At 37.5% G+C, this 55438-nt stretch carries 61 protein-coding genes and 1 tRNA gene; 48 read left to right on the top strand and 14 right to left on the bottom strand.

The features are described from left to right. Positions 1-4: 4 nt before the first annotated feature. The 11 genes from H529_RS0100320 to H529_RS0100270 all read left to right on the top strand — a co-directional run bounded on the left by H529_RS0100320 (position 5) and on the right by H529_RS0100270 (position 11438). A complete protein-coding gene (locus H529_RS0100320; RefSeq protein WP_022854584.1) occupies positions 5-3688 on the top strand; it encodes an AsmA-like C-terminal domain-containing protein in 3684 nt (1227 codons plus the stop codon). Then, entirely contained in the window at positions 3685-4422 is a 738-nt protein-coding gene (locus H529_RS09530; protein ID WP_022854583.1) for an RluA family pseudouridine synthase, read from the top strand. The genes H529_RS0100320 and H529_RS09530 overlap by 4 nt, the downstream gene beginning before the upstream one ends. 3 nt (positions 4423-4425) lie before the next feature. Continuing rightward, positions 4426-4617 carry a hypothetical protein gene (locus H529_RS0100310; RefSeq protein WP_022854582.1) on the top strand — a complete coding sequence of 64 codons (192 nt, stop codon included), beginning with the start codon at positions 4426-4428 and terminating at the stop codon, positions 4615-4617. Then, positions 4598-6250: an arginine--tRNA ligase gene (gene argS / locus H529_RS0100305; protein ID WP_022854581.1), complete on the top strand. Its 1653-nt coding sequence runs from the start codon at positions 4598-4600 to the stop codon at positions 6248-6250. The genes H529_RS0100310 and argS overlap by 20 nt, the downstream gene beginning before the upstream one ends. Positions 6251-6264: 14 nt before the next feature. Then, the gene (locus H529_RS0100300) at positions 6265-6954 is read left to right on the top strand and encodes an SPOR domain-containing protein (RefSeq protein ID WP_022854580.1); all 690 of its coding nucleotides are present in this window, start codon (positions 6265-6267) and stop codon (positions 6952-6954) included. A 20-nt stretch (positions 6955-6974) separates the two neighbouring features. Continuing rightward, positions 6975-7427: an N-acetyltransferase gene (locus H529_RS0100295; RefSeq protein WP_022854579.1), complete on the top strand. Its 453-nt coding sequence runs from the start codon at positions 6975-6977 to the stop codon at positions 7425-7427. A gap of 119 nt (positions 7428-7546) precedes the next feature. Continuing rightward, positions 7547-7867: a TusE/DsrC/DsvC family sulfur relay protein gene (locus tag H529_RS0100290; protein ID WP_022854578.1), complete on the top strand. Its 321-nt coding sequence runs from the start codon at positions 7547-7549 to the stop codon at positions 7865-7867. A gap of 9 nt (positions 7868-7876) precedes the next feature. Beyond that, positions 7877-8368, top strand: a complete 492-nt coding sequence (locus H529_RS11065) for a DUF655 domain-containing protein (protein WP_022854577.1) — start codon at positions 7877-7879, stop codon at positions 8366-8368. Positions 8369-8460: 92 nt separating this feature from the next. Further along, complete coding sequence (locus H529_RS0100280; protein WP_022854576.1) at positions 8461-9612, top strand: acyl-CoA dehydrogenase family protein; 1152 nt, start codon at positions 8461-8463, stop codon at positions 9610-9612. Between the two features lie 14 nt (positions 9613-9626). Further along, positions 9627-10421: an electron transfer flavoprotein subunit beta/FixA family protein gene (locus H529_RS0100275; protein WP_022854575.1), complete on the top strand. Its 795-nt coding sequence runs from the start codon at positions 9627-9629 to the stop codon at positions 10419-10421. Positions 10422-10430: 9 nt separating this feature from the next. Next, positions 10431-11438, top strand: a complete 1008-nt coding sequence (locus tag H529_RS0100270) for an electron transfer flavoprotein subunit alpha/FixB family protein (protein ID WP_022854574.1) — start codon at positions 10431-10433, stop codon at positions 11436-11438. On the opposite strand, the gene H529_RS0100265 is transcribed toward H529_RS0100270, so the two are convergent. Genes H529_RS0100265 through leuC form a run of 8 tightly spaced genes read right to left on the bottom strand, consistent with a single transcriptional unit; the run spans position 11428 to position 18634 of the window. Then, positions 11428-11880: a Mut7-C RNAse domain-containing protein gene (locus tag H529_RS0100265; protein WP_022854573.1), complete on the bottom strand. Its 453-nt coding sequence runs from the start codon at positions 11878-11880 to the stop codon at positions 11428-11430. The genes H529_RS0100270 and H529_RS0100265 overlap by 11 nt on opposite strands. After that, positions 11877-13679, bottom strand: coding sequence for an aspartate--tRNA ligase (gene aspS, locus H529_RS0100260; RefSeq protein WP_022854572.1), 1803 nt, complete (start codon positions 13677-13679; stop codon positions 11877-11879). The genes H529_RS0100265 and aspS overlap by 4 nt, the downstream gene beginning before the upstream one ends. 38 nt (positions 13680-13717) lie before the next feature. Beyond that, on the bottom strand, positions 13718-14494 hold the full coding sequence (locus H529_RS0100255; RefSeq protein ID WP_022854571.1) for a TatD family hydrolase: 777 nt from the start codon (positions 14492-14494) through the stop codon (positions 13718-13720). Then, positions 14495-15322, bottom strand: a complete 828-nt coding sequence (locus H529_RS0100250) for a metal ABC transporter permease (protein WP_022854570.1) — start codon at positions 15320-15322, stop codon at positions 14495-14497. It abuts the gene before it with no gap. A 2-nt stretch (positions 15323-15324) separates the two neighbouring features. Next, positions 15325-16056 (bottom strand): metal ABC transporter ATP-binding protein, encoded by a 732-nt coding sequence (locus tag H529_RS0100245; protein WP_022854569.1) that lies wholly within the window; start codon positions 16054-16056, stop codon positions 15325-15327. After that, positions 16053-16835 (bottom strand): nucleoside triphosphate pyrophosphohydrolase, encoded by a 783-nt coding sequence (gene mazG, locus H529_RS0100240; RefSeq protein ID WP_022854568.1) that lies wholly within the window; start codon positions 16833-16835, stop codon positions 16053-16055. Before mazG ends, H529_RS0100245 begins: the two co-directional genes overlap by 4 nt. A 2-nt stretch (positions 16836-16837) precedes the next feature. Continuing rightward, entirely contained in the window at positions 16838-17338 is a 501-nt protein-coding gene (gene leuD, locus H529_RS0100235) for a 3-isopropylmalate dehydratase small subunit (RefSeq protein ID WP_022854567.1), read from the bottom strand. 21 nt (positions 17339-17359) lie between these two features. Continuing rightward, on the bottom strand, positions 17360-18634 hold the full coding sequence (leuC, locus tag H529_RS0100230) for a 3-isopropylmalate dehydratase large subunit (RefSeq protein ID WP_022854566.1): 1275 nt from the start codon (positions 18632-18634) through the stop codon (positions 17360-17362). 186 nt (positions 18635-18820) lie between these two features. Here leuC and xseA point away from each other — a divergent pair, with 186 nt between their 5' ends. The 5 genes from xseA (at position 18821) to H529_RS0100205 (ending at position 25491) form a co-directional block, all read left to right on the top strand. Beyond that, a complete protein-coding gene (gene xseA / locus H529_RS0100225) occupies positions 18821-20197 on the top strand; it encodes an exodeoxyribonuclease VII large subunit (RefSeq protein ID WP_022854565.1) in 1377 nt (458 codons plus the stop codon). A 10-nt stretch (positions 20198-20207) separates the two neighbouring features. Beyond that, positions 20208-20456, top strand: coding sequence for an exodeoxyribonuclease VII small subunit (gene xseB / locus H529_RS0100220; protein ID WP_022854564.1), 249 nt, complete (start codon positions 20208-20210; stop codon positions 20454-20456). Further along, entirely contained in the window at positions 20446-21351 is a 906-nt protein-coding gene (locus tag H529_RS0100215) for a polyprenyl synthetase family protein (RefSeq protein ID WP_022854563.1), read from the top strand. Before xseB ends, H529_RS0100215 begins: the two co-directional genes overlap by 11 nt. Beyond that, positions 21348-23219 carry a 1-deoxy-D-xylulose-5-phosphate synthase gene (gene dxs / locus H529_RS09520; protein WP_422821899.1) on the top strand — a complete coding sequence of 624 codons (1872 nt, stop codon included), beginning with the start codon at positions 21348-21350 and terminating at the stop codon, positions 23217-23219. Before H529_RS0100215 ends, dxs begins: the two co-directional genes overlap by 4 nt. Before the next feature lie 64 nt (positions 23220-23283). Further along, positions 23284-25491, top strand: a complete 2208-nt coding sequence (locus tag H529_RS0100205; RefSeq protein ID WP_022854561.1) for a RelA/SpoT family protein — start codon at positions 23284-23286, stop codon at positions 25489-25491. On the opposite strand, the gene rpmB is transcribed toward H529_RS0100205, so the two are convergent. Next, on the bottom strand, positions 25488-25685 hold the full coding sequence (gene rpmB, locus H529_RS0100200) for a 50S ribosomal protein L28 (protein WP_022854560.1): 198 nt from the start codon (positions 25683-25685) through the stop codon (positions 25488-25490). The two genes, H529_RS0100205 and rpmB, sit on opposite strands and share 4 nt — an antisense overlap. 169 nt (positions 25686-25854) lie before the next feature. Between rpmB and purD the strand changes: the two genes are divergently transcribed. Continuing rightward, on the top strand, positions 25855-27138 hold the full coding sequence (gene purD / locus H529_RS0100195; protein WP_022854559.1) for a phosphoribosylamine--glycine ligase: 1284 nt from the start codon (positions 25855-25857) through the stop codon (positions 27136-27138). 4 nt (positions 27139-27142) lie between these two features. Here the strand turns inward: purD and purE are convergent, their stop codons facing one another. After that, on the bottom strand, positions 27143-27649 hold the full coding sequence (gene purE, locus H529_RS0100190) for a 5-(carboxyamino)imidazole ribonucleotide mutase (RefSeq protein WP_022854558.1): 507 nt from the start codon (positions 27647-27649) through the stop codon (positions 27143-27145). A gap of 234 nt (positions 27650-27883) precedes the next feature. On the opposite strand from purE, the gene H529_RS12030 reads away from it, so the two are divergent. The 14 genes from H529_RS12030 to H529_RS0100120 all read left to right on the top strand — a co-directional run bounded on the left by H529_RS12030 (position 27884) and on the right by H529_RS0100120 (position 37291). Further along, positions 27884-28237, top strand: coding sequence for a prepilin-type N-terminal cleavage/methylation domain-containing protein (locus H529_RS12030; RefSeq protein ID WP_022854557.1), 354 nt, complete (start codon positions 27884-27886; stop codon positions 28235-28237). A gap of 39 nt (positions 28238-28276) precedes the next feature. After that, entirely contained in the window at positions 28277-28621 is a 345-nt protein-coding gene (locus H529_RS0100180) for a type II secretion system protein (RefSeq protein WP_022854556.1), read from the top strand. A 160-nt stretch (positions 28622-28781) separates the two neighbouring features. After that, positions 28782-29732 carry a radical SAM protein gene (locus H529_RS0100175; protein WP_022854555.1) on the top strand — a complete coding sequence of 317 codons (951 nt, stop codon included), beginning with the start codon at positions 28782-28784 and terminating at the stop codon, positions 29730-29732. Positions 29733-29737: 5 nt separating this feature from the next. Next, on the top strand, positions 29738-30277 hold the full coding sequence (gene scpB / locus H529_RS09515; protein ID WP_022854554.1) for an SMC-Scp complex subunit ScpB: 540 nt from the start codon (positions 29738-29740) through the stop codon (positions 30275-30277). Between the two features lie 15 nt (positions 30278-30292). Next, entirely contained in the window at positions 30293-30748 is a 456-nt protein-coding gene (locus H529_RS0100165) for a hypothetical protein (RefSeq protein WP_022854553.1), read from the top strand. Continuing rightward, complete coding sequence (gene hisH / locus H529_RS0100160) at positions 30745-31371, top strand: imidazole glycerol phosphate synthase subunit HisH (RefSeq protein ID WP_022854552.1); 627 nt, start codon at positions 30745-30747, stop codon at positions 31369-31371. Before H529_RS0100165 ends, hisH begins: the two co-directional genes overlap by 4 nt. Before the next feature lie 160 nt (positions 31372-31531). Next, positions 31532-32374, top strand: coding sequence for a 30S ribosomal protein S2 (gene rpsB, locus H529_RS0100155; RefSeq protein ID WP_022854551.1), 843 nt, complete (start codon positions 31532-31534; stop codon positions 32372-32374). Positions 32375-32396: 22 nt separating this feature from the next. Further along, positions 32397-32993, top strand: a complete 597-nt coding sequence (gene tsf, locus H529_RS0100150) for a translation elongation factor Ts (protein WP_022854550.1) — start codon at positions 32397-32399, stop codon at positions 32991-32993. A 1-nt stretch (position 32994) separates the two neighbouring features. Further along, positions 32995-33711, top strand: coding sequence for a UMP kinase (gene pyrH / locus H529_RS0100145; protein WP_022854549.1), 717 nt, complete (start codon positions 32995-32997; stop codon positions 33709-33711). A 14-nt stretch (positions 33712-33725) separates the two neighbouring features. Further along, positions 33726-34280 (top strand): ribosome recycling factor, encoded by a 555-nt coding sequence (gene frr / locus H529_RS0100140; RefSeq protein ID WP_022854548.1) that lies wholly within the window; start codon positions 33726-33728, stop codon positions 34278-34280. A 4-nt stretch (positions 34281-34284) separates the two neighbouring features. After that, positions 34285-35022 (top strand): isoprenyl transferase, encoded by a 738-nt coding sequence (locus H529_RS0100135; protein ID WP_022854547.1) that lies wholly within the window; start codon positions 34285-34287, stop codon positions 35020-35022. Further along, entirely contained in the window at positions 35012-35788 is a 777-nt protein-coding gene (locus H529_RS11055; RefSeq protein WP_022854546.1) for a phosphatidate cytidylyltransferase, read from the top strand. Before H529_RS0100135 ends, H529_RS11055 begins: the two co-directional genes overlap by 11 nt. A gap of 11 nt (positions 35789-35799) precedes the next feature. Further along, on the top strand, positions 35800-36411 hold the full coding sequence (locus tag H529_RS09505) for an HD domain-containing protein (protein ID WP_022854545.1): 612 nt from the start codon (positions 35800-35802) through the stop codon (positions 36409-36411). After that, positions 36356-37291 carry a D-alanine--D-alanine ligase family protein gene (locus H529_RS0100120; protein ID WP_022854544.1) on the top strand — a complete coding sequence of 312 codons (936 nt, stop codon included), beginning with the start codon at positions 36356-36358 and terminating at the stop codon, positions 37289-37291. The genes H529_RS09505 and H529_RS0100120 overlap by 56 nt, the downstream gene beginning before the upstream one ends. Here the strand turns inward: H529_RS0100120 and H529_RS0100115 are convergent. Continuing rightward, positions 37288-37677: a hypothetical protein gene (locus tag H529_RS0100115; protein ID WP_022854543.1), complete on the bottom strand. Its 390-nt coding sequence runs from the start codon at positions 37675-37677 to the stop codon at positions 37288-37290. The two genes, H529_RS0100120 and H529_RS0100115, sit on opposite strands and share 4 nt — an antisense overlap. A 13-nt stretch (positions 37678-37690) precedes the next feature. Between H529_RS0100115 and H529_RS09500 the strand changes: the two genes are divergently transcribed. Then, positions 37691-38104 (top strand): BON domain-containing protein, encoded by a 414-nt coding sequence (locus H529_RS09500; protein ID WP_022854542.1) that lies wholly within the window; start codon positions 37691-37693, stop codon positions 38102-38104. Here H529_RS09500 and mnmL read toward each other — a convergent pair. Continuing rightward, complete coding sequence (gene mnmL / locus H529_RS0100105) at positions 38101-39024, bottom strand: tRNA modification radical SAM protein MnmL/YtqA (protein WP_022854541.1); 924 nt, start codon at positions 39022-39024, stop codon at positions 38101-38103. The genes H529_RS09500 and mnmL overlap by 4 nt on opposite strands. An 86-nt stretch (positions 39025-39110) precedes the next feature. On the opposite strand from mnmL, the gene lhgO reads away from it, so the two are divergent. The 6 genes from lhgO to dprA all read left to right on the top strand — a co-directional run bounded on the left by lhgO (position 39111) and on the right by dprA (position 44655). Next, the gene (lhgO, locus tag H529_RS0100100; RefSeq protein WP_022854540.1) at positions 39111-40304 is read left to right on the top strand and encodes an L-2-hydroxyglutarate oxidase; all 1194 of its coding nucleotides are present in this window, start codon (positions 39111-39113) and stop codon (positions 40302-40304) included. 241 nt (positions 40305-40545) lie between these two features. Beyond that, positions 40546-42060 carry a DNA polymerase III subunit gamma/tau gene (gene dnaX, locus H529_RS09495; RefSeq protein ID WP_022854538.1) on the top strand — a complete coding sequence of 505 codons (1515 nt, stop codon included), beginning with the start codon at positions 40546-40548 and terminating at the stop codon, positions 42058-42060. Positions 42061-42064: 4 nt separating this feature from the next. Continuing rightward, the gene (locus tag H529_RS0100085; protein WP_022854537.1) at positions 42065-42403 is read left to right on the top strand and encodes a YbaB/EbfC family nucleoid-associated protein; all 339 of its coding nucleotides are present in this window, start codon (positions 42065-42067) and stop codon (positions 42401-42403) included. A 5-nt stretch (positions 42404-42408) separates the two neighbouring features. Beyond that, positions 42409-43017 (top strand): recombination mediator RecR, encoded by a 609-nt coding sequence (recR, locus tag H529_RS0100080; RefSeq protein ID WP_022854536.1) that lies wholly within the window; start codon positions 42409-42411, stop codon positions 43015-43017. Next, on the top strand, positions 43014-43607 hold the full coding sequence (locus tag H529_RS0100075; protein ID WP_022854535.1) for a hypothetical protein: 594 nt from the start codon (positions 43014-43016) through the stop codon (positions 43605-43607). The genes recR and H529_RS0100075 overlap by 4 nt, the downstream gene beginning before the upstream one ends. Beyond that, positions 43600-44655: a DNA-processing protein DprA gene (gene dprA, locus H529_RS09490; protein ID WP_022854534.1), complete on the top strand. Its 1056-nt coding sequence runs from the start codon at positions 43600-43602 to the stop codon at positions 44653-44655. The genes H529_RS0100075 and dprA overlap by 8 nt, the downstream gene beginning before the upstream one ends. Here the strand turns inward: dprA and H529_RS0100065 are convergent. After that, the gene (locus H529_RS0100065; RefSeq protein WP_022854533.1) at positions 44645-45910 is read right to left on the bottom strand and encodes a class II fructose-bisphosphate aldolase; all 1266 of its coding nucleotides are present in this window, start codon (positions 45908-45910) and stop codon (positions 44645-44647) included. The genes dprA and H529_RS0100065 overlap by 11 nt on opposite strands. Before the next feature lie 154 nt (positions 45911-46064). On the opposite strand from H529_RS0100065, the gene H529_RS0100060 reads away from it, so the two are divergent. After that, the gene (locus tag H529_RS0100060; protein WP_022854532.1) at positions 46065-46484 is read left to right on the top strand and encodes a hypothetical protein; all 420 of its coding nucleotides are present in this window, start codon (positions 46065-46067) and stop codon (positions 46482-46484) included. Here H529_RS0100060 and pgsA read toward each other — a convergent pair. Continuing rightward, positions 46481-47344: a CDP-diacylglycerol--glycerol-3-phosphate 3-phosphatidyltransferase gene (gene pgsA, locus H529_RS0100055; RefSeq protein WP_022854531.1), complete on the bottom strand. Its 864-nt coding sequence runs from the start codon at positions 47342-47344 to the stop codon at positions 46481-46483. The genes H529_RS0100060 and pgsA overlap by 4 nt on opposite strands. Before the next feature lie 162 nt (positions 47345-47506). On the opposite strand from pgsA, the gene H529_RS0100050 reads away from it, so the two are divergent. The 9 genes from H529_RS0100050 to H529_RS0100010 all read left to right on the top strand — a co-directional run bounded on the left by H529_RS0100050 (position 47507) and on the right by H529_RS0100010 (position 55274). After that, positions 47507-47581, top strand: a tRNA-His gene (locus H529_RS0100050). Between the two features lie 59 nt (positions 47582-47640). After that, complete coding sequence (gene rplS, locus H529_RS0100045; RefSeq protein WP_022854530.1) at positions 47641-48006, top strand: 50S ribosomal protein L19; 366 nt, start codon at positions 47641-47643, stop codon at positions 48004-48006. A 42-nt stretch (positions 48007-48048) separates the two neighbouring features. Continuing rightward, positions 48049-48690, top strand: a complete 642-nt coding sequence (locus H529_RS0100040) for a ribonuclease HII (RefSeq protein ID WP_022854529.1) — start codon at positions 48049-48051, stop codon at positions 48688-48690. Further along, complete coding sequence (locus tag H529_RS0100035; protein ID WP_051132392.1) at positions 48687-49070, top strand: YraN family protein; 384 nt, start codon at positions 48687-48689, stop codon at positions 49068-49070. The genes H529_RS0100040 and H529_RS0100035 overlap by 4 nt, the downstream gene beginning before the upstream one ends. Beyond that, positions 49042-50826: a DUF6178 family protein gene (locus H529_RS0100030; RefSeq protein ID WP_022854527.1), complete on the top strand. Its 1785-nt coding sequence runs from the start codon at positions 49042-49044 to the stop codon at positions 50824-50826. Before H529_RS0100035 ends, H529_RS0100030 begins: the two co-directional genes overlap by 29 nt. 14 nt (positions 50827-50840) lie before the next feature. Next, a complete protein-coding gene (locus H529_RS09485) occupies positions 50841-52607 on the top strand; it encodes an adenosylcobalamin-dependent ribonucleoside-diphosphate reductase (RefSeq protein WP_022854526.1) in 1767 nt (588 codons plus the stop codon). An 18-nt stretch (positions 52608-52625) separates the two neighbouring features. Further along, positions 52626-53930, top strand: coding sequence for a homoserine dehydrogenase (locus H529_RS0100020; protein WP_022854525.1), 1305 nt, complete (start codon positions 52626-52628; stop codon positions 53928-53930). A gap of 13 nt (positions 53931-53943) precedes the next feature. Next, the gene (locus tag H529_RS0100015; RefSeq protein WP_022854524.1) at positions 53944-54426 is read left to right on the top strand and encodes a chemotaxis protein CheD; all 483 of its coding nucleotides are present in this window, start codon (positions 53944-53946) and stop codon (positions 54424-54426) included. Then, positions 54423-55274 (top strand): HDOD domain-containing protein, encoded by an 852-nt coding sequence (locus H529_RS0100010; RefSeq protein ID WP_022854523.1) that lies wholly within the window; start codon positions 54423-54425, stop codon positions 55272-55274. The genes H529_RS0100015 and H529_RS0100010 overlap by 4 nt, the downstream gene beginning before the upstream one ends. Positions 55275-55438 lie beyond the last annotated feature (164 nt).

Raw genomic sequence — 55438 nt, 5'->3', positions numbered from 1 at the left:
AACAATGGTAAAAAAAATTCGTTTTACTCTTCTTTTGCTTGTTTTTGTCTTTTCTTTGTTATTTTTATGTGTAGTGAACATAGATTTTTTTCTTAATCATCCCCGGATTAAAGGACCTCTGATCAACTTTTTAAAAAATACCCAGAAGATAGATATAAACTACAAAAAAATAAAGATAGATGTTTTTGAAGGAAAGGTAAAGATTGAAGATTTTGTGTTTAAAAATAGATATCATGAGGTAGAGGCTCCTGAGGCTACTGCTTTTTTATCTTTATCCAAAATTTTTAGGTTAAAATTTTTCCCTGAAAGCCTTCAGGTAAAAAATCTTAAATTAAAATCTTATCGGTCACCGGAACTTTTAAACTTGTATCAGTTAAGAGACCAGTTAAAAAAGATGGCTCCTTTTAACCTTAAAGCTAAAGAAGCCACTATAGAGTATGAATCTTCCATAGGCTGGTTGATTTTCGATAAGACAGATCTTTTTTTGAAAATAGACAATCAACAAACCCTATGGGAGTTAAAATCTCTTAAAAGTTCTCAGTTTAAGGAAGCTGAAATAAAAGGAAGGTTAAATCTTGCATCTCTTTTCTTAGAAACTTCAATTGAGGCTAGGAATTTTGATTTTACCGGTTTTATTAAGGGGGGAGAACCGTTTATAGGGCGTCTTACTTCTGATTTGATGGCTGAGCTGACTTTAGAAAAAGAAAACCTTTATCTTTCTTTTCAAATGTTAAATCCCCAACTGATTTTGAAACAGTTCCCTCAAGAAAAACTTTTAGGTGGCGTTATTACCGGAATCTTTAGCTCTCAAAAAGATGGGCTTATGTTAAACCTTGAAAAAATAGTTTTGAGAAATCCTTTTTTAGAGGCACAGGGAGAGTTTTTCAAGAAAAAGTACGGTTTAGAAGCAAGTCTTAAGGTTAAAAAACTTGATTTGGTAGAGATAAAAAGAGTAGGGATTCTTCTTTTTGAAAAACAAAAGGGGGTAAAAGAAGCTTTTGATTTTATAGAGAAAGGGAGTTTGGAAGATATAGAGGTTGTCTCTTCTGGAAAAGATTGGCAAGAGCTTATCGACTATAAAAGGATAAAAGCGAAAGGTAAGTTGAAAGAAGGTCATATCATTCTGGGTTTTCTTCCTTTAGACTTAGAACAAGTCACAGGAGAGGTGCGTTTTTTAGAAGGAAGGCTTATCTTTAACGGAACGTTGGCAGTAGAAGGTTCTGTCTTAGGGACGGTAAAAAGTTTTGAGTTAGACCTTTCAAAAAAACAGCCTGAGCTCTGGTTAGAAGGAACCATCTCAGGTAGGGCAGAAAAAATCCAAGAGCTTGTAGCAAACTTTGACATGTTCAAGCCTTACCGAGAAAAAATAAAAGAATTTAAGACAGAGGGTTCTATTGTTTCTAAGATAGACCTAAAAGGTCCTTTAGATGCTCTTCAACTCTCCTTTGAGATAGCTTCAGAAGATGCCTCATTAGCCGTGCCTTTTTATGACAAACCTTTGTACTTAAAAACAGCTAAAATTTTTTACTACAAAAACAAACTAAATCTTTCCAATCTAAATGTATTTAATAAAGAATTGGCGATAAAAGATGGAGGTTTTGAGTTAGATTTATCCTCTTTAGACTTTGGGGTTAAAGTTTGGGGAGTGACCATAAAACCTGAGTTTTTAGAGTTTTTAAAGGATAAGGTAAAAGAGGTAGCTGTGTTTTTTAAAGAAAAGGGTCTTAAATTTGAAAATTTGGAGATAGAAGAAGGGGAATTTCGAGGGAATTTAAAACAATTAACCCAAGAGCAAGTAAACCTAAAACAGGCTATTTTAGGCAATCTCTTTTTAAAGGGAAAAGCAGTAAATCTTAGGGTAAGTGAAGAGGTAAAAGGAGAAAGATTTTCTGGTTATTCAGAAAGTTTACCTTTAGTTTGGCGCGATGGGTGTCTTTCTTTTGGAGAGGCCGCTTTTGAAATAGAAGACTCTAATTTTGTAGGTAAGGGTAGGGTTTTTGACCAAGAAATTTTTTTAGAACTAAAAGGAGAGGTGAAAGAAAAGCTAAAGGATAAGATTGAGAAGGTTTTAGGGCTTAAAGAGGCTTCTTTTCTGTTAAAATCTCCGATAAACATAGAAAACCTATCTTTGGCTTATAGAGACGGACAGGTTCAATCCCGAGGAATCTTTAAGATCTCAGATAAAGAAATTTCTATAACTTTGGACCAAACTAAAAACCAGACAACGATTTTTGGGAGTTTTAACGGAAAAGAAAGTAAACAGAAGTTTGGATTAAGGTTAAACCAAAATCAAATAGATTTAACCCTGCAAGGTAAAACTCGTTTGGAAGAGTTAAGAACAATCTTTGATAAGGTACCTTACCCATTAGAAGGTTTAGTAGAAAACAATTTGCACTTAAAGTTTAAAAAAGAAAAAAATATCTTAGTTTCTTTGATAAACGACTACTTAAACAAAAACCTTTTTCTTGAAGAAGGTTGGCTTACACTTCAAGGAGTTAAGGTTAAAGATGAAATAGCGATTGAGGGTGAAGGAAAGATTGCTAAGAACCATACGATTTATGGAAAGTTTAAGTTTGAATGGAACAATTCTACCTTATTAGCTGACTTAAAGGTGGATACCAACCAAAAATACATTTTGGTTACAGGGGATTTAAGGTCTGAAAAAATGGATTTAAAAAATTTAAAAAAGTTTTTAGTTTTAGAATCAACCCAAGAAACCTCTGATAAAACGGTTAAAAAAGAAATCTGGGACTATTTCCAAGGGATTCCTCTAATAGCAGAGTTAAAGGTGAACGCAAACGACCTTATTCTTCCTACCTCTCATAAGGTAGAAAACTTTAGTTTAGACTTAAGTTTAAACACAAAAGCGAAACTTTTGTGGGCCAACTTGATCAAGGCTAATTTTTGCGGATTAGGATTAGATTTTATCTATTCCCTTTCAGAAGAGAACCATCAAGTTTTTGTAGAACTTTTTCCTTCAGAAGGAGACCTGTTAGACCTTTTTTCCTGTCTGTATCCAGAAGAGATGCCTACCGTAATCTTAGAAGGTCCTTATAAGGTAAAAGGATATGCCTTTTTTGAAGGAAATAGTAAAGATTGGATTACGAATAGCAGAGGAGAGTTGATACTTAAATCTAAAAAGGGATATGTTTATCGTGCTCCTCTTATAGCTCATCTTTTGGGTTTTTTAAGTCCGATAGACCTTTTTAGAGGAAAAATTCCTAATTTGGAAAGTCAGTTATTACCCTACGAAGAATTACTTTTTAACTCTCGGTTTATCGATACCACTTTAGTCATAGACGAGGTCTTTCTTTCAGCCTCAGGTTTTAGATTGTTTGGAGAAGGGCCGATCAACCTGAAAAACAAGGAGCTAAACCTTACTTTTTATGCCTCTCCTTTCAAGACGATAGACGTGATCATAGAAAAGGTTCCAGGGTTAGGGAAATGGGTTCTTGGGAAACCGAGGATGTTAGTTTACCTACCTTTACAGGTGGTAGGGACATACGATAATTATAACATCATTCCCTTACATCCCAGTAGTTTAGGAAAAGGGGTTTTTACCTTTATCTTTAGGTTATTCGGAATTTCTGAAGAGTTTTATCAAAAGCCTTCTCCAAAGGCTTCGGAGATAAAAGAGAAGAAAGAAGAATTTTTAAAAGAAAGAGAGAACATAAATCGGACTCCATGAAAGAAGATTTTATCCTTTTTGAAGATAAAAGTCTTTTGGTGGTAAATAAACCTGCTGGAATGGTGGTTCAGGGAGCAAAAGATTTAGAGGTATCTTTGTTAAATTTGTTAAAAGATTATTTAAAAAAAAGAGATAATAAACCAGGAAACGTTTTTTTAGCGGTGGTTCATCGTTTGGATAAACCTGTTTCTGGAGCGTTAGTTTTAGCCAAGAGGACAAAAGCAGCTAAAAGACTTACCGAAAGTTTTAAACAGAAAGAGGTGGGTAAAATTTATCTCGCCGAGGTAGAAGGAACCTTAAAAGGGCAACACTTGATTAGGGCTTATCTTAAATGGGATCAAAAATCTCACAAAGCTTTGGTTTTTTGGGAACCTAAAGAAGGTGCAAAAGAAAGTCTAACCTATTATGAAACGTTACAGGTTGTAAAAAATAGATCGTTAGTCTTGCTTTTTCCTATTACAGGAAGAAAACATCAACTAAGGGCTGTCCTAAGTAGTCTTGGGTTCCCTGTGGTAGGGGATGTTAGGTATGGATCTAAAAGGTTGGTCAACCAAGGTAAAGCTATTCTTTTGCATGCTTGTTTTTTATGTTTCCCCCATCCTCTGGAAAAACAGCCTGTTGAAGTCTTGGCTCCGTTACCTCCATATTTTTCGTTTTCCAATCTTGACAAAACCTTAAATTTGGAGTTTCTTAATAAAAAGTTTCAAGATTTAAAAAAATTTGACCAGGAGTAAACTTTGGAGAAAGAAAAAGAAAGATCAAGTTCAGAACTTCCTGTTTTATGTGCTACCTGTGCTTGGAGGGAGTTTTGTGCCAAAAAGTTTTCTTTTGACAATACCCAACCCTTGAAGTGTCCTGACTATTCTCCTGACCTAACCCTTTTAAAAAATTTAAGAAAGGAGACGAAGGTTGATAAAACAGAGGATTAAAGAGGCAGTAGAAAAGGCTGTTAAAACTGTTTTTGGCGAGATACCTTTACCTCAGTTCGAAATAGAGACCCCAAGAAAAGGTTCTTTTGGGGATTATGCTACCAACATAGCCTTTGTATTAAAAAAATCCTTAGACCTGCCTCCTTTAGAAATAGCTGAGAAGTTGGTTCAAGAACTTTATAAAGAAAGAAATCTTTTTGAAAAGGTAGAGGTTGCTAAACCGGGGTTTATCAATTTTTGGGTATCTACTCGGTATTATCTTGAAAACTTGCTTAAAGTCATAGAAGAAAAAGACAACTATGGTAGGATTAACTTGGGTAAAGGCAAAAAGGTTTTGATTGAGTTTGTTTCCGCCAATCCAACCGGGCCTCTTCATATCGGACATGGAAGGGGTGCAGCCTACGGAGATTCTTTAGCAAGGGTTTTAGAGTTCACTGGTTATTCTGTTATCAGAGAGTATTACATAAACGACAAAGGTACTCAAATGGATATTTTAGGGGAGTCTGTTTATCTCAGGGCTAAGGAGTTAAAAGGAGAAAAGATCAATTTTCCGGAAGATTTTTATAAAGGTGCGTACATCTACGATATAGCCAAAAAGGTTTTGGCAGACTATCCTAACCTTTTAGAATTAGAAAAAAAAGAGGCCATAGCCATCTGCAGGGAGATAGCGATAAAGACCATCCTTGAAGATATAAAATCAGACCTTGAAAGGTTCAGGGTAGTTTATGATAGTTGGTATTCAGAAAAAAGCCTTTATGAAAAAGGCAAAGTAGATGCTTTGATAAACCTTTTAAAACAAAAAGGTTTAGTTTATGAAAAAGAAGGTGCTTTATGGTTTAGGTCTTCTGATTTTGGAGATGAAAAAGACCGGGTACTTATACGTTCAAACGGAGAATATACCTATTTTGCAGGAGACATAGCCTATCATCATGAAAAGTTTGTAGACCGTGGGTTTGACCTTGCGATCAACCTTTGGGGAGCAGACCACCATGGATATGTAAAAAGGTTAAAAGGGGCTCTTAAGGCTTTAGGTTTAAATCCAGAAAATTTAGAAGTAATTCTTATTCAGATGGTTAATCTTATAGAAGGTGGAGAACTAAAAAGCATGTCCACCAGACAAGGGGAATTTGTAGAGCTAAAAGAACTTTTAGATGAGGTGGGGGTAGATGCTACCAGATTTATTTTTCTATCCAGGTCTTCCGACTCTCCTTTAGATTTTGATATAGATTTGGCCAAAAAGCAGTCTCAAGAAAACCCAGTTTATTATGTGCAGTATGCTCACGCAAGGATTTGTAGCATTTTTGAGAAAGCAACAGAGCAAGGTTTAGGAGAAATAAACTGGAGAGAGGTAGATTTTAGCCTTCTTTCTTCAGAGGAAGAGATTGCTCTTGCCAAAAAGATAGAAGAATTTAAAGAGGTGATAGAATCAGCAGGCAAGTTTTATGCCCCTTATAAACTTACTTATTATCTGTTAGACCTTGCCAAACAATTTCATGAGTTTTACACCAAACATCGGGTACTTTCAGAAGATATATCGTTAACTTTAGCCAGACTTGGTTTGTGTTTAGGGTGTAAGATAGTTTTAAAAAATGGCCTAAATCTTTTGGGGGTTAACTCCCCAGAAAAAATGTAAAAGGGAGGTTTTTTATGGAGGGTAAGAAGGTAAAAATAGAGGTAAGTAGGATTGCTTTAGTTTTTATTATACTCTTTGGGTTGTGTGTACTGGTTTGGAGTTTTATTGGAGGAGTTTGGGTAGGAAGTAAATTAGGTTCTAAAGAACAGGAGAAGATAGCCGCAGAGTCTACCTCTAAAGAGGAGCTCCCACCACCTCCACTTCTTCCAAGTAATGAAAGTGCGATCTCACCACCTTCTTCTGGGCTTAACGCAACGGCAGAAAAACCTGTAGATCTTCAAAAAAATGCTTCTTCTCAAGCTTTTGTCCCACCTTCTAAACCTGAACCTAAAGCAGAAGCTCAAGTAATAGAAAAAGAAAAAAAGCAGGCTAAACCTAAGGTATCTGAAGTAAAAGAACCTTCCAAAGAAAAAACATCTATTTCTAAAACCAAAGAGGTAGCGAAAATTTCTAACCAGATAAAACAAGGGTCTTTTGCGCTTCAGGTGGGTGCTTTTTCGCAAAAGGAATCTGCTGAAAAGTTGAGAACTTTAGCTGAAAAAAAAGGTTATAAGGTTACGGTAAAAGCTATTCCTTCTGAGGGAAAAACTCTTTATAAGGTTTATGTAGGTAGATATGCCTCCAGAGAGGAGGCAGAAAAAGCAGCTACTAAGGTAGCCTCTGACCTTGGAGTGAGTAAACCTTTTGCTGTAGAGTTAAAGTAAATTTTTATAAGGTTTTAATAATGATAAGAAAAGCCAAGCTTTCTGACATAAAGTATATTTATAAACTAATTTTACATTTTTCTAAAACTGGAGAGGTCATTTCTCGGCCTTTATCTGAATTGTATGAACATGTAAGGGACTTTTTTGTTTATCAGGATAAAGATTTAGTAGTTGCCGCTTGTGCCTTGCAGATTTGCTGGGAAGATTTAGCAGAAATAAGGTCTTTGGTAGTAAGTGAAGAGCATCAAAATAAGGGTATTGGATTGGCTTTGGTAAAGGCTTGTTTGCAGGAGGCAAAAGAACTTGAAATACCAAGGGTTTTTGTTTTAACTAGAGTGCCTGTTTTTTTTGAAAAGGTAGGATTTGTAAGAACTAATAAGTCTGAGTTGCCTTACAAGGTGTGGTCAGACTGCGTAAGATGTCCAAAATTTCCGGATTGTGATGAAGTGCCGATGGTGAAAGAAATTTTTTAAAATTACCCTTGACTTTTTTGTAAAAATAGATAAAAATAAATTGTAAAAATAAGTTTTAAGGTTTAGAATATCTTTTTTGAAAAAAACGTTTTATTAAAAAATAAAAGGAGGTGTTAGGTATGCCAACAGTTGAGTACAAAGGGAAGGTTTTTGAAGTAGACGAAGACGGATTTTTAGCAGGTGGTCTTGATGCTTGGTGTAAAGAATGGGTTGAGTATGTTAAAGAATTAGAAGGTATTCAGGAGTTAACCGAGGAACACTGGAAGGTGATTAACGTTCTTCAGGATTACTACAAGAAGAACGGTGTTGCTCCTATGGTTAGAATTTTGTCCAAGGTTACCGGATTTCCATTAAAGAAGATCTATGAGTTGTTTCCCTCTGGTCCCGGAAAAGGTGCTTGTAAGATGGCTGGATTACCTAAACCTACTGGGTGTGTGTAAAGCATAAAAATGCCTTTTCATAAAAGGGGTGGGCTTTCTCGCCCCTTTCTTTTCTTTTATTTATGTAGTGTTGGTTTTCTTTTGTGTGTCTTATTGAGTGTTTCTTTAGTTTTTGCTAAAAAATTAGACATAAATCAGGCTACAGTAGAAGATTTAGAAAAACTTCCTGGCATTGGTAAGAAAACAGCCCAAGCTATTGTAGACTATCGTGAGAAAAACGGGCCTTTTAAATCCTGGGAGGACGTAGAAAAAGTAAAAGGGATAGGTCCTAAAAAATTGCAATTGTTAAAGCCTTATCTTACTCTAGGAGAAGAAGGAGAAAAAGCTAAACAAGAAAAAAAATCAACCTCAAAAAGTAGAAATAAAAACCTTCCTTCTAATTTAGAAGTGAACAACCCAATTTATTACTACGTAGACGAAAAAGGTAAAGTTCATTATACTCAGTTTCCTCAGACTGTTCCTTTGAAATATAAAAGTACATTAAGGCCTTTAAACCCATAATCTCTATTTTTCATAAGTTCCCTTTTTTATCTTGCTTAACAGAGATTTTTTAGTAAAATAGAGGAAATTTTGAATTTTGAAGGAGTGTTTTTATGATTGATTACGGGCTAAATGACACTCAAAAATTGTTGGTTGACCTTATCAAAAGGATCGGAGAAGAGTATATAAAGCCCTATGCCTTGGAATGGGACGAAAAAGAAGTTTATAATGAAAGACCTATAAAGGCCTTAGCCCAAGCCGATTTTTTTGGAATAATTGTTCCTAAAGAATATGGAGGCTTGGGTTTGGGTAGTTTGGAGATGTGTCTTGCGGTGGAACATCTTTCTTACTATTGTGCAGGTGTTTCTACTACTTATGCTGCTTCTTTTCTTGGAGCTTATCCTATTATTTTTTTTGGTAATCAAGAGCAAAAGGCTCATTATTTGCCTCGTATCGCTAAAGGAGAGAGCCTTTGTGCTTTTGCCTTGACAGAACCTCAGGCAGGAAGTGATGCCTTTGGGATCAAAACTACAGCTAAAAAAGAAGGAGACTATTATGTATTAAATGGAGTAAAACAGTGGATTACTAACGGAGGTATAGCAGATATTTATGTGGTTATAGCCCTTACAGACCCTTCTAAAGGGGCAAGAGGTGCCAGTGCTTTTATAGTAGAAAAGGGTGACCCCGGTTTTACAGTAGGCAAAAAGGAAAAGAAGTTGGGGTTAAGAACTTCGGTTACCACTGAGCTTTTTTTTAATGATTGTGTGATCCCTAAGTCAAGACTTCTTGCTAAAGAAGGTATGGGGTTTATCGTGGCCTTAAAAACCTTAGATTATGCCAGATGCGGTGCAGGAGCCCAGGCTGTAGGAATAGCTCAGGCAGCGATGGAGATTTCTTTAAAACACGCTTCCTCAAGGATTCAATTTGGGCAACCTGTTTATCAGTTTCAAGCAGTAAGCCATACCTTTGCTGATATGGCGATGAAAATCGAGGCTTCAAGGAGTTTACTTTATAGTGTAGCCCGGTTTATAGATCGGGGGGCTAAAGATTTTTCTGGGGCTTCATCTATGGTAAAATGTTTTGCCACAGATGTGGCTATGTGGGTTACCGAAAGAGCTATCCAAATGATGGGTGGTTTAGGTTATATGAGAGATTATCCTGTTCAAAAGTATTTTAGAGATGCAAAGTGTCTGCAGATTTACGAAGGGACAAATGAGATCCAGAGAAACGTGATTGCCAGAGAGTTGCTTAAACACTATAAATAAACGAGAGGTCAGAGATGGAAAAAATAATCCTTTGTATAAAAGGGGTGCCTAAACCAGGGACAGTTAAGGTAGACCCAGTGACCCATACCCTAAAGAGAGATAGTTTAGAACTAATTCTTAACCCTCCAGACAGACAGGCTGTAGAAATGGCCGTAAGGCTTAAAGAAAATTATGGATTGAAGGTTACTGTGATTACTATGGGTCCTCCTAATGTTATACCTCTTTTAAAAGAGGTATACGGGATAGGGGCTGATGAAATGGTACTTTTGTCTGACAGGGCTTTTGCTGGTGCAGATACCTTAGCTACAAGTTATGTCCTTGCTGAGGCTATCAAAAAGATGTCCCCTTATTCTTTAGTCCTTATGGGTCTTAAATCCATAGACGGAGAGACCTCTCAAGTTCCTCCGGAAACAGCAGCTTTACTTGGATTGCCATCTATTACTAATGTTAAAACCGTTTTAAAAGAAAGGAATAATTGGGTAGTGCTAAGACAGACAGAGTATGGTGAAGAAGAGTTAGAGGTAGAACCTCCTTTTGTAGCTTCTGTTTTACCTGAGGCTTTTGACTATCTAAGGCCACCCTCTTTAAAGAGACTTTTAGAGGTCAAAGAAAAAGATCCCTTGGTTTTTACAGCCAAAGATCTGGGATTATCTTCCGAAAAATTAGGACTGAATGGTTCACCTACTCAGGTAGTAGATGTTTTTGAGAAAAAATTTGAGGCCAAGGGACAGGTGTTGGAGGGAGAACCTTCTTTTCTGGTAGAAAAGCTTATCTCTGTTTTAGAACAAAAAGGATTAATCCATCGTTAGAGGTGAGACATGATCGAAAAAAAGCACTTAGAAGAACTTGGGAAAGGAAGTCTTTTAGCTTTTGGAGAAATTTTTAACGGGAAATTACACCCTTCGGCTATAGAAGTGCTTACTCCTTTAAAAGAATTAGGCCTAAAGTTAGATAAAAAGGTGGTGCTTGTTTGTTTGATAGATAATCTTAAATCTTTCCAGGATTTAGAGGTGTTAAAAAAATCTATTGCTGATGAAGTTTGGATGGTTTGTCATCAAGAGTTGGTCCATTTTAAAGATGATTTATATGCTGAAGTTTTGATAGAAATTGTCAAAAAAACCTCTCCTTACGGGTTGTTTTTCCCGGCAACCTCACTTGGTTGTGCTTTGGCTCCAAGGATAGCCGGAAAATTAAATTTAGGTCTTTGTGCTCATGTTAATCATTTAGAGGTAGAAGACGGAAAGATAGTTATGGCAAGACCTACTTATGGAGAAAACATCATAGCTAAACTTATATCAAAAACTACACCTGTTATGGCAACCCTTTCTATCGGTGCCTTTTCTCCTTCTTACGGAGAAAGAGAACCGAAGTTTTTTGAAGTAGCAATGCCTGAGGAATTTACTTGGGCAAGTAAAATAAAGGTTAGAAATTTTAAACCCTCTGCCAAGCAACCTAACAGGCTTTCTACCGCTAAAGTGGTTGTGGCTGGAGGGAGAGGGCTTAAGTCTAAGGAAAACTTTAAGAAGCTTTTTGAGCTGGCTCAGCTCCTAAAAGCTGAGGTTGGGGCTACACGTCCGGTTTGCTACGAAGGTTGGGTTGAAGAAGACCGGATGATTGGGGTAAGTGGAGTAACTGTTAGACCTAAAGTTTATATAGGGTTTGGGATCTCTGGAGCACTTCAACATACTGTAGGGATGGAAAACTCAGAGTTTATCGTGGCGGTAAACACCGATAAAGAAGCTCCACTGGTTAAAATGGCACATCTTGCGTTGATAGGAGATGCTTCTAAAGTGTTAGACTTATTGATAAAAAAACTTAAGAAATAAGTTTTTGAAACTTTTCTTGAAGCCTTTTTACGTGATCTCCTTCCCAATAAAGTTTTTGACAGGAAGGGCAGTAGTTGAATTCCTCATAACGTTGATATACTTTTTCAGGTATAAGAGATTTAAAGTCTTCTTTGTTCACAGGGATAAGTTGTCCTCCGCATAACGTACAAAGGTTAAGTTTAAGCTCAGGTTTAAGGTTAAGGCGATTTAAACAAAGTTTAAGCTGAGTTTTTAGGTTATCTCTGGGGAGAAGTAAAAATTTTACTCCTGCTTTTTCTAACCTTATGGCTGTTTCAGGGCTGGTGATAAGAAAAATACAATCTTTATGTTTTAAAATATCCTGGTCTGAAATTTTGCCTTCACAAAAGATTACAGGATAGCCTAAAAACAGGAGCCATTTGCCTAAACCTTTCAGGCTTCCTTCTAAAAAAAATTTTATCATTCTGTTTTAGGTTTTTTTTCCCATCCAGGAAGAAGATGTAGTTCCAGTATCTGTTCTATTTTAACCTCTGCAGGTGCGCCGGTAAGTAGACATTGGGCTCTTTGAGTTTTCGGAAAGGCTATAACTTCTCTTATACTCTTTTTCCCAAGCATAAGCATGATTAATCTGTCAAGTCCAAAGGCTATTCCACCATGAGGAGGAGCTCCAAATTCTAAAGCACTAAGCAAGAACCCAAATTTTTCTTCAGCCTCTTCTTCTGAGATACTTAAAAGTTTAAAGATTTTTTGTTGTAAGTCTTTACGATGGATACGAATACTTCCACCTCCTACTTCTATACCATTTAAAACCAAGTCATAGGCCCTAGCCCTTACTTTAAGGGGGTCTGTGTCTAAAAGAGGAAGGTCTTCTTCTTTAGGATGGGTAAAAGGATGGTGCACAGAAACCAGTCTGTTTTCTTCATCATCCCATTCAAAAAGTGGAAAATCTACCACCCAAGTGAAGGTAAAAACTCCTTGAGGTATTAAGTTAAGCTTGTTTGCTATATGTTTTCTTAGCTCCCCTAAAACTAAGTTAGCAATTTCTTTAGAGTCAGCCACAAAAAAGAAGGTAACTTGTTCTTCTTCAACCTTAAAGACTTCTACCAGTCGTTCTAAAACAGAGGGTTCAAAAAATTTTACGATAGGGGAGTTCCATTTCTCTTCAAAGGTTTTTCCGTTTTTACTGTATTTGATCCAGGCAAGACCTTTGGCTCCTAAGTCTTGAGCAAACTTAGTCAAATCTTCTAACTCTTTTCGAGAAAAAGTGGCAGGGGCTTTTAACCCTTTGACCACCCCACCTGCATCTAAAGCACCTCGAAAGACTTTAAAAGAAGAATCTTTAAACAACTCAGACAGGTTTTGTAATTTTAGGTCAAACCTTAGGTCAGGTCGGTCTGTACCATATTCCTCTAAGGCTTTTTCAAAGGTTATCACCGGAAAAGGTGTTGAAAGGGTAATTCCCAGGTTCTTTTCAAAAATGTAACTCATAAGTTCTTCTATAAGCGCCATCACGTCCTGTTCTTCTACAAAGGACATCTCCATGTCAAGCTGAGTAAACTCTGGTTGTCTGTCTGCCCTAAGGTCCTCATCCCTAAAGCATCTTACAATCTGATAGTACCGGTCTACCCCTGCTACCATCAAAATCTGTTTAAAAAGCTGAGGGGATTGAGGTAAGGCATAAAACTTGCCAGGATAAAGACGGCTTGGAACCAGATAGTCTCTTGCTCCTTCAGGGGTACTTTTAGTTAGGTAAGGGGTTTCAATCTCTAAAAAACCTCTACTGTTTAAGAATTCTCTTATGGAATGGTTTCCCTTGTGTCTAAAGATAAAAGGGGTTAAACCTTCAGGACTTCTCATCTCTAAATAACGGTATTTTAAACGAAGAGCTTCGGAGACCTCAGAAAGGTCTTCGTCAAGCGGGAAGGGTGGGGTTTTTGAGGTGTTATGTATTTCTACGTCTGTAGCTACGAGCTCTATGTCACCGGTAGAAATCTTAGGGTTTTCCATTCCTTCTGGTCTTTTCCTTATCTTACCTCTAACACTTACTACATACTCTATTCTAATGGAGTCAGCTAAGTTATGTATCTGTGGGTCTATATCTTCTTCAAAAACTACCTGAAGTAGACCAGACCTATCTCTTAAGTCTAAAAAGATGATACCTCCATGGTCTCGTCTTCTAAGCACCCAACCAGAAACAGTAACTTCTTTTCCTATAAAATCTTTGTTTAATTCACCTATATAGACCTCTCTTTTAAGCCGCATTTAACCATCCTCCCCAATCCTTAAAAATTGCTTCTATATTATAGCACCAAAGAAAAAAATCTTATAGTGTTTTCTTTAACTTTTTCTGCTATTTCCTCTAAAGGGAGTCCTTTTACTTCTGCTATTTTTTGAGCGGTATAAGGTAAAAAAGCAGGTTCATTTCTTTTTCCTCTGAAAGGCATAGGGGTTAGATAAGGGCAGTCCGTTTCTATAAGTATTCGTTCTAAAGGAATAAACTTTACAGCGGCCCTTAGCTCTTCTGCTTTAGGAAAGGTCACCACCCCTGGAATAGAAATATAACCACCTATATCAAGTATCCTTTTAGCTATTTTAGTACCAGAGGTAAAACAATGAGATACAAAGTTAAGAGGTAAAAAATTTTTAAGGATAGCTATCGCAGTCTCCCAGAGGTTTTCTTCACCTCTAAGATGAAGGATTACCGGTTTTTGTTGAGACTTGGCTATCGCAAGTTGTCTTTCAAAGTGTTTGATTTGCATCTCCTTAGGAGAATATTCTTTTACCCAGTCAAGTCCGATTTCACCAAGGGCTACTGCTTGAGGCAAAAGTTTTTCTAACTCTTTGTAATCTTCTTCAGAAAGTTTTTTTACCTCATGGGGATGAAAACCCAGAGCCGGGGAAATAAAGTCAGGATATTTTTGATGCAGGTCTAAGGCTTTTTTATTGGTAGAAGGGTTAATCCCTACTACCACACAATGGATAACACCGTTTTGTTTAGCCCGGTTGATGGTATCTTCTAAGTCTTTTTTAAATTCTGGGAGGTTAAGATGAGCATGGCTGTCTATAAACTCTAACATTTAAGCCCTCCCTCTTTTCATAATAAAAGAGATTAGCAGCCAAAAACTCATACAAAGAACTACAGCACTTGAAAAAGGAATGTCCCATACTAGAGAAACTATTGTTCCTAATAAGATGCTAAAAAGGTTGGTTAAAGCAGTTAAAAAAATAGTTTGTTTTACGTTGTTTCCTGTTTTTAGCCCTAAAACACTGGTAAAAACAAACAAAGAAGAGACTAAAAGCACTCCCATAAGTTTGATACTGATAAACACCTGAAGGGTTAAGATGGTAAGAAACCAAAAGTTAGCCCATTTAAAGTTAACCCCAGGGATTTCATGGTCTGTCTTCTGGGTGATCCATAGAGGATAGTATTTATAAAACACCAGCAACGTCAGACAGGCTATCCATAGGCTGTTAAACATATCCTTAGAAGTAACGGTCATCAAGCTTCCAAATAGATAGGAAAGGAGTCTCGTGTCATATTGAGAGGTTTTGGTAATAAGGATTAAAGCTATACCAAGGGCTAAACTGGCGATGATAGAAGTTGCTGTGTCTTCATAAAGTCTAAACGTTCTCTTTAAAACAAATACCAAAGAGGTGCAAAAGAGGGTTACCAGCCCCATGATAGGGTATTCTAAAAGAGGGTAGGTAAAAATATCTGGGAAATATTCAGAGATTATAGAAATAAGGATGATAGCTAAGAATAAAATGTGGGTTAAGGCGTGTGGGAAGAGGGAGTTTCTTTTTAAAACCAAAAAGGGTGAAGTAAAGGCAAAGGAAATCCCAAGAAAAACTCCAGCTAAAAGCCCATATTTTAACAATCCTAAGGATAACCAAAGTTCAGTCATTTTTACCAGTGGGAATGTTCTATCCGGTGATATTCCGAATAGAAATCTTTTTGTTGGCTTAACGTACAAAACTCTTCATGGTTTCCATGGAAAAAGAGATTCTTGTTGATACAGGCTATTTTGTTTACCGATTTGGTTAGTAACCAGGTTTCATGGGTAATGAGTAGAATGGTTAACCCTTTTTGATGTAAGCTCTCTAATAACTTATAAAACCTTTCCTGGGAAAAAAAGTCTAAGCCTACCGAAGGTTCATCAAGGATTAATACCTCTGGCTTTAAGATCAAAGACCTTCCGATATAGGCTCTCTGGAGCTGTCCATAAGAGAGTTTCCCTAATTTTTGATTTAAAAGGTCTTGTAGCCCTAAGAGATGGATCACCTCTTCAAAATAACTTTTATCTAAAGATTTGTGGTACCATTTGGCAGGTAAAGATATAAATTCTCTTACTGTAAGGGGGGTTAAAAAATCTATCAAATCTCCAGCCCTCTGGGGGACATACCCTATCTTAAACCACTCTTTAAAATTTTTTAGTTCTTTCCCCCACCAAAAGATTTTCCCTTTAATAGGTTTTAGGAAACCCAAAATACATCTAATTAAAGTGGATTTTCCCCCTCCGTTAGGCCCGATGATGGCTAAAAAATCTCCTTGTTCTACCTCAAAGTTTATGTCGTTAAGAATCAAGCTTCCGTCGTAGGCAAAGTAAAGATGCTCTACCTTCAATATGGTTTGACTCATACAGAAGTTTTTACCTCTTCCCAGATTTGGTCAAGTTGGATTAAACTGAGATCCTTCCAGGAAAGTCCTCTTTTTTCTATTTCCTGTTCTAACCTTTTAAAACGGTTTTCAAACTTTTCTAAAGCCACCTTAAGAGCTTCTTCAGGGTTGATGTTTAGCTTGCGAGAGAGATTGGCTATCGTAAAGAGAAGGTCACCTATTTCTTCTTTTAAGGCCTCCTTTTCCCCTTTTTGAATAGCTTCTTTTAACTCTGCAGCTTCTTCGCTAAGTTTATTTAAAACCTCTTCAGGTTTTTCCCAGTCAAACCCTACTCTTGCTGCCCTTTCTCCTAAACGAAAGGCCCGTTGCAGGGCTGGCAAACTTTTAGGGATGTTCCCTAAAACAGAAGAACCTTTTCCTTCCTCTTTTTTGATCCTTTGCCAGTTTTTGAGCACCTCTTCTGCTGTTTTAGCAACCTCATCGCCAAATACATGGGGGTGTCTTTTTATCATTTTCTGGGCAGTATAATAAAAAACGTCTTTATAAGAAAAGACGTTTTTTTCCTCATAAAGATACAGGATAAAGATCAACAAAAAAAGAAGATCCCCTAACTCTTCCCTTATCTCTTCATCTTTTTCCTTTTCTATAGCTTCTATCAATTCATAAGTTTCTTCTATAAGGTATTTTTTCAAAGTCTGAGGAGTTTGCTCCCTATCCCAGGGACATCCATTTTCTCCTCTTAAGGTTTTGACTATTTCTCTTAAGGTTTCAAAACTGGCTTCTTCTTTGGTCACCTTCATTTTTAACCCTGTTTTAATCTTTTCATGATATGAGGTATTAACCCTCCGTCTTCTAAAATTTCTTTCATAAACTGTGGTAAGGGTTTGGTGGTATAGGTTTTATTTTTGGTTAGATTGAGGATTTTACCTTCTTCGGGATAGACCTCAAGCTCATCTCCTGTTTCTATATCCTTTGAAGCTTCGGGACATTCAAGGATAAGAAGCCCAGTGTTAAAAGCGTTGCGGTAAAAAATCCTGGCAAAACTTTCAGCTATCACACAAGAGATACCACAGGCTTTTATCGCTATAGGGGCATGCTCTCTGGATGAGCCACATCCAAAGTTTTTACCTGCTACAATTATGTCTCCAGGATTTACTTTTTTAGAAAACTCTGGGTCAGCATCTTCCATACAATGCTTGGCAAGTTCCTGTGGATCGGTGGTGTTAAGATATCTTGCAGGTATGATAACGTCTGTATCTATGTTGTCTCCAAACTTCCAGGCTTTACCTTTTATGGTATTCATGATTTAACCCTCCCTTTGAGTTTATAAGCCTAATTCTTCTGGTGTAGCAATATAGCCAACCACTGCACTTGCAGCTGCCACAGCCGGACTGGCTAAATACACCTCACTTTCAGGATGTCCCATCCTTCCTACAAAGTTTCTGTTGGTGGTAGCTACCGCCTTTTCACCCTTAGCAAGAATACCCATATGTCCTCCTAAACAAGGCCCACAGGTAGGAGGAGAAATGATGGCCCCACTTTCTATAAAAATTTCTATCAACCCTTTTTTCAAGGCTTCCTTGTAGATTTTAGGAGTAGCAGGGATGATGATACACCTTACGTTGGGGTTTATTTTTTTTCCTTTAAGGATTTTAGCCGCTATGATAAGGTCTTCTAATCTTCCGTTGGTGCAGGACCCGATTACTACCTGGTCGATGTAAATCTTAGGTAAGTCTTTTACTGGTTTTACGTTAGAAGGAAGATGAGGTAAGGCAACCACTGGGTCTATCTTAGATACATCATACTCCCTTATTTCTACATAGTTTGCTTTTTTATCAGGCTTTAGGACTAAAGGCTTTCTGGTAGAATGTTTCTTTACAAAGGCTAAAGTTTTTTTATCTGGTGCAATCAATCCTACCTTCCCCCCAGCCTCTATGGCCATGTTACACATCGTAAACCTGTCACTCATAGATAATTTTTCTATAACCTCACCGGTAAACTCCATTGCCTTATAAAGGGCTCCGTCTACTCCGATATCTCCTATGGTATAAAGGATTAAGTCTTTTCCTGTAACCCAGGGTTTAAGAGTTCCATAATAGACAAACTTTATGGTTTCAGGGACTTTAAACCAGGTTTTTCCAGTTAACCAAGCTCCAGCAAGGTCTGTAGACCCAACCCCTGTAGCAAAGGCACCCAAAGCTCCATAGGTACAGGTATGGCTGTCAGCACCTATCACTACATCTCCAGGCACAACCAACCCTAACTCAGGTAAAAGGGCGTGCTCTATACCACAGGATCCACCTTCATAATAATGGGTGATTTTATGTTTTCTTGCAAACTCCCGACATATCCTTACTTGTTCTGCACTTTTAATGTCTTTGTTAGGGGTAAAATGGTCCATAACCAAGGCGATTTTTTCTGGGTCAAAAACCTGGTTTATCCCTGTAGATTCGAAAACCTTGATGGCCAAAGGCCCGGTGATGTCGTTAGCTAAGGTTAGGTCTACCGGCACCTCTACCAGCTCTCCTGGCTCTACATACTCTTTTCCAACCTTTTGGGCTAAAATTTTCTCTGCTAAGGTCATTGGCTTTTTTCCCATAGGTTAACCCCTTTTAAAATTTTTTAAGAGATAATAAATTTTAAAACTTAAGCCAGATTTTGCAACCTAAAGTTTTTTGCCCTACCTATAGGTAATTGGTTAATTTTTTGCCTCCGTTAAAAATGTTTTTTTGATTTTAGATCTGTCCTGATGTAAAACTTAAAAATTATGTTAATTTACTAAAGTATGGGGCAACAATTTGAATACCAGCTTAACCAACCGATAGAAGGTTTAGAAAGATCCTACTTTACGGTAAAAGAGCTTACTCAAAGGGTTAAAAAACTTGTAGAAGAGGGTTTTTCTCTTTTATGGGTAGAGGGAGAGATTAGTAACCTTAGACATGCTCAAAACGGAAATCTTTATTTTAATCTTACTGAAGAAGAAGCCTCCATTAAAGCCATAATCTTTAACGCCCAGAAAGAAAAAGAAATAGTTTCTTATCTTCAAAATGGGCTTAAGGTTTTATGTTGGGGTAAGCTGAACTTTTATCCTAAGACAGGTGAAGTCTATCTTATCGTGAGAAGGATAGAACTTCTGGGAAGTGGATATCTTGAGTTAAAAAAACAACAGCTGATAAAAAAATATCAATACTTGTTTGATCCAAACAAAAAAAGGTCTATACCTCTTTTTCCAAAGAAAATAGCGGTGATAACCTCTATTTTTAGTGCTGCCCTGCAAGACTTTTTAAAGATTGTTTCAGAAAGATGGGAGATAGAGGTTTTGGTATATCCCTCGAGGGTACAAGGAGAAGGGGCAGAAAAAGAAATCGTTCAGGCTATCAAAGATATAAACCTTCATTTTTACGATGTAGATGTAATCTTTATTACCAGAGGCGGTGGTTCTGCTGAAGACCTTGCTCCTTTTAACACAGAAGAGATCATCTTGGGGATAAGTAAGTCAAAAATACCGGTAGTTTCTGCTGTAGGCCATGAGATAGATTATACTCTATGCGACATGATAGCTGATAAAAGATGTCCTACCCCCTCTGCCGCCGCTCAAGAGGTTATCCCTGATAAACATAAATGGCTTGAAAAACTCGAGCTTTATAAAAAGAAGTATAAACAGTTTTTAGACATCATCCTTTCTAAGAAGCAAAACAGGCTTTATCAAGTAAAATTAACCTTAACAGAAAGAAGCCCCTTTAACCTTCTGTATAGTTTAGAAAAGGACCTAAAACAAAAGTTTTACAGGTTAAACGTACTCTTAAACGAGGTGATAGCTTATAAAGAAAAAAAGGTTCTTAACCAGAAAATTTCTTTAAGAAGATATCATCCAGCCGAAACTCTACAGAGGGAGGAGGACCGTTTACAGAACTATAGAAGGCGCCTTGAGTTGAGTTTTGAGAATTATTTTCAGCTCTGCGAAAACAGACTGACCGGCTTAAAAAGTCTTCTAACCTCGCTTTCGCCTTTAAATATTTTAGAAAGAGGATATAGTATAGTAAGAAAGTTAGAAACCAAAAAGATAGTTAGGTCGATAGAAGAGGTGCAAATTGAGGAGGTTTTAGAAGTAAAGCTTAGCAGAGGAAGTTTATTGGTTAAGGTTTTAAAAACCGAAGAGTAAGGAGCAGGGGATGGAGAAAGAGCTAAGCTTTGAAGAGGCTTTAGCTGAAATAGAACAAATTTTAAGGCAGTTAGAAAATAAAAACCTTGAGTTAGAACGAGCTATAGAACTTTATGAAAGAGGGTTGTTTTTGATACATTTTTGTGAGGAGAAGCTTAAAAAAGCCAAGGCTAAGGTAGAGGTTATCCTTAAAGATGAGAAAGGTTTTAAATTGGAAACCTTAGAGAGGGCTTCAGAGATCTTAAAAGATGGAAACTAAAAATTTTGATTTTTTTGCTTACCTAAAGAGAAAGGCTGAGAAGGTAGAAAAGGTTTTAACCGAGTTTTTCCCACAACCCAAGGGATATGGTGGCCGTGTGGTTGAGGCTGCCAGTTATAGCCTTTCTGCCGGAGGGAAAAGGATAAGACCGGTTTTATGTTTAGCAAGCTGTGAGGTTGTAGGTGGAAGGGATGAAGATGTCCTCTTTTTTGCTGCTGGCATCGAATGTATTCATACCTATTCGTTGATACACGATGACCTTCCTGCTATGGATGACGATGATTTTAGACGAGGTAAACCCTCTTGTCATAAAGCCTATGACGAAGCAACAGCTATTTTAGCTGGAGATGGGTTGCAAAGTTTGGCTTTTTGGTTTTTTACCCACCCTGAACAGGTAAAAAGGGTAAGCAAAAGCGCGCTTTTAAAGGCCATTCATCTGATTTCTCAAGCCGTAGGCTTTGAGGGAATGGTAGGAGGTCAGATGGCTGACCTTTTGATGGAAGGAAAAAAGGCAGGGCTAAAAATACTAAAATGGATCCATCTTCACAAAACCGTAAAACTCATCGAGGCCTCGGTTTTGGCAGGGGCTTTACTTGCCAAGGCTAAAAAAAAGGAGTTGCAAGCTTTAAAATCTTATGCTAAACATCTGGGGATGGCTTTTCAAATCGTAGACGACCTTTTAGACGTGATAGGGGACGAAAAAAAGTTAGGGAAAAAAACCCTTTCTGATTTAAAAAAACAAAAACTTACCTATCCTTCTGTGGTAGGGCTTGAGAAAACCAGAGAGCTTGCGGAAATACACACCCAAAAGGCTATTTCTGCTTTAGAACCTTTTGGAGAAAAAGCTATACCTTTAAGAGCGATGGCTGAGTTTGTTTTAAAAAAGGTATATTGATGAAGTTTTTAAAAAACATTAACTCCCCTCAGGATTTAAAAAAACTTAAGATTTCTCATCTGAAGGCTTTAGCTCAGGAGATAAGAGACTATATCGTAGAGGTAACCTCTAAAAACGGAGGTCATGTTGCCCCTAATTTAGGGGTAGTAGAGCTAACTTTAGCCTTACATTATGTTTTTGACTCCCCTAAGGATAAAATCATCTGGGACGTAGGCCATCAATGCTATACCCATAAGCTTATTACAGGAAGAAGAGACCAGTTTCACACTTTAAGGCAGTATGAAGGTATAGCAGGTTTTCCTAAAAGAGCCGAAAGCCCTCATGACATCCTTGACACAGGTCATAGCAGCACCTCTATTTCTGCAGGGCTTGGGATGGCAACAGCTTTGCGTCTTAAAAAAGAAAAGGGAAAAGTAATAGCTGTTATAGGTGATGGGTCTATTACCGCAGGGTTAGCTTTTGAAGGGTTAAACAACGCAGGTTTTTCTAAAGAGGACCTTTTGGTGGTCTTAAACGATAACGAAATGTCTATCGCTCCTAACGTAGGTGCCCTTTCTTCTTTTATCTCAAAAAGGCTTACCGGAAACCTGGTAAGGTTTATCAAAAGAGAAATAGAGTCTATCAGTCATAAAGTTCCAGGGGGAGAAAATTTACTGAGTATACTTAAAAAAGGAGAAGAGTTGTTAAAGGTTGCTATAACCCCTGGTGCTCTCTTTACAGCTTTAAACTTTGAATATGTAGGGCCGGTTGATGGGCATAACTTAGAGGAACTTATAAAGGTACTCAAAAACCTAAAATCTTTAAAAGGTCCTGTTTTATTGCATGTGATTACCAAAAAAGGGAAAGGTTATCCTTATGCTGAGGCAGACCCGGAGACGTTTCATGGAATAGGGCCTTTTGATGTTAAAACAGGCAAGCCTTTAAAGTCTCCTAACTCCCCGCCTTCCTATACAGAAATTTTTGGTAGGACCATGCTCAGGCTTGCTGAGATTGAACCCAAGTTGGTAGCTATTACTGCCGCGATGCGTTCAGGCACAGGGCTTAAGGAATTTTCTGAGAGATATCCTGAGAGGTTTTTTGACGTTGGTATCTGTGAACAACATGCCGTTACCTTTGCCGCTGGCTTAGCCTTAGAAGGTTTTGTCCCTGTGTGTGCCATCTATTCTACCTTTTTACAAAGGGCTTTTGACCAGATAATCCATGACGTAGCCTTAAACCAGGCCAAGGTAATCTTTGCTTTAGACCGGGCAGGGTTGGTAGGAGAGGATGGTCCAACCCATCACGGGGCTTTTGACCTTTCTTACCTTAGACTTATTCCTAACTTAGTGATAATGGTGCCTAAAGATGAAAACGAACTTCAGCACATGCTATACAGTGCTTTAAAATATCCTAACCCTGTAGCTATACGATATCCAAGAGGTGCTGGAGTTGGGGTAAGCTTAGATTGGGAGTTTAAAGAAATACCTTTTGGAAAGGGAGAGGTTTTAAAGTCAGGTAAAGACCTAACCATTCTTGCCGTAGGATCTATGGTTTATCCAGCCTTAAAAGCAGCTTTGGAAGCAGAAAAGTTTGGCCTTTCCGTAGAGGTAATCAACGCAAGGTTTGTTAAGCCTCTTGATGAAGACCTGATTTTAAGTTCTGTGCAAAAGACCAAAAAAGTACTTTTGGTTGAAGAAAACACCCTGATAGGTGGTTTTAGTTCGGCAGTGCTTGAATTTTTGACAGATAAAGGGATCAAAGGGATCGAGGTCAAAAGGTTAGGTCTTCCAGACAGGTTTATAGAACACGGAGATCTTAAAACTTTACATGCAAAATATCACCTCAACACCGAGGGTATTCTCTTAAAAATCAAAGAGTTTTTAGTTTAAAAAATATCAAATCGATATTTTTATCAACCTTGTAAAAATTGGTAATTGTTTAATAATTATTTATATGATTACGTTAAGTAAAATTTTAGACCAGATACAGAGTTATCTACCTGGGTGTAACACCCGTTTGGTAGAGAAGGCTTACGTTTGGGCTGCCAAACTGCACGAAGGTCAGGTTAGAAAGTCAGGAGATCCCTATCTTTCACATCCTATGGAGGTAGCCTACATCCTTGCCCAAATGAAGCTTGACCTTCCTACCATAGCTGCTGGATTGCTCCATGATGCGGTAGAGGACAGTGCGATAAGCTTAGAGGATATAAAAAAAGAGTTTGGAGAAGAGGTAGCTTTTATCGTAGATGGGGTAACCAAGCTTAAAAAACTGCCTAATCCTGCTGAAAAGACAACTTCCAAAGATAAGCTTAACAAACAGGCAGAAAACATAAGAAAGATCATCCTTGCGATGTCAAAGGACCTTAGGGTGATCCTGGTAAAGTTAGCAGACAGACTGCATAATATGCGCACTTTAGAATATCAACCAGAGCATAAAAGAATAAAAATTGCCAGAGAGACCCTTGAAATATATGCTCCTCTTGCTGGGAGGTTAGGAATAGACTGGGTAAAAAACGAGTTAGAAGACCTGAGTTTTAAGTATTTATATCCTGAAGAGTTTCGCAGGTTAGAACAAGAGGTAAAAAAGAGGGTAGAGGCCTCTCAAGAGTATATAGAAAAAGTTAAGTCCCTTCTAAGAGACCTTTTAGAGAAAAACGGGATTAGCGGAAGGGTTTTAGGTAGGGTTAAACATCTTTATAGCATCTACAGGAAGCTTCTTAAGTACAACTTGACCATAGAAGATCTGGACCAGATTTACGACATCATAGGTTTTAGGGTTATCGTAAACACCGTAGAGGAGTGCTATAAAACCTTGGGGTTGGTGCATGCCCTTTGGCCTCCTATCCCTGGTAGGTTTAAAGATTTTATAAGCCTTCCCAAACCTAATATGTATCAAAGTTTACACACCACGGTTTTAGGGCCTGATAGCAAAAAGATAGAAATACAGATCAGAACTGAGTACATGGATAAGGTGGCTAACGAAGGAATAGCCGCTCATTTTCTATACAAGGAAGGGGTTTTTACCTCAAAGCATGGACAGTATAAATATTTAGAATGGTTAAGCAAACTGATAGAACTTCAAAAAGAGCTTAAAAACCCACGGGAATTTCTTGAGTCATTAAAGCTTGACTTTTTCCCTGACGAAATATATGTGTTTACCCCTAAAGGAGATATTATCACCCTTCCGGTAGGAGCCACTCCCCTTGATTTTGCTTATGCGGTCCATACCGAGGTTGGTAACAGGTGTGTAAGGGCCTATGTGAACGATAAACTTGTGCCTTTAGACTATAAGCTTCAAACAGGTGATATCGTTAAAATCGAAACCTCTCCTAACCAAACCCCCAGCAGAGACTGGTTAAAAATCGTAGTAACAGGTAGGGCCAAAAGCAGGATAAAACAGTGGCTAAACCGAGAAGAAAGACAAAAAATGATAGAGTTAGGAAAGGAACTTCTTAACAAGGAAATAAAGAAACAAGGATTAAGTGCTACCTCTGTAAAAGAAGAGGATCTTATCAGATTTTCCCAAGAGTTTAGTATAAAAAATACAGAAGACCTTTATTTTCTCATAGGTTCTGGGAAAATCACCCCTAAGCAGATATTAAAAAACTATTTAGAAACCAAAAAGGTAGAGGAAACTCAAGAGGAGCTTCCGATAGAAGAACAGGTCGAGAAGTTAGGAATAAAAGAGGGATTGGTAGAAAGGCTTTTAACCCAGAATCTGAAAGACGTAGTTGTGGTTGACGGAACCAACAACGTTCTTTTTCATTTAGCCAAGTGCTGTAGACCCATCCCAGGAGATGAAATCATAGGTTATATTACAAGGGGCAAGGGAATCTCGGTTCATCGATTTGATTGTCCAAACTTAAAAGATTTAGACACCGAAAGGCTGATCGAGGTTAGATGGGGTAAGGTAGAAAATCGTTCTTATCCTGTACATATTTCTATAGTTTGTTCAGACCGTAAAGGATTACTGGCTAACATTTCTTCTGTGATAGCTGCCTCAGAAAGTAACGTATTAAAGGCAGAGGTGAGAACCACCTCTGACCAAAAAGCTTATTTTGATTTTTATATCGAGGTTAACAATAAAGAACACTTAGACAAGATTATTTCTAATCTTTTTAAAATAAGCGGCGTCCTTTTCGTAGAAAGGAAATTAGTTTAACTCACCGCTTTTTTAACCTTCCCAGCCTTTAAACAGCGGGTGCATACCTTCATCCTTTTAACCTGGCCATTTTCCAGTTTTACCCTAACACTTTGAATGTTAGGATACCACCATCTTGTAGACTTTTTAGCAGAGTGGCTTATCTGGTTTCCAGCATGAGGCTTTTTACCACATACTTCACAAATTTTAGACATCTTTTCCTCCCTTGCTGATATAAGAATATTCTTAGAGACTTCTAAAGTATAAAATAACTTGACAAAAAAACAACCCTGTTTAAACAGCCTTTTTTATCTAATTTTTGTTGAAATTTTTCAGATTTATAATAACTTAATTGAGTAAGAATTGGGTCTGAGAGGTAGGGATATGAGGATATTAGTTGTGGGTGGTGGTGGAAGGGAGCATGCCATCTGCTATGTGCTTAAAAAATCAAAACATCTGGAGAAACTTTATTGTGTTCCTGGCAACGGGGGGATTGAAGAGATAACCGAGGTTCCCAAAGATATTCAACCTATTGATTTTTCTACCCTTGCAGAGTTTTGTAAAAAAGAAGGGATAGGACTTGTTTTGCCAGGGCCTGAAGAGCCTTTGGTAAAAGGGATAAGAGATGTTCTTGAAGAAAAAGGGATTAAAGTTTTTGGGCCTGATCGTTTTACCGCAAACCTTGAAGGGAGCAAAATTTTTGCCAAGGAGATAATGGTTAAAGCAGGGGTCCCTACCGCAAGGTTTGAGGTGTTTGACGACCCAGATAAAGCAAGGCAATACATAGAAAAAGTTGGGGCACCTTTGGTGGTTAAAGCAGATGGACTTTGTGCCGGAAAAGGGGTGTTTGTTTGTGATACCAAGGAGGAGGCCTTTCAAGCCGTAGAAAAGTTGATGGAACAAAGGATTTTTGGAGAGGCTGGTCAAAGGGTGGTGATCGAGGAAAAACTTGTGGGTGAAGAAGCCTCTTATATCGTAATCACCGACGGAGAACATTTTAAAGCTTTACCCACCTCTCAAGACCACAAAAGACTCTTAGACGGAGACCAGGGTCCAAATACCGGAGGGATGGGAGCCTATTCTCCTACCCCTTTGATTACTAAAGACCTAAGAAAGGAGATAGAAGAAAAGGTTATCTCTCCTGTTTTAAAGACCTTGGCCAAGGAAGGCCATCCTTATCTTGGGTTTTTGTATGCAGGGCTAATGATCGTAAACCACATCCCGTATGTGCTTGAGTTTAACTGTCGTTTAGGAGACCCTGAGACCCAGGTAATTCTTCCCCGAGTAGAAAATGACTTTATCGAGCTTTTAGACGCAACCCTTAACGGCAGGCTTGATAAGGTAGACCTTGTTGAAACCGATAAGGCCTGCGTATGTGTGGTGATGGCAAGCAAAGGCTATCCAGGAAGCTATGAAAAAGGGAAAAAGATAGAAGGTTTAGATAAGGTGAAACAGCTTGAAGACGTAATCGTTTTTCACGCAGGCACTAAAAAAGAAGGGGATGCCTTTTATACCTCAGGCGGAAGGGTTTTAGGTGTTACCGCCCTTGATAACGACATCCCCTCAGCCATAAAACGGGCCTATCAGGCGGTATCTTTAATCCACTTTGACGGCGCCCATTACCGTAAAGACATCGGGCAACGCTATTTTAAGTATTTAGAAACCTAAGCGGTTAATCTTCTAAGTATTTTTTATAACCTATAGCCTCAAGTTTTGCAGCCTTTTTAAGTACCTCTTCTTTCATCTTTTCTTTATAGGCCTTAAGTTTTTCTTTGACCTCAGGATATTTTATCCCAAGGATTTGTAAGGCTAAAAGGGCGGCGTTTTTGGCACTGTTTATGGCAACGGTTGCTACAGGGATTCCAGGTGGCATTTGGACAATAGAAAAAAGGGCATCAAGTCCTTCTAAGGCTTTACCTTTTATAGGAACTCCTATCACAGGAAGGGTAGTAAGAGAGGCAACCACCCCAGGAAGATGGGCTGCCATCCCAGCCCCTGCGATGATTACCTCTATTCCTCTTTGTTCTGCGGTGGTTACCCACTGATGTACCCTTTCAGGAGTCCTGTGGGCAGAGGCTACGGTGATCTCAAAGGGTACCCCAAACTTTTCCAAGGTTTCTGCAGCATCTTTCATAACTTCAAGGTCAGAGTCACTTCCCATGATAATACCTACTTTCATCTCCTCCTCCTTGCTGGTTTATTTTTATTTAAAAATTAGTATACCAAAATTCTGAAAACATTCAAAAGATAGGCAAATTTTTGGTTAATATCTGAAAATATAAAAATAAAATAATTTTCCCTTTATTTTTTATAAATTTTAATAAAATTAAAAATAATTTTAGCTATTGACTTTTTGATAAAAAGTTGTTATTTGATATTTATAGAAAGTAAAAAATACTTTAGGAGGTAGGTTATGAGTAGAGGTAAGGGTTTTACGTTGATTGAGCTTTTGATCGTGGTTGCCATCATCGCCATCTTAGCTGCCATTGCCATTCCGCAGTTTTCAAAGTATCGTAGAAACGCAGCTGTAGCGGGTTGTCAGTCAGACTTGAGAAATGCAATGACCCAATGTGCAGCCTACCTTGCTGAGCATCCTGAGGCTCAGAATATGGCTGCTTGTGAATCAGCTTCTGGTATTATGAAGAATACTACTTATGTAGACGTAACTTTTGGCAACGATACTGCTACAGGTACTTGTAAAGGTCCTGCAACAGGTGTATCTTGTACTATAGCTGCTAACGGAACCATGAGTTGTACAGGAATTTAATATTTTCAGCACCCCTCCCAACGTAGGGGAGGGGTTTTTATGTCTAAAGCCTTTACTTTGATCGAAGTTTTAGTAGTTATAGGGATAATAACTATCCTCCTGGGATTGGCAATAATTTTTTATCATCAGTATTTATCAAAAGCAATTAAAGCTTCTCTGCTTTCTGATGTGAGAAATTGTCTTAGCCTAGTTGCAATTTCAAAACAGGAAAATGGGACTTCTTCTCTATCTCAAGTAGTTGCTACCTGTCCTAAGTCAAAATACACTCAAAACTTGATTCTTGAATCAGAGAATCCCATTAAACTTACTGCTACTTCTATCTCAGGAGAGGTTGCTTGTAGTTATAATGAGACCTCTGGTTTAGTTTTATGTAGCGAGATATAGAATATTGTCAATATATTGTCAATTCAATTTGTCAATTCTAAAAACTTATAAACAAATTATTACCTCTAAAAAAGTTTGGTCTGTATTTTTTAGAGGATGTTTCTCTTTTTTAGATTTTAAAAGGTGTTATATTATTTACTTAAAAATTTGAGGATTTTTTATGGAAAAATCCTTTGTTTGGAAGAAGAGTTTACTTTTTGGTCCTGTTCGGTCAAGAAGGCTTGGCAGGTCTCTTGGGATAGACTTGGTTCCAAGAAAGGTCTGCTCTATGGATTGCCTTTACTGTGAGGTAGGAAAAACCACCTTTCTTACCACTGAAAGAAGGTTTTATTTTACCAAAGAGGAGATAGAAGAGGCCATACTTACTGCCAAAGAAAAACAGGATTTTTTTGATGTTTTTACCCTTACAGGGAGTGGAGAACCTACCCTAAACTTTTATTTTGAAGAGACCCTGTTTTTAGCTAAAAAGCACCTTTCAAAGCCTGTGGCTGTGCTTACCAACAGCACTTTGTTGCATATATCTTCGGTTAGAGAGGCTTTGTGTGAGGCTGACCTTGTGCTTCCTTCCCTTGATGCTGCCCGTCCAGAAACTTTTAACCTCATAAACAGGCCGGCTAAAGGGATAAGTTTAGAAAACATCATCGATGGGTTAAAAGAGTTGAGAAAACAGATGAAAGGTGAGATGTGGGTTGAGGTGTTTTTCCTTGCAGGGATAAACGACAGCCAAGAAGACCTGGAAGCATTAAAGAAATTTATAGAAGAGATAGACCCTCATAAGGTTCAGTTAAACACAGCGGTAAGGCCGGTAGCCTATCAAGAGGCCAGGCCTTTATCTTATGCTAAGTTAGAGGAAATAGCCAGATTTTTAGGAGAAAAGACAGAGGTTATAGTAAATAGAGAGAGGCTTGAGAGAAGGCTTTTAAGTCTAACTCTTGAAGGTTTAGAGAAAGAGGTGGTAGCCTACGTAAAAAGAAGGCCTGCATCAGTCGAAGAATTAAGCGAAGCCTTCGGGGTAGAGCCTAAGGTTTTGTTAGAGCTTTTAGAAAGACTTTCTCAAGAAGGAGTCTTAAAGTTAAAAGAACTTGAAGGTCAAACCTACTATTCAGCCTAAAAACGATGTTTTACGAGAGGGATTTTTATAAAAAGGTGGTTGAGGCGGTGCTTTTTGTGGCAGGTCGGTCGGTAAGTTTAAAGGAGTTGTCTCAGGTTTGTGACAACCTTTCGAAGGGAGAAATTTTAAGCATTTTACAGGAACTTAAAAAGGAATATCAGTCAAGAGGGGTTAGGCTGGTTGAGGTGGCTGAGGGTTATCGGTTAGAAAGTGCCCCAGAGGTAGCAGACTATCTTAAAACCTTTTTAAAGCCTAAAGGGTTTAGATGGACGAAAACCCTTCTTGAGACCTTGGCTGTGATAGCCTATTTTCAGCCGATTACCAGGGCTGAGATTTCTGCCAAAAGAGGAGGGGTTGATGTCGGGGCTGCCCTTAAAACTTTGCTGGAAAACAACTTTATCAGGGTGGTTGGTAGAAAAGACGTGCCTGGAAGGCCCCTTCTTTACGGAACCACCCCTTTCTTTTTAGAATATTTTGGATTAAAATCCCTGAAAGACCTTCCACCTATAGATGAACTAAAAAGTTTAGCTGAAAGAGAAGATTAAACACTACAGGAAAAGATGGGTATAAGAAAAGAGGTTCTACAAGAGATAGAGTTTATCCTTTATGAAGGCGGAGAGATCCCGGAGGTGTGTTTTTGGAATAGCTTTTTCTACCTTACCTCACCTCCTCCAGAAGGGTTAGGCCTTACCCTTACTCAAGAAGAGCTCAAGGCTTTAAAGCAAGCTGTAATAGAAAGGTATTTAGCCATCATAGAGCGTGATTTGACGGCTGAGTTCATAGAAAAACCCTTTTATCGTGGCCTATCTCGGGCAGCTATAAACGTAAGAAGGCTTAAAAATTTCATCAAGAATTCTGGGTTGGAAGAAGACTTTAAAGACGGGGCTTTAAGAAGAAAGCTTAAGAGGCTTTTAAAAAGGTTTGAGGCAGATTTAAAGAGGAAGAGCCTCAGTTTAGAGAATGTAGCTACCAGGGAAGAGGTTAGAGATTTTAAAAGAGAGGTGGATGGGTTATGATAGGGATAGTTGACTACAAGGCTGGTAATCTTACCAGTGTAGCCAGAGCGCTTTCCTTTTTCAGATATAGATGGATTATTTCTCATGACCCAGAGGAGCTTAAAAAGGCAGAAAGGATTATTTTTCCAGGAGTAGGGGCGGCTAAAAGTGCGATGGATAGTTTAAAAGAAACAGGTTTAGACGAGTTTTTAAAAGAGACTTTTTTAAAAGGAACTCCTATTTTAGGTATTTGTCTTGGTACGCAGGTAATTTTTGAAGAAAGCGAAGAAGACGGAGGAACTAAGACCTTAGGTCTTCTCAAAGGTAGGGTAAAAAGATTTCCTGATCCTCTTTTGTTTGAGGGAGAAAGACTAAAGGTGCCGCATATGGGGTGGAACCAGGTGGTTTGGCAAAGGCCTCATCCTGTTTTTCAGGGTCTTGACCCAGAGTATGAATATTATTTTGTTCACAGTTATTATGTGGTGCCAGAAGAGGAAGAGGTAATATACGGGATTACCTTTCATGGCATCCCCTTTCCTTCGGTGGTAGCCTATAAAAACTTGGTAGCCCTTCAGTTTCATCCTGAAAAAAGCGGAAAGCCTGGCCTTCAAATTTTAGACCAGTTTTGTCGTTGGACACCTTAGGTTCTCTTGGTTTTTAAGTTGAAAAAATATAAAACTATGTTTTAATTAGGAAAACATAAAAAGCACGTCTAAGGTTTGGGGTGCCCCTTATTTGAGACAAGGGGTTCTGTGTTCCATTACCTTAGGCGGAAGCTAAAACCCCAAAAAGGAGGAAGGAGAAATGGCTCACATTACGATGAAGCAGCTTTTGGAAGCTGGTGTTCATTTTGGACATCAGACCCGTCGTTGGAATCCCAAGATGAAGCCCTTCATCTTTGGAGAAAGAAACGGGATCCACATCATCGACCTTCAACAAACCCTTAAGTATTTTGAGATTGCCTACGAGTTTGTGGTAAACCTGGTAGCAGAAGGTGGAAAGCTTCTGTTTGTAGGCACCAAAAAACAGGCCCAAGACACCATCAGAGAAGAGGCAGAAAGATGTGGAATGTATTATGTGGATTATCGTTGGCTTGGAGGTACCCTTACCAACTTTAGGACTATAAGACAGAGTGTGGAAAAGTTAAAAAGGATTGAGTCCTGGTTCGAAGATGGGACGATAGAGAGGTTCCCTAAAAAAGAAAGATTAAAACTTGAGCGTTTAAAAAACAAGCTTGAGAGGAACTTAAAAGGTATTAAAGATATGGAAACCCTTCCTCAGGCGCTGTTTGTGGTAGACCCAGTCCATGAGAAAATTGCGGTAAAAGAAGCCAGAAAACTTGGTATCCCTATCGTAGCCATCGTTGATACCAACTGTGACCCAGATTTAATAGACTATATCATTCCTGGAAATGACGATGCTATAAGGGCAGTCAAACTTATTACCGGAAAGATTGCTGATGCTTGCCTGGAGGGTTTAGAGATCTATAAGGAAAAGGTGGCTGCTCAAACAGACAAAGAGTTAAGTTTAGAGGAAGAATTTTTGAAGAGAGATGAAGAGGCAGCGGCTGAGGCTATTTTAGAAGAGATACTGGCAGAAGAAAAGAAGGAAACCAAGTTTGAAGAACTTGCTAAAAATATAGACTAAAAGAAAAAGGAGGTTTTAAGAGATGGCTCAGATTAGTATAGACCTTATAAAACAGCTTAGAGAAAGGACGGCTGCTGGTTTTTCTGATTGTAAAAAAGCCTTGGAAGAGGCAGGTGGAGACATAGAAAAGGCAGTAGATATTTTGAGGAAAAAGGGTCTTGCTATCGCCGCTAAAAGAGCCGGTAAGGCAACCAGTGAAGGGGTGGTAGCTGCTTATATTCACAGCAACAAAAAAATCGGTGTGCTTGTTGAGGTAAACTGTGAGACAGATTTTGTGGCAAGAACAGAGGAGTTTCAACAGTTTGCCCATGACATAGCCATGCAGATTGCTGCCACCAACCCTGTAGCTGTCACCAGAGAAGAGGTGCCTCAGGAAGTAATCGAGAGAGAAAAAAAAATCTATGAAGAGCAGGTAAGAGAAAGCGGAAAGCCTGAAAATGTTATTCCTAAGATTGTAGAAGGTAAGATGGAAAAGTTTTATAAAGAAAACGTGCTTTTAGAACAGCCTTTTATCAAAAACCCAGAGGTTACCATCCAGGACCTCTTAAATGAGTTGATAGCCAAGACCGGTGAAAGAATAGTTATCAAAAGGTTTGCCAGGTTTCAGATAGGAGAATAGGGTGACTGAACTAAAGTATAAAAGAGTGCTTCTTAAGATTTCGGGAGAGGCTCTTCTTGGAAGTAAGTCTTTTGGTATAGATGCTAAGGTGATCAACCAGATAGCAGAGGAGTTAAAAGAGGTTTATCAGTATGGGCTGGAGATAGGTATAGTTATCGGAGGAGGAAATATTTTTCGAGGGGTAGCCGGAGAAAAGCAAGGGATGGATAGAGCCCGGGCAGACTACATGGGTATGCTTGCAACCCTTATCAACGCCTTAGCCCTACAGGATGCCATAGAAGCGCAGGGGGTATCCTGCAGGGTGATGTCTGCTCTTGAGGTTATAGAAGTAGCAGAACCTTACATAAGAGAAAAGGCTATCAGGCATTTGGAAAAAGGTAGAGTACTTATCCTTGCCTGTGGTACCGGCAATCCTTTTTTTACCACCGATACCGCCGCGGTTTTAAGGGCTCTTGAGCTTAAGTGTGAGGTCCTTTTTAAGGCTACCAAGGTAGATGGTGTCTACGATAAAGACCCGAAAAAACATCCTGATGCTAAAAAATTTGACGAGCTTACTTTTGATGAAGCTTTGCATAAGAGGCTTAAAGTGATGGATGCTACAGCTTTTTCCTTAGCTAGAGACTATAAACTTCCTATCCTGGTTTTTAACCTTTTAAACTACGGAAATATTAAAAAAGCAGTTTTAGGAGAAAGTGTAGGAACTTACATCAAAGCTTAAAGGAGGTGAGGTCTGTGAACCAAGCCTTAGAGGATGCGAAAAACAGAATGGAAAAGACAGTTAAAAACCTTAAAGAAGAGTTTTCCCATCTAAGGACTTCCAGGGCTTCTATAGGTTTGTTAGAGGGTATCAAGGTGGACTGTTATGGAACAAAGATGCCTATTCCTCAGATAGCAACCGTTAACATCATCGAAGGAAAAACCATAGTTATTCAACCCTGGGATGCAAGTTTGGTAAAAGAGATAGAAAAGGCTATTCAAAAATCTGACCTTGGGATCAACCCTACCTCAGACGGAAAAACCATCAAGCTGGTGATGCCACCTCTTACCGAAGAAAGAAGAAAGGAACTGGTAAAGGTAGCTAACAAACTGGCTGAAGAGGCTCGCATTGCCATAAGAAACATCAGAAGGGATGTGCTTGAAAAGTTTAAGGCAGCTAAAAAGAAAGGAGAGATCTCAGAGGATGACTACAATCAACTTGAAAAGAAAGTGCAAAAACTTACAGACGATTATATCAAAAAGGTAGATACGGTTTTAAAAGATAAAGAAAAAGAGATCCTCTCCGTATAACCCGATGGCTTTTTCTTCATTTTCTTTAGACCTTTCTAAGCTTCCCCAGCATGTTGCTATAATCATGGATGGTAACGGCCGATGGGCTAAAAAGCATGGATTCTCCAGGTTTTATGGTCATAAAAAAGGGGCAGAAACCGCTAAAAAAGTGATAGAAAAGACCTATGAACTAAGAATTCCCTATTTAACCCTTTTTGCCTTTTCTAAAGAAAACTGGAAGCGCCCTAAGGAAGAAGTAGAGGCTATTTTAGAACTTTTTAAGGTTTATCTTACTAAGGAAAAGCACTTTTTGATAGAAAAAGGTATTCGTTTAAAAGTAATCGGGGATAGGAAAGATTTTTCCGAAGATTTGGTGGATTTGATAGAAGAGATAGAGGAAGAAACCAGACACAACTCTGAGCTTACTTTGTGTTTAGCCTTAAGCTATGGGGGTAGGGCAGAGATTTTAAAGGCTGTAAAAGACATATCAACTAAGGTCAAACAAGGCCTGTTAGACCCAGAAACCATAGACGAAAAGGTATTTAGAGAACATCTTTATACCCAAGACATACCTGATCCAGACCTCCTTATCCGCACAAGTGGCGAGGAAAGGATCTCTAATTTCTTACTTTTTCAGATAGCCTATACTGAACTTTATTTTACCCCTGTTTATTGGCCAGAATTTACCGAAGAAGAGTATCTAAAGGCGCTTTGGTCTTACCAACAGAGAGAGAGAAGGTTTGGCGGTGTGTGTGAATTTTAAGCGTGTAGTTACGGCATTAGTTCTTTTTCCTCTTCTGGTGGTTGTTTTAATCAAAGGCCCTTATCAATTACTTATAACTTTGGTAGGTTTCTCTGGCTTAATCTGCCTATATGAATGGACAAGGCTTTATGACTTAAAGTTTCCCTGGTTTTTAGGTTTGTCTATTTTATGGTTCTTTGGATTGTTAGGCTTTTTTTGGTTAAAAGACCCTTTGATGGTTTTTTTTATGTTCTTGGTATTTCCTTTCTTACCTTTTCTTAGACAGTATGAAAAAGATAGGTTTGCTAAAGAGTTTTTTCCGGCAGTTTTAGGCCTTTTTTATGTAGGGATAGGGCTTTACCCTTTTTTAGAAATTATAAGTTTTTTTAGCAGGGAACATCTGGTTTATTTTTTTGCGGTGGTTTTTGCTAATGATACCGGGGCTTATCTAACAGGAAAACTTCTAGGAAAAAGACTACTTGTACCTAAAATTTCTCCTAAAAAAACATGGGAGGGATTTATAGGAGGAATATTGTTGGGGGTTGTGGTAAGTGTTTTTTGTAATTACCTCTTTAAAATTTTTAGTTTTGAGATAAATCTTTTAACCAGTTTGATTTTATGCTTGTTTGGGGTGTTGGGTGATCTTTTAGAGTCTGCGTTTAAGAGGATGGTAGGCAAAAAGGATTCAGGGAAAATTATTTGGGGACATGGTGGCCTTCTTGACAGGATCGATGGGGTTATGGTGGCCTCTCCTGTCTATCTTTTCTGGCTAAAATTTATAACCTAACCCTTTAAGCGATGCTTTCGGTAAAAGATTGTTATGCTCTTTTAGAAAAAGAAGGAGTCCCTCCTCATATCATCAGTCATTCTGAAAAAGTGGCTTTACTTTCGCTATTTTTAGGATGCAGATTAAAAAAAGAATTTAAGGCAAACCTTGAGATTCCTTTACTGATCGCAGGGGCTTTGCTTCATGACATAAAAAAATACGAAGCTATCTTAAAAGGAACTAACCATGCTATAGCAGGTTATAGGTTTTTAAAAAGTTTAGGCTATCCTCAAATAGCTTCTATCATAAAATCCCATGTATATTTAGACCTTAGCACCCTAAAAGGTCCGATAACCGAAGAAGAGATCGTTTATTATACAGACAAAAGGGTAAAACACGAAGAGATAGTTTGTCTTAAAGAAAGGTTTTCTGACCTTAAGATAAGATATGGTAAAACCCTTTCTTCTCAAATTAGGATCTATTTTTTAGAAAAGCTTTCTTATGTGATAGAGGATAGGATTTTTAAAGGTTTAAGTTTTGGTCCCGAACAACTTTTAACCTTAGAAAGACTTGACAAGGAGGCAAGGGATGTGTTCGAAGTCTGTTTTAAGGGTTGCTCTAATTGCAGGGGGGAGGTCTTCTGAAAGAGAGGTTTCTCTTAAAGGAGCTCAAGCAGTAAAGAAGGCTTTAGAGGCTTTAGGACATAGGTATGAGTTTTTTGACCCAGCAACCGACCTTTTGGCTTTGATGCAGAGGGCTAAAGAGTTTGATTGTGCCTTTTTAGTAGTACATGGACCTGGGGGAGAAGATGGAACCTTGCAGGGTTTTTTAGATTCTATAGGTCTTCCTTATCAGGGGGCAGGAGTTTTGGGGAGCGCCCTTGCCATGCATAAAGGTTTAGCCAAACAACTCTATCGTTTAGCAGGGCTTAAAGTTCCAGAAGGACGCTCTTTTACCAAGGAAGAAGGTTTTGAAAAAGCAAGAGATTTTGCTAAATCGTTGGGATATCCTTTGGTGGTAAAACCTGCAACTCAGGGTTCAAGTATAGGTTTAACCATAGTCAAACAAGAAAAAGATTTGTCTGAGGCCTTAGAAAAGGCCTATGCTGTCGATAACGAAATCTTGATAGAAGAGTATTTGAAAGGGCGAGAAATCACGGTAGGAATCTTAGATGACAAACCTTTACCTGTGGTAGAGATCATACCTAAGTCCTCTGAGACCTTTGATTATACTACCAAATACACCCCAGGACTGGCAGAAGAAATTTGCCCCGCACCTATAGGAGAAGAGCTGACAAAAAAAGCGCAAAACTATGGCTTGATAGCACACAACTGCCTCAAACTAAGACATTATAGCCGAACAGACATGATCATAAAAGACCAGGAACTTTATGTTTTAGAAACTAATACCATCCCTGGTATGACAGAAACAAGCCTTTTACCTCTTGCTGCTAAAGTAGCAGGCTATACCTTTGAAAGTTTAATTCAAAAACTGTTAGAATTAGCCTTAAGAAAAAGGCATTAAGAATAAAATCCTTTTTTTATTTTCTGGGCTTCTACCCCAAGGAGAAAGGCCCAGTCTTTGATAAATTTTTTGGTATAAGACTCAGGTAAAGAGGAGACAATCTTATCTATCTCCATCGCTTGCGAAAGTAAGAAGTCTCCTATAGTTTCTGCTTTTGAAGAAGATAACGAAGAGTTTACCATACTTTCTAAGACTCCTAAAGTTTGCTCTATTTTGTTAAAAGCCATCTGGGTTTTCTCTTCTTGGGTCTTTTGTAAAAACTCCTGTGTTTCTAACTCAGAAAGGGCTACCTTTAGATATTTGGCGAAGGAGCTGTCCCCTCCTTCTACCTTTTCAGGTTTTATGGTAAAATTAAAGAAAGCTAAGTTTTTATTTTCTATTTTCATAAGGAGGCTCCTTATGCTTAGTTATTTTTATTTTAGATATAAAATCGGAAAAAATCAAGAAACCTTTAGTCAGATGATTTTGAAAAAATTAGGGTTGGGTTTGATGATTTTAGGTTTAGGGTTAAACCTTGGGGGATGTGGTTGGGTATTGGTAGGTGGTGGGGTTGCGGCAGGGTATAAGGTGGCTACTGATCCAAGGAGTGTCGGTACACAGATAGATGATGCAAAGATCACCGCTAAGATTAAAATGAAAATCATAGAAGATAAAGATTTAAAAGCCTTTTCTATTGATGTAGATACGGTAAACGGTGTGGTAACCCTTACCGGGGTGGTAGAAAACGAATATCAGAGGTCTAAAGCAGTAGCTATAGCTAAAAGTGTACCAGGGGTTAAGACCATAATAAACAACCTGCAGATAAAACATTAAATACGGTTAAAATTTTTTCCTTGATAAAGCTGATTGGCTTGCATAAACTTTTGGATCTGAGATACTACCTCGTGTTTTTGGGCAACCCATAGAGGTGCAATCAAATCTTCTTTTCGCGCTTCTGAGCATAGTCTATGGATCACCGTTGTTTCTGGAAGATAGGTTAAAGCTTCTGCTACTAAAGAAACATACTCCTCTTTCTCTAAAGGTGTATATTTTTGTTGACGATACCAATTTTCGAGTTGAGAACCTTTAGGGATGTATAAGGCGTGAAATTTAATTCCGTCGACCTTAAGTCTACCAAGGGTTTTTACTGTTTCTAACATCATTTCTCTGGTTTCTCCAGGTAATCCAAAGATAATATGTACCACCACCGGTATACCAAACTTTTTTAACAGATTATAAGCTTCTAAGAAATCTTCAAAGGTATGCCCTCGGTTTATTTTTTTTAAGGTCTCGTTATGGATGGTTTGTAATCCAAGCTCTACCCATACGTAGTAACCCAAATCTATGTAGTTAAGTAAAAGTTTGATTATCTCTTCGTTTACACAATCAGGGCGAGTTCCTATCGCCATCCCTACGATGGAACTATCTAAAAACAAGACGTCATAAAATCTTTTAAGGGTTTGAAGGTCTGCGTAGGTATTACTAAACGACTGGAAGTAAGCGATAAACTTATTAAATCCTTTAGGTTTGTATAGACTTAAAAAGTGTAAGACCTGTTCTTCTAAGGTTTTACCTTGGGCATAAAGCCCGGTTCCAGACCCTTTGGCATCACAGTAAATACATCCTCCATATCCTTTGGTCCCATCACGGTTAGGACAGGTAAGCCCAGCATCTAAGGGGATTTTTTTTACCTTTTCTCCAAATTTTTCTTTTAAAAAGGAGTTTAGCGACCTATAAAGAACTAAGTTTTTCATGTTTTAAATAATAGGGTTTTTTGTTTTTTTTTCAACTAAAAAAACACAAGACTTGACTAAAGGAAAAACTTAATTAATTTAAGCTTATGCCAAAAATAAAGACAGATTTTCTTATCATCGGAGCAGGCATCGTTGGACTTGCTTTGGCTTTAAAATTAAAAACGCGTTTTCCAGAAAAAGAAATCATTGTCTTAGAAAAAGAAGAGACACTGGGGGCTCATAGTAGTGGAAGAAATAGTGGGGTGCTTCATGCAGGTTTTTACTACTATCCAGATTCGCTAAAAGCTAAATTCACTAAAAAGGGGAACGAAGAACTTACTCGTTATTGCGAGGCCAAAGGCCTTAGTATTAGAAAATGTGGAAAGGTAGTGGTAACTAAATCTGAAGAAGACCTTCCTACCCTTTATGAACTAAAAAGAAGGGGTGAGGCTAACGGAGTAGAAGTTTATCTGATAGACGAAAAAGAACTTAAAGAAATCGAACCTAACGCAAGAACCTTTCAGTTAGCCCTTTGGAGTCCTAACACCTCTACCGTAAATCCTATAGAGATCCTACATGCTTTTAAAACAGACCTAGAGGCAGAAGGAGTAAGGTTTTTCTTTAAAACTCCTTATCAAAAAAGACTTGATGAAAATACCATTTTAGCAGGAGACCTTGTTTTTTCTGCAGAAAAAATCATCAACGCAGCCGGTCTTTATGCGGATAAGATAGCCAAAGACTTTGGTTTTGGTAAAGACTACGTTATCTTACCTTTTAAAGGACTTTATCTGGAATATACAGGCAATTCTCAGTTTATCTCGAGAAACATCTATCCCACGCCAAATCTTAAAAATCCTTTCTTAGGTGTTCATTTTACGATAAAAGTTGACGGTACCATTAAAATAGGCCCTACGGCTACCCCTTGTTTTTCGAGAGAAAACTATCAGATTTTTTCTAACCTAAGGTTTTCTGAGTTGGTTGAAATTACAGGTTATTTAGGCCTACTCTTTTTTAAAAATCCTAAGTTTAGGAGTCTTGCCTTGGATGAGCTAAAGAAATATCATAGGAGGTATCTGATAAAGGAGGCTAAAAAGTTGGTCTACCGAATGGATGAAAAAGGTTTTAACAGATGGGGCAAGCCAGGGATAAGAGCTCAACTTTTAAACAAGAATACCTTGGAGTTAGTTCAGGATTTTGTGATAGAAGGGGACAAACATAGCCTTCATATTTTAAATGCCGTTTCTCCAGCCTTTACAGCCTGTCTTCCTTTTGCAGAATATGTAGTAACTCGATTTTTTTAGAGAAAAATGGAAAGGTCTTCAGAACTTTATAAAACAAAGGAGAGCGAGGATTATCTTACGTGTAAGTACTGCGGAGGAAAGGCGGTTTTAGAGGGCACCTGAGCTAAGGCTAAGGTAAGGTGTCTTACCTGTGGTATGGAGAGGCCTGCAAAAGAATATGAGGAAGAAATCGAAAAACTAAAAGAGAGTTGGATTTCAGGTTTCGGTTGTAAACTTTCAAAATAGCTTTAAAATAGTAAACATGTCTTATTTGGTTTTAGCCAGAAGGTATAGACCTCAGACTTTTAGTGAAGTAATCGGTCAAATCCATGTAGTTAAGACTATAGCTAATGCTATAAAATCTGGGAAACTTTCTCATGCCCTTTTATTTTCTGGTATCAAGGGAACAGGTAAGACCACGATAGCAAGGATTGTAGCTAAAGCTTTAAACTGCTTAAACTTAATTGACGGGTACGAGCCCTGTAATCAGTGTCCTAATTGTTTGGAGATTAACCGCGGGGTTTTTGTAGACGTTATAGAGATAGATGCTGCCTCAAACAGAGGTATAGACCAGATCCGTGAAATCATAGAAAACTTTAAATATGCCCCTACCAGAGGTAAAGCTAAGGTCTACATCATAGACGAAGCCCATATGCTTACCAAAGAGGCTTCAAACGCCTTGCTTAAGTCTTTAGAAGAGCCTCCTTCCCACGTTTATTTTATCTTAGCTACTACAGAGCCAAATAAACTTTTACCTACCATACTTTCGAGATGTCAACGTTATGATTTTAGAAAGTTAGACCTGCCTCAGTTGATAAAGCATCTCAAGTCTATTTGTGAAAAAGAAAACTATCAAATAGAAGAAGATGCCTTAAGGCTTATTGCCAAGGAAGCTCAAGGGAGTTTAAGGGATGCCCTATCGCTTTTAGATCAGGCTATGGCCTATGGTAGTCATACCAAAGAAGATATCATCCAGGCTTTTGGATGGCATGAAGCCCTTTTGATAGAAGAGTTAGCCCAAGTATTGTTAGAAAAAAATCTAAGGAAAACCTTAGAAGTGGCTCAAAAGATTTATGAACAAGGAATAGATTTGATCTATCTTATGGAAAAACTTACTGAGTTTTTTAGAGAGCTTTTCTTGATGAAAGCCTTACCTCATGAAAAAACTCAGCCATTCCAAAATCCTCAGCTTGTGGACCTGGTTTTAGAGTATGAGTTGGAAGAAATCTTTTTGGTTTTACAAAGTCTTACCAGAGACCTTGAGGTTTTAAGAAGAAGTAGTTATCCTCAACTACAGTTTGAGTTAGCCTTGGTAAGGATTTGTGAACAAGCTAAATTGGTTCCGATAAACAAACTGATAGAAAAACTTGAAAGCCTTCCTAACCTTACCTTTGGTCAGGTAAGCTCAGAACCTTTGGTAGCTGAAGTTGAAGAAAAAAAAGAGCCTCAGGTTTCCGATGAGAAAACCTGGCAAGAGTTTTTAGAAAAACTTAAAAGGGAACGTCCTCTTTTGTTTGGTCTTGCCAAAAGTTTACCTGACCCTTCTTTTGATGCCTCCCATATACGTTTAAGAGTTAAAACAACACTAAAAAATTCTCCACATTTTGAAGAGCTTATAGAAAAGATTAAAGACTTTTTTAAAAAAACAGTAAACATAGAGGTTGAGCCTGTATCTCAACCTAAGGTTGAAGAAATAAAAGAAAGGCCTGAAGTAAAGGAGGTTTTGTCTATTTTTTCTGCTAAAATAGCTAACATTCAAATCTTAAACCAGGAGTAAAGGTATGAAGCTACCACCCCAATTACAACAAATGATGAAAGAAATTCAAAAGATGCAAAAGAAACTTGAAGAGGCTCAAAAGTTACTTGAAGAAAAGACGGTTACCGTACAGGTAGGTGGAGGTATGGTAACCGTTACTGCTAACGGAAAACAAGAAATCCTTTCTATAGAAATAGAAAAAGAACTTTTAAACCCAGAAGAAAAAGAGATGTTAGAAGATTTGGTTTTAGCTGGAGTAAACGAAGCCTTAAGAAAAGCTAAAGAAATGGTAGAAGAAGAAATGGCAAAGATTACCGGTGGCTTGAAGTTACCAGGAGGTTTCAACCTTCCTGGATTATTTTAGACGTTATGTCAGTTGGTTATCCACTTACTTTAAGAAGACTTATAGAATCTCTTTCTAAAATTCCAGGGATAGGGGAAAAAAGTGCTACCCGGATTGCCTTATTTTTGTTATCAAAGCCTGAGTTTTGTGAAAACTTAGGGGATTTAATAAAAGAACTACCTTATAAGGTAAGGTTGTGTAAGTTTTGTAGAAATCTTTCTGAAGAGGAGATATGTAAAATCTGTAATGATGATACCCGAGAGGTCAAGTCTCTCTGTATCGTAGAAAATCCGGTTAATCTTTTTCACATAGAAAATACAGGTATATATAAAGGATATTATTTTGTGTTACACTATCTTCTATCCCCTAAGGATGGAATAGGTCCTAAAGAGATAGAGATAGATAAACTTCTGTCTTTGATAAAAAAAAGAGGGGTTGAAGAGGTTATTTTTGCTCTTTCTCCAACCTTAGGGGGAGAAGCCACCATAAGCTACATCCTACAAGTGCTGAAAGACTATCCTATAAAGGTTAGCAGGTTAGCCTGTGGTGTACCTATGGGTATGGATTTACAGTTTGTAGACCCTTTAACCCTTAAAAGAGCCCTACTTTCAAGGGAACTTTTGAAAGAACAATGAAAGAAGATCTTTTTTTCTGCAAAACTTTGGCCTTAGGAAGTTTAACCCAAGGTTATTTTCATAACCTCAGAGGAATACTGCAAGGGGCTTTTTTAGAACTTCAGATACTTCTGATGAAAAAAGATTCGTTATCCGCAGAAGAGTTAGCCGTAAGGTTAGAAAAGATTTTTAACCTTCTTAAAAAACTTTTGCAACGTTTAGACATAGCCTATGCAGACATAAACGATACTTCATTAGGACCATGGGACTTAAAAGCTTTGTTAGAAGAGACTTTAGGTTTTTGGGAAGCAGATTTAGTTTTCAAACATAACGTCTTAAAAGAGGTGGTAGAAGAAGAGAAAGGAGAGGTAAGCCTTCCTAATAATCTTGTAAAAGGTTTGTTTTGTGGGCTTGGTGAGCTTTTATTTTTGACCTTAAAACAAGGTAAACTTGTGATCACCATCAAAGGGAAATCTGTTAAGTTTAACTGGGATAAACCTTTAGACCCCAACTGTTTAGAACGCCTTAAAGCGTTTTTAGAAAATTTTTCCTCTTTTATAGATTTTAAGCTTTCAAGTCAAAACTTGACCTTAAGGTTTATGGATGGATAAAAAGGTCCTTTGGCTTGGTTTTTATCTTAAAGAAAAAAACGTCTTAAAAACCGTAAAATTTTTTGAGGAAAACATCCCTTTAGAGGAAATTTTAGCTTATAAAAAATACAAAGTTAAAGAGATAGAGATTTTAGGTCTTAAAGAGTTTGAAAAGGCAGAAAAATTAGGAATAAAGATCCTTTTTAGAGAGGACAAAGAGTTTCCAGAAAAAATTAAACTTATCCCTTATGCTCCTATTTTTCTTTATGTAAAGGGTAATCTTGAGAAAACAAGTCCTTCGGTTGGGGTAATCGGATCAAGGAGGCCTACTAACTATGGAAAAGAGGCAGCCTATAAGTTTTCTAAAAGGCTTGCAGAGGCAGGTGTAGTCGTGGTATCTGGTCTTGCACGGGGGATCGATACGATAGCACATAAGGTTTGTTTAGAGGTTGAGGGTAAAACGATAGCAATATTAGGCTCAGGTTTAGATGTGGTTTACCCTCCTGAAAATAAGCCTTTATTCGATAAAATTTCTGATGGATACGGGGCTGTAGTGTCAGAATTTCCTTTTGGTACCTCTCCAAGAAAGGAAAATTTCCCTATAAGAAACCGACTGATAAGTGGTTTTTCAGAGGCTATTTTGGTTGTAGAAGCCGGGAAGAAAAGCGGAACCCTTATCACCGCTAAATGGGCTTTAAATCAGGGCAAAGAAGTGTATGCTGTTCCAGGGAGTATCTTTTCTCCTCAAAGTGAAGGTACCCATTTTCTCATAAAATCAGGTGCTCAACCAGTCTTTTCTCCAGAAGAATTGTTAGAATTGTTAGGGATAGAAGAAAAGGATAGAATTCCTAACCTGTTTGATTTAAGTGAAGCTCACACAGCGCAGCAAAATCTAACCAAAGAGGAAAAAGAGGTGTTATCTTTTCTTTCATCTTATCCTATACACTTAGAGGACCTTCTTTTACAAACCGACCTTCCCGCATCTGAGGTTTTGTCCACCATCACAGAACTTGAGTTTAAGGGAATAGTCCAGGTTTTACCAGGCAATTTTATAAAACTTAAAGGTTAAACAAATTTTTTATCAGGTTTTCAGTATCTTTAAGGTTTAAACGTAAAAAGATTTTCTCTAAAAGCTTTTCCATATCTTCTAAGATGGCTTTTTTTACCCCTAAATCAAGGTCCCACCACTCTTTTTTAAAGGCCCCAAACCCTTTTTTTCTGATTTTATAGATAAACTGGACCTCTGAAAGTCCTTCTTTCCATTCCTGTTTGAAGTTGTTTTTAAGATACTGATAGATTTTTTGTCTAAACTCAGAGGGAAGGGCTGGATGATCGTAAAGCAGGTTTTGGAAGCCGGTTGCTAAGTGAACTTCTATACATTCGTTTTCTGGGAAAAGACTAAAGTATTCTTCAGGTAAGGTAGAGGCTCCATGCTGGACGGCTCCTGCAAGACCAAACTCTTCTCTGGCTATCTTAGAAAGCTCTCTTAACGTATTGAAATCAAGTTTGATTTCAGCTATTTTCCCATCAGGTAACACCACCCCACCATGGGTGGTGCCTGTCTGGACACTAATCTTAGAGATTCCCTCTCCCTTTTTTAAACTCTGATTTAACCCTTTCATAAAGGCTCTTAGTTCTTCTGGGGTGCTGTTTTTACTTCCTATCTCTCCGATTTCTCCTCCCAAGGTTACTTTAATCCCGTTAGGTTCGTTTTCTCTTACAAAGTCACAAAACTCTGCGGTTACTTCATAGTTGTATCTCTGTTGTTCAAACACATCCTCTTTTTCTAAGTCTACCAACGTTGAAGCATCTATGTCTATGTTATAGAACTGGGCTGATATAGCCTCTTTTATCAGGTTTTTAAGATTTTCTTTTTCTCTTTCAGGGTTTGCAAAGAAGGATTTTCTGTTAAGTTGAAAATGGTCTCCCTGGATAAAGATCGGCAGACGATAGTTTTCTCTAAAAGCAGCGGCTAAAATTACGGTAGCATACTCTAACGGAGGTTGTTTGGTATACCCTATTTCAGATTTGGCTATCTCAAAGATAAAAGCTCCGGCTTTAAGTCTTTTGGCTGTTCTAAAAATAGCCCTGGCTATATCATAAGTCATTCCTCGAATGTTTATGGCAGGGACAGTAAAACCAAGAAACTTTTTTGAAAATTCCCTATATAAGGGATAAATGCTATAACCACGAAACCCTAAATCATTTAGTGCTTCCTGTAAAACATTTAACCGAGATCTTTCTTCAAAAACAGCTTGATAAATTAAATGATCTATAGTCTCAGGGTTTTGTTGAAGTTGATCTAAAATTTGAGCTTTTTCCATTAACCCCCCTTCTTTTACACTTGACCCAATTTTTCTAAATCTTTACTTTTAAATTAAACATAAAAACTAATTTTTACAACCTAAAGTTGATAAGGTATACACTGTAACTAAAAATCAAAGTTGCAAAAACCATAAAGGAGAATAAAATATTTATATGAGAGAACAACCTGTAGGTAAACAACCTGTACTTTTTCAGCTGCAGACAGGCCTTTTTTTAGGTATCGTTTGTTATAATCCTCTTTTTGAAAGCATCCAGTTTGTGTTAGAAAAAAAGGATTTTTTTGAGGTAGAATGGCCTGCTTTGGTTAACTTTGATAAAACAGGGCTTTATCCTTATTTGATTGGAATCCCTACGATTACTTTACAGAGGATTCATATAGTTTGGTATACCCTTGAGATACCTAAGACTCTTTTAAGCCTTTATCAACAAGCAGTTCCTATTAAGTTTGCCGAACCTTCTTTTTCTTTCAGACCAAAAAAAGAAATCCCCAAAAAACCAGAAAAAAAAGAACCTGAAGAAAAGGTTATTCCATTTCCAGGTAAAAAAGAAGAACAAGAAGAACCAGAAAATTAGAATTTAAAAGCTTCTTTTATAATATTAAAACTTTTAATCCCTTCTTTTAAGATTAGATAAAACAACAAGAAAAGTAGTGAAAATTTTATCTTTCCCCAAAGGATAGCTTCAAGCATTCCTGCTAAGGATAACAAAAAAAATCCTAAAAGAGTAATTCGTTCTTCTTTTTTTTCTGTCTCTAATTTGTTAGCTCCTTTTAAAAATAACATTCCTATAAGGAATGGTACCACCCAGAAAAAGTTTTCTGTAAACGGAAAAGATAACAATAACAACAAAGGACAAAAAACCTCATAGAGCAGTTTATTTTGAAATTGTTTTTGAAAAATATAATCTAACTTATTAATAGTACGTAGAATATATTTTAAACCACTAAGGTAAGAAAGAAGTACTACTATCCAAACAAGTATTTCTACTAAGGTAGGGTTTAGGGCAGGATAGAGGGTTTTAGCAAATATTACCCCTACAGCTAAGGACATCTGGAAAAAAGTTTTAAATTTAGCTATCAGACTAACTTTCATGCTTTGAGGAAGTATACTTCTTAAAAAAGAGATTAGAATTTCTCTCAGCAGAAGAAAGAAGACAGGTAGAAACGGGAAATAGTCAAGTTTTACCATGATAAGATAGATGGTAGTTACAAAGATTTTATCGGCTATCGGGTCAAGGAGTGCCCCAAGTTTTGAGGTTTGGTTGTATTTTCTGGCTAAGAGGCCGTCAAAATAATCGGTTAGAGAAAGAAATAACAACAAGCCCATGGCTATAAATTTAGCGATCGATGAGTTTATAAAAAGAAGTAGGCAAGGAACAGGTAAACATACCACCCTTAACAAGGTAAGAAGGTTAGGATTTATCCTTTTGGTCATGGTTTTAATGTATTTAAATACTTGTTATGTTTTTATGATTTTTGATTATACTACAAGTTTTGATAGTTTACACTAAGAGTTTGTTGAGTTTTTAAGGTAAAGTTTGAGTTAGGCTATTGAATTTTCTATAGGGTATACTATAATATTATTCAACTATAGGTGGAGGCCGTAGCTCAATGGTAGAGCACCGGGCTGTGGCCCCGGGTGTTGCGGGTTCGAGCCCCGTCGGCCTCCCCATTTTTATGTTTAAAAAAGTAAAAAAATCAAAAAGGCACTGGAGATAAGGAGGTTATTTTATGCATCCCTTGGTAAGAGAGGTAGAAAAACGTTATTTAAAAGAAGATCTTCCTAAGTTTAATCCTGGGGATACAGTGAGGGTTCATTTTAGGTTAAAAGAAGGAGAGGAAAAAGAAAGAATCCAAGTTTTTGAAGGGATAGTGATTAGGAGAAGGGGCTCTGGAATTAACGCCACTTTTACAGTAAGAAAGGTTTCCTTTGGGGTAGGTGTGGAAAGAACTTTCCCTTTACATTCTCCAAGGATAGAAAAAATAGAAATTGTTAGGAGAGGTAAGGTAAGAAGGGCAAGGCTCTACTATCTTAGAGAACGTTTTGGTAAGGCTGCTCGTATCAAAGAAAGATTTGATAACAAAGTTATGGAATAATACAGGAAGGGGCTTAGCCCCTTCCTGTATTAGAAATTAAAGTTGAAGAAAAAGGGTTGTTTTTTCTTTTCTTATAAATCTTTAATAACTTGTTTTTCAGATTTAGAACGTCATCTAAAAGAATGTGGATATAGTCTTATAGCTGGGGTAGATGAGGCTGGAAGAGGGGCTATTGCAGGCCCTGTGTTTGCTTCAGCAGTTATCCTTCCAGAAGGTTTTGACCCTAAGGAAATAAAAGATTCCAAAAAATTAACCCCAAAAAAAAGAGAAGAGCTGTTTGATTACATCTGCTCTAACGCTTTAACCTACGCTATCGCTAAAGTAGACGTTGACGAGATAAATGCTCAAGGAATCCTCAAAGCTACCTTTAAGGCTATGTATGAGGCTTTAAAAAGGCTTAATCCTCAACCACAGGTGGTTTTAGTAGATGGGCCTTTGTTGATTCCTGAATATCGAGGAGTACAGAAAGCAGTAGTAAATGGTGATGATCTATGTGTTTGTATAGCTGCAGCCTCGATACTGGCTAAGGTGGCAAGGGATAACTATATGAAAGAGCTTGCCAAGGTTTATCCCCAATATGGTTTTGAAAAGCACAAAGGTTATGGGACTAAGCTTCATTTCAGTAAGATTAAAATTTATGGTCCTTGCGAGGTTCATAGAACTTATTATCAGTGTTTTCTATGATTAAAAAATTAATCGGCCTTTTTTCCTCAAAAGAAAAAGGAAATTTAGCCGAAAGTTTAGCAGAAAAATATCTTAGGTCCAAGGGTTTTAAGATTATAGGTAAGAATTTTCGTACTAAGCAAGGAGAGATAGATTTGATTGCGGTTAAGAAAGATTTATTGGTTTTTGTAGAAGTAAAGGCAGATTTTCAAAACTTAGGACTTATTGCAGAAGACAAGGTTGATTTAAGAAAAAAGAAAAAAATTCTTACGGTAGCTGAAGAATTTTGGGTTAAAAATTCTCAAAGTTTAAGTAAAATAAAGAATATAAGGTTTGACGTGGTAGTGATTAAAGGTTCGGAGGTTTTTCATTATGAAGATGCTTTTCAACAGGACCTATGAAGGTCTCACGTTAGAGGAGATCTTAAAAAGTCCAGACCAAGAATTAGAGAAAAAGCTTCAAGCTTTAGATTTTTATAAAGCATATGAATTAGTGCTCAGTGTCCCTTGGGAAGCTAAAGCTAAACTTATACTAAACTCTCCTTATCCAGAGGGTTTGGTAAAAAATCTACCTTATCAAGAGTTATTCCTAACCATAAAAGCTTCTTCTCTTGACTTAGCGGTAGAACTCCTTTCCTATGCTAAAGGGACTCAGATTCAGTTTATGTTCGACATAGATTGCTGGTATAAAGATCGGATCAAAACAGAAAGGGTAGCTTCTTGGATTGTATTGCTTTTTCAGGCAGGAGAAGGTAAGGTTGTAGAATGGTTGAGGGTAGCAGATTTTGATTTTTTAATAGCCATTTTCCAAAAGTTTATCAAGGTATATAAAAAACCAGATGATATGGAACTGATAGAAGCTATGGATTTTTTGCCGTATTTTACGTTAGATGATTTTTATTTTATAGAGTTTAAAAACGAAGCTTTAGAGTTTTACTTTAGAAGGATGATAGAACTTTTAAGAGAAGAAATGCCAGAAACTTATTTTGCTTTACTTGAGTCTGTAATCTGGGAGATACCGATAGAGGTAGAAGAAAGAGCTTATAGATGGAGGAATGGAAGGTTAGCTGACGAAGGAATTCCTGAATATTTTGAGGCTTTAGACGTTTATACTCCACTGCATCCTAAAAATTTAAAAAAAATTGAACCTGTTTATCTTCCTCCTTCTGAAGAGAAAGAGGAGTTTTCTCCGGTTAATATTATGGTTTATACCGGAGATGATACCTTGATGATTTTTAAGGTTTTAGAAACAATCGAAGATCCTTATCAGATAGATAGGATTAAAAAAGAGCTTGCCTGGTTGTCTAATAAGGTAATTATCGTTGATAATGTAGTGATAGACGAGATAGAACAGGTCAAAAAAAGTCTTGATAAAGTCTGGGGTAGTTTAAACTTAGGAATAGAGTATCTTTCTCAAGGGAATTTGGAGGTGGCTAAACGATTGGTAGAAGAACATTTTCTCGAAGATTTTTTTAGAATAGCTCAAACCTTACTTAAAAACCTTAGAAGGTTTGCTTTATCTATAGTTAAAAGCAAAGATTTTGACCCCTCGGTTTTGAGATATCTTGACCAACCATATAAAGGATACTTAGAAGGGGTTTGGGTAAAAAATCTTAATCAAATTAAATGTTTTCGTCCAGAAAAAATAGGTACTTTAGAAGAATATACTTTTTTTAAAAGAGTTAGTGAGTTCAATACCGTCCGTAGATACATCGAAGAGATAGGGTATATGGCTCCTGTGATAGAGAGAATGTTTGGTTCACCTCTTGGCTGGATTAGAGAGGTAAACCTTCCAGGTAGAAACTATGATGTAAACTTTTTAACCTGGAGTAGCCTTATAATCACTTCTCTTTTTTACTGGAAAGATAAAAATGAATTTATGTTTAAAGCTTTACCTAAAAGTTCTTGGACAAAGGTTATAAACGAACTTTTTTATGAAAAAGAAAATCGTTGTGAACTTAAACCAGAAATAAAAGAGATGTTGTTTGCAAGTTTTGAAAATTATGTAAAAAATCATTGGTATTACGAAAAGGAACTTTTAGACTCTTTTCTTAACTTTGTTCTGAACAAACTATCTTTAGAGTTCCAAAACATCGACCTACAAAATCCACCTGACCCTAAATATCAAACTTTGGTTCTGGTAGACCTAAACCACTAAAGATTTTGGGTTTTATGACAAAAGGCCCTATTAATTTAACCGAATCAGCCTGGCTGATCTTGAGAGAAAGATACCTTTTAAAAAAAGAGGGAGAAGTAGTAGAGACCCCCGAAGACTTTTTTCAAAGAGTAGCCAAAGCCGTGGCAGAAGGAGAGCTTAATTTTGGTGGTAACTCTCAAGTAGATTTTTATCAGGAAAAATTTTATCAGCTTATGGCTAATTTAGATTTTTTACCTAACTCTCCCACCCTTATGAATGCAGGAACTCCTTTGGGACAGCTTTCTGCCTGTTTTGTCCTTCCTGTTGAAGATTCTTTAGAATCTATTTTTGAAACCCTAAAACACGCTGCTCTTATCCATAAATCTGGTGGGGGAACAGGTTTTTCTTTTTCAAAGATCAGACCTAAAGGAGACATAGTAGCAACCACTCAAGGGATAGCCAGTGGACCTATTTCTTTTATTAAAGTGTTTGATGCCGCTACTGAGGCTATCAAGCAGGGGGGGAAAAGAAGAGGCGCTAACATGGGAATTCTCAGGGTAGACCACCCTGACATAGAAGAGTTTATAGAAATAAAGTGCAAAGACCCTGAAGCTTTAAAAAATTTTAATCTTTCGGTAGGGATAACTGATTCTTTCATGGAGGCTGTAAAAAAGGGAGATGTTTTTCCTCTGGTTAACCCAAGAAATAAGAAAGTTGAAAGATATGTAAAGGCTAAGGAACTTTTTGAAAAGATAGCCTATTGTGCCTGGGCCTCTGGAGACCCTGGGGTTTTGTTTCTTGATACCATAAACCGGTATAACCCAACCCCACATTTGGGAAAAATCGAGGCTACTAACCCTTGTGGAGAACAGCCTTTATTACCTTTTGAGTCATGTAATTTAGGATCTATAAACCTAGCAAATTTTGTTAAAGATAAAAAAATAGATTGGGAAAGACTAAAAGAGGTTGTATGGTTAGCAGTAAGGTTTTTAGACGACGTAATAGAGGTTAACAGGTTTCCTCTCCCGCAGATTGCTAAAATTACCAGGCTTACGAGAAAGATAGGATTGGGAGTGATGGGTTTTGCCGATATGCTTATCAAGTTAGAGGTTTCTTACGGAGAAAAAAGAGCGTTAGAGGTAGCAGAAGAGGTTATGAGATTTATCGAAAAAGAGTCTGTAAAGGCGTCTCATCAGTTAGCTAAAGAAAGAGGATGTTTTCCTGCTTTTTACGGTAGTTTTTGGGATAGCTTTAATTTACCTATAAGGAATGCTACCACCACTACCATCGCTCCTACAGGTAGTATCTCTTTAATAGCTGGTGTGTCTTCAGGTATAGAACCTCTTTTTGGAGTTTATTACGAAAGAAAGACTTTAGAGAATAAACTTTTAAAAGGATTTCACCCGTTGTTTTTAGAGTTTTTGTATAAAGAAGGTTATAAAGACGATGAGGTAGAAGAGATTTTATCTCAGGTAAAAAAAGTAGGCACTTTAAAACATGTAAAAATTTCAGAAAAAATTAAAAAACTTTTTGTAACTACTTATGAAATATCTCCTGAAAATCATCTTTTGGTTCAAGCCGCTTTCCAAAGGCATACCCATAATGCCGTTTCTAAAACCATAAATTTATCTCCAGAGACTACCGTTGAAGAAATAAAGGCTATTTATTTAAAGGCTTATGAGTTAGGTCTTAAAGGAGTTACCGTTTATCGTTATGGCTGTAAAAAGGAACAAGTGATATATTTAGGGGAAGACCAGGTTGAAGGATTAGGGTGTTCGGTATGTGACCTATCTTTAAGATAGATTAAGAAAGGGGGTTTTATGAAGGAGGTAAAGATAGGGCTTTTAGGTTTTGGAACGGTAGGGACAGGGGTTTATGAGTTGTTGGAAAAAAATCGCGAGGTTATCAAAGAAAGAATAGGATTAGTACCTGTGATTAAACGGATTTTAGTAAGGGACCCAAAGAAGATAAGAAGTATTTCGGTTAGTCCAGAGATTTTTACCACCTCTTTTGAAGACATATTAGAGGATCCAGAGATATCTATCGTGTGTGAGTTGATGGGAGGAATTATACCGGCTAAAGAGTATGTGCTAAAGGCTTTACAAAAGGGAAAGGAGGTAGTGACAGCAAACAAGGCTATACTTGCTGAATATGGAGACGAAATTTGGGGAGAGGCTTTAAAAAGGCAGAGGTTTTTAGGTTTTGAAGCCTCGGTAGGTGGAGGTATTCCTATCATAAAAACTCTTAGAGAGGCACTTATAGGGAATAAGATAAAATCGATAGTAGGGATAGTGAACGGAACGACTAATTATATCCTTACTAAAATGCTGGAAGAAAAGACAGATTTTAAAGAAGCCTTAAAGGAGGCTCAAAAAAAAGGCTACGCAGAGGCTGATCCCACTTTAGACATAAACGGTATGGATGCAGCCCATAAGATAGCTATTTTGGCTTCCCTTTCCTTTGGTAGTTTTATTAAAGCTTCGCAGGTTTATGTAGAAGGGATAGAGAATATAGACCTTATAGACTTAAATTTTGCTAAAAATTTTGGTTATGTTATCAAACTGTTAGCCTTTGCTATCAAACATAAAAATGACATAGAAGTAAGGGTTCATCCTACCCTTATTCCTGAAAATCATGTTTTAGCCTCTATTCGTTTAAATTACAACGCCTTTTATGTTACAGGAGATTTTGTAGGAGACGTTCTACTTTATGGGTTGGGGGCAGGTAAAGAACCTACTGCTAGTGCCGTAGTAAGTGATCTTATCACAGCCATAGAGTTTTCTTTTTTTAAAAAGAAGCCTTTTATAAAGTATCCCTTGACCTTTGATAAAAAAAGATATAAAATAAAGCCTATGGAAGAAGTAGAGTTTAAATATTATTTTCGTTTTTCTGCGGTAGATAAACCAGGGGTATTGTCTAAAATTTCTGGTGTTTTAGGTAAGTATAACATAAGTATTGCCTCTGTGGTTCAGATTGGAAGGCAAAAAAAGAAACAGGCGGTTCCTATAGTGATGCTTACTCACGAAGCTAAAGAAAGAAACGTATTAAAGGCTTTACAAGAAATAGACAGCTTAGAGGTAGTTAGCGCTCCTACCAAAAAATATCGTATCATGGATTTTACTTAAACAGGGATTAGTTATGAGAGTAAAAGTAGATATAGGTCAATATCAAATCTTTAAAGATAAACCAGTGGTTTTAACCACAGGTTTTCTTGGAAGTGGTTTGGCTATAGGAGTGGTGGACAAAACAAAAACACAAGGTGGGTTATGTTGTTTTGTTTTGCCTTATAAGGATTTAGATTTAGAAATAGAAGAAGGGGTCACAATTTTTTCTGGAGAATCTCTTATTCCTTTGTTTTTAGAAGAAATAGAACGTTCTGGGATAAACTGGAGTCACGCTAAAATTGTGGTGGCTGGAGGTAGTGTTTATCAGAATAATCCTGAATTTTTAAACCTTACAGAGGTAAATCTAAAAATAGTAAAGATGATGTTCAAAAGATATATGATACCAGAAGATCAGGTAATATTTAGGATAGGGCTTAACAGTGGTGTAAAAGTTGAGGTAGATTTAGAAGAAAAGATGGTCAAAATAAAAATTGACGGGAAAGAAGAAAAGCTATGATAGAACAAGTTTTAGAAAGAATTTTTGATAAGGTTGATAAGATTCCAACCTTTCCTAAGGTTGCTATGCAAGCTTTAGAAATTTTAAGGAAGGAAGAGGTAGATCTAAGAGAGGTAGAGAGGGTTATCAAAAGTGATCCTGGTATCGTAGCCAATTTTTTGAGGATAGTTAACTCTCCTGCTTTTGGACTACCTCAAAAAGTAGACTCCTTGTTTAAAGCCTTGATGCTGCTTGGGGTTAACCAGATTAAGTTTATTATTGTGGCTTCTGTAGCTAAAAACTATTTTGAAAAAAGTCTGATAGGTTATGGATTAAGTTCTGAAGATGTTTGGTTGCATTCTTTAGGTTGTGGTTTTATCGCAGAGGAAATAGCTTTAGATATAGGTTTTTCGATAAATAAGATAGAGGCAGTTTATGTAGCTTCGGTGTTACACGATATAGGAAAGATCGTATTAGATCTTTACACTAAACTTGAATTAAATAAGTTCATGAAAACCTTTGAAGAAAATACAAAACAAGACTTTATTCAAGTAGAGTGGTTAGTGCTTGGAGTAGATCATGGTTTGGTTGGAGCTACCCTTTTACAACGATGGGGATTCCCTGAAAACATCTGTTTTGCCATAAGAGCGCATCATGACCCTGACCTTATGTTACAAAGTGATGTGGCAGCTATAGTTGCTCTTTCAAATATGTTAATCAATATGTTAGGGATAGGCGGGGGAGTAGATGTTTTTAAATATAAGGTTCCTCCTCAACTTTTAGGTTTTCTTGATATAAAACAGGAAAGATTATTAAAATACATGAAAACAGGTTTATACAAGAGTTTAGTTTTTAAAAAAGAATTTTAGGATTTAGATAAAAAACCCTTGACAAAAAAATAAAAGTTGAATACTTTATACAAATTAAAAATTAAAGGGAGGAGGTAAGAGAGATGAGGAAGGTAGTATCTTTCATGTTAAGTTTGGCTTTAGCTGGTGTGATTGGATTAGCAGGATGTCAGCAGAAGAAGGAA

It is taken from the genome of Thermodesulfobacterium thermophilum DSM 1276, assembly GCF_000421605.1.
Taxonomy (GTDB): domain Bacteria; phylum Desulfobacterota; class Thermodesulfobacteria; order Thermodesulfobacteriales; family Thermodesulfobacteriaceae; genus Thermodesulfobacterium; species Thermodesulfobacterium thermophilum.
The sequence above is the reverse complement of the archived record's forward strand: the minus strand, read 5'-3'. Positions and strand labels throughout refer to the sequence as shown.

Excerpts from the sequence above, each read along its gene's own strand:
- H529_RS0100295 (WP_022854579.1), top strand. The coding sequence starts at position 6,975 with ATGATAAGAAAAGCCAAGCTTTCTGACATAAAGTATATTTATAAACTA.
- dprA (WP_022854534.1), top strand. The coding sequence starts at position 43,600 with ATGGATAAAAAGGTCCTTTGGCTTGGTTTTTATCTTAAAGAAAAAAAC.
- H529_RS0100020 (WP_022854525.1), top strand. The coding sequence starts at position 52,626 with ATGAAGGAGGTAAAGATAGGGCTTTTAGGTTTTGGAACGGTAGGGACA.
- scpB (WP_022854554.1), top strand. The coding sequence starts at position 29,738 with ATGTTTTACGAGAGGGATTTTTATAAAAAGGTGGTTGAGGCGGTGCTT.
- rpsB (WP_022854551.1), top strand. The coding sequence starts at position 31,532 with ATGGCTCACATTACGATGAAGCAGCTTTTGGAAGCTGGTGTTCATTTT.
- H529_RS0100015 (WP_022854524.1), top strand. The coding sequence starts at position 53,944 with ATGAGAGTAAAAGTAGATATAGGTCAATATCAAATCTTTAAAGATAAA.
- dnaX (WP_022854538.1), top strand. The coding sequence starts at position 40,546 with ATGTCTTATTTGGTTTTAGCCAGAAGGTATAGACCTCAGACTTTTAGT.
- rplS (WP_022854530.1), top strand. The coding sequence starts at position 47,641 with ATGCATCCCTTGGTAAGAGAGGTAGAAAAACGTTATTTAAAAGAAGAT.
- H529_RS09500 (WP_022854542.1), top strand. The coding sequence starts at position 37,691 with ATGCTTAGTTATTTTTATTTTAGATATAAAATCGGAAAAAATCAAGAA.
- H529_RS0100255 (WP_022854571.1), bottom strand. The coding sequence starts at position 14,494 with ATGTTAGAGTTTATAGACAGCCATGCTCATCTTAACCTCCCAGAATTT.
- H529_RS0100320 (WP_022854584.1), top strand. The coding sequence starts at position 5 with ATGGTAAAAAAAATTCGTTTTACTCTTCTTTTGCTTGTTTTTGTCTTT.
- H529_RS0100250 (WP_022854570.1), bottom strand. The coding sequence starts at position 15,322 with ATGACTGAACTTTGGTTATCCTTAGGATTGTTAAAATATGGGCTTTTA.
- hisH (WP_022854552.1), top strand. The coding sequence starts at position 30,745 with ATGATAGGGATAGTTGACTACAAGGCTGGTAATCTTACCAGTGTAGCC.
- mazG (WP_022854568.1), bottom strand. The coding sequence starts at position 16,835 with ATGAAGGTGACCAAAGAAGAAGCCAGTTTTGAAACCTTAAGAGAAATA.
- rpmB (WP_022854560.1), bottom strand. The coding sequence starts at position 25,685 with ATGTCTAAAATTTGTGAAGTATGTGGTAAAAAGCCTCATGCTGGAAAC.
- H529_RS0100135 (WP_022854547.1), top strand. The coding sequence starts at position 34,285 with ATGGCTTTTTCTTCATTTTCTTTAGACCTTTCTAAGCTTCCCCAGCAT.
- H529_RS0100275 (WP_022854575.1), top strand. The coding sequence starts at position 9,627 with ATGGAAAAAATAATCCTTTGTATAAAAGGGGTGCCTAAACCAGGGACA.
- tsf (WP_022854550.1), top strand. The coding sequence starts at position 32,397 with ATGGCTCAGATTAGTATAGACCTTATAAAACAGCTTAGAGAAAGGACG.
- H529_RS0100030 (WP_022854527.1), top strand. The coding sequence starts at position 49,042 with ATGAAGATGCTTTTCAACAGGACCTATGAAGGTCTCACGTTAGAGGAG.
- pgsA (WP_022854531.1), bottom strand. The coding sequence starts at position 47,344 with ATGACCAAAAGGATAAATCCTAACCTTCTTACCTTGTTAAGGGTGGTA.
- H529_RS0100180 (WP_022854556.1), top strand. The coding sequence starts at position 28,277 with ATGTCTAAAGCCTTTACTTTGATCGAAGTTTTAGTAGTTATAGGGATA.
- H529_RS0100085 (WP_022854537.1), top strand. The coding sequence starts at position 42,065 with ATGAAGCTACCACCCCAATTACAACAAATGATGAAAGAAATTCAAAAG.
- mnmL (WP_022854541.1), bottom strand. The coding sequence starts at position 39,024 with ATGAAAAACTTAGTTCTTTATAGGTCGCTAAACTCCTTTTTAAAAGAA.
- H529_RS0100075 (WP_022854535.1), top strand. The coding sequence starts at position 43,014 with ATGAAAGAAGATCTTTTTTTCTGCAAAACTTTGGCCTTAGGAAGTTTA.
- leuC (WP_022854566.1), bottom strand. The coding sequence starts at position 18,634 with ATGGGAAAAAAGCCAATGACCTTAGCAGAGAAAATTTTAGCCCAAAAG.
- H529_RS0100205 (WP_022854561.1), top strand. The coding sequence starts at position 23,284 with ATGATTACGTTAAGTAAAATTTTAGACCAGATACAGAGTTATCTACCT.
- H529_RS0100245 (WP_022854569.1), bottom strand. The coding sequence starts at position 16,056 with ATGAGTCAAACCATATTGAAGGTAGAGCATCTTTACTTTGCCTACGAC.
- aspS (WP_022854572.1), bottom strand. The coding sequence starts at position 13,679 with ATGCGGCTTAAAAGAGAGGTCTATATAGGTGAATTAAACAAAGATTTT.
- H529_RS0100215 (WP_022854563.1), top strand. The coding sequence starts at position 20,446 with ATGGAAACTAAAAATTTTGATTTTTTTGCTTACCTAAAGAGAAAGGCT.
- lhgO (WP_022854540.1), top strand. The coding sequence starts at position 39,111 with ATGCCAAAAATAAAGACAGATTTTCTTATCATCGGAGCAGGCATCGTT.
- H529_RS0100165 (WP_022854553.1), top strand. The coding sequence starts at position 30,293 with ATGGGTATAAGAAAAGAGGTTCTACAAGAGATAGAGTTTATCCTTTAT.
- H529_RS0100290 (WP_022854578.1), top strand. The coding sequence starts at position 7,547 with ATGCCAACAGTTGAGTACAAAGGGAAGGTTTTTGAAGTAGACGAAGAC.
- H529_RS0100065 (WP_022854533.1), bottom strand. The coding sequence starts at position 45,910 with ATGGAAAAAGCTCAAATTTTAGATCAACTTCAACAAAACCCTGAGACT.
- xseA (WP_022854565.1), top strand. The coding sequence starts at position 18,821 with ATGGGGCAACAATTTGAATACCAGCTTAACCAACCGATAGAAGGTTTA.
- H529_RS09485 (WP_022854526.1), top strand. The coding sequence starts at position 50,841 with ATGACAAAAGGCCCTATTAATTTAACCGAATCAGCCTGGCTGATCTTG.
- H529_RS0100280 (WP_022854576.1), top strand. The coding sequence starts at position 8,461 with ATGATTGATTACGGGCTAAATGACACTCAAAAATTGTTGGTTGACCTT.
- H529_RS09530 (WP_022854583.1), top strand. The coding sequence starts at position 3,685 with ATGAAAGAAGATTTTATCCTTTTTGAAGATAAAAGTCTTTTGGTGGTA.
- H529_RS0100265 (WP_022854573.1), bottom strand. The coding sequence starts at position 11,880 with ATGATAAAATTTTTTTTAGAAGGAAGCCTGAAAGGTTTAGGCAAATGG.
- recR (WP_022854536.1), top strand. The coding sequence starts at position 42,409 with ATGTCAGTTGGTTATCCACTTACTTTAAGAAGACTTATAGAATCTCTT.
- H529_RS0100270 (WP_022854574.1), top strand. The coding sequence starts at position 10,431 with ATGATCGAAAAAAAGCACTTAGAAGAACTTGGGAAAGGAAGTCTTTTA.
- H529_RS0100010 (WP_022854523.1), top strand. The coding sequence starts at position 54,423 with ATGATAGAACAAGTTTTAGAAAGAATTTTTGATAAGGTTGATAAGATT.
- H529_RS0100175 (WP_022854555.1), top strand. The coding sequence starts at position 28,782 with ATGGAAAAATCCTTTGTTTGGAAGAAGAGTTTACTTTTTGGTCCTGTT.
- H529_RS09505 (WP_022854545.1), top strand. The coding sequence starts at position 35,800 with ATGCTTTCGGTAAAAGATTGTTATGCTCTTTTAGAAAAAGAAGGAGTC.
- H529_RS11065 (WP_022854577.1), top strand. The coding sequence starts at position 7,877 with ATGCCTTTTCATAAAAGGGGTGGGCTTTCTCGCCCCTTTCTTTTCTTT.
- H529_RS12030 (WP_022854557.1), top strand. The coding sequence starts at position 27,884 with ATGAGTAGAGGTAAGGGTTTTACGTTGATTGAGCTTTTGATCGTGGTT.
- H529_RS0100060 (WP_022854532.1), top strand. The coding sequence starts at position 46,065 with ATGAGAGAACAACCTGTAGGTAAACAACCTGTACTTTTTCAGCTGCAG.
- H529_RS0100300 (WP_022854580.1), top strand. The coding sequence starts at position 6,265 with ATGGAGGGTAAGAAGGTAAAAATAGAGGTAAGTAGGATTGCTTTAGTT.
- purE (WP_022854558.1), bottom strand. The coding sequence starts at position 27,649 with ATGAAAGTAGGTATTATCATGGGAAGTGACTCTGACCTTGAAGTTATG.
- H529_RS0100115 (WP_022854543.1), bottom strand. The coding sequence starts at position 37,677 with ATGAAAATAGAAAATAAAAACTTAGCTTTCTTTAATTTTACCATAAAA.
- purD (WP_022854559.1), top strand. The coding sequence starts at position 25,855 with ATGAGGATATTAGTTGTGGGTGGTGGTGGAAGGGAGCATGCCATCTGC.
- leuD (WP_022854567.1), bottom strand. The coding sequence starts at position 17,338 with ATGAATACCATAAAAGGTAAAGCCTGGAAGTTTGGAGACAACATAGAT.
- xseB (WP_022854564.1), top strand. The coding sequence starts at position 20,208 with ATGGAGAAAGAGCTAAGCTTTGAAGAGGCTTTAGCTGAAATAGAACAA.
- H529_RS0100035 (WP_051132392.1), top strand. The coding sequence starts at position 48,687 with ATGATTAAAAAATTAATCGGCCTTTTTTCCTCAAAAGAAAAAGGAAAT.
- H529_RS0100120 (WP_022854544.1), top strand. The coding sequence starts at position 36,356 with ATGTGTTCGAAGTCTGTTTTAAGGGTTGCTCTAATTGCAGGGGGGAGG.